We start from the raw sequence: 56504 nt of genomic DNA on the forward strand, positions 1-56504 counted from the left end.
CTTCCGGCAGTGCAACCGGCGCGGCCTCGTGCCGCCCAGCGCGAACATCGACGGGCACGAGATCCCGGCCTGGCGCGGGGTCCCGATCTATCCGTGCAGCAAGATCCCGATCAGCGACGACCACACCAGCAGCATCATCGCGCTGCGCACCGGCGAGGCCGACCAGGGGGTCATCGGCCTCTACCAGACCGGCATCCCCGAGGAGTTCCAGCCCGGCCTGAACGTCCGCTTCATGGGCGTCAACGAGCAGGCCATCGTCAACTACCTGGTCACCGCCTACTACTCGCTGGCCATCCTGGTCCCCGACGCGGCCGGGATCCTGGAGAACGTCCAGCTCGGCCGCACCGCCGACTGACGGCCTGGAGCACAGTCATCATGACCACACCCACCACCTCCTACGTCCCGCCCGGGCCGCCGAGCATCGCGCGGAGTCTGCGCCCGGCCAGGCGTACCGGGGCGGTCCCCGGACTGCACTACCGTCCGGCGGTGCCCGCCGACCCGGCGAAGGCCGCCGAACTCGACCTCCGACTGGAGACCTGGGCACGGGAACTCGACCTGTTCCCGGAAGCCTGGAAGGGGGACTTCTCGGGCTTCCAGTTCGGCCGGGCCGTCGTACTCCAGCATCCGGGCGGTCTCGACCTGGACCGGCTCACCGTCGCCGGCAAGCTGCTGCTCGCCGAGAACATCGTGGACTCCTGCTACTGCGAGGAGGACGAGGGGCGCGGCGGCTCCCGGCGCGGGCTCGGCGGCCCGCTGATCATCGCCCAGTCGGCGCTCGACCCGTACCACGGCGTCCCGGAGCTGGAGGAGGAGTGGCGCGAGGGCATCCGGTCCGACGGTCCGCTGCGCTCGTACCACTTCGCCCTCGCGGAGTTCGCGGAGTTCGCCACCCCCAGCCAGACCGACCGGTTCGTGCACGACGTCGCCCGGCTGCACCTCGGGTACCTGGGCGAGGCCGCCTGGATGGAGACCGGGTACATGCCGCGGGTCTGGGAGTACCTGGTGATGCGGCAGTTCAACAACTTCCGGCCGTGTCTGTCGATCGTGGACGCGGTGGACGGCTACGAACTGCCCGAGCCGCTCTACGCCCGCCCGGAGGTCCAGCGGATCACGGCGCTGGCCTGCAACGCGACCACGATCGTCAACGACCTGTACTCCTTCACCAAGGAGCTGGCGAGCGATCCGGACCACCTCAACCTGCCCCAGGTGGTGGCCGCCAACGACCGGCGCGGGCTGAAGGCGGCCTATCTGAAGTCCGTCGACATCCACAACCGGATCATGGAGGCCTTCGAGGAGGAGTCGGCCGCGCTGACCGCCGGCTCGCCGTTGCTCGCACGCTACGCGGAGGGCCTCGCCGCCTGGGTCTCGGGCAACCACGAATGGCACTCCACCAACACCAACCGCTACCACCTGCCCGACTACTGGTAGCGGCGGGTCCCTCCGCACCACCCGTACCACCGGCACCACCCGAAACACCGTCAGAAACACTTCGAGGAGAACCTGTTGACCACTGCGCCTGTCGCTCGGAAGACCACCACGTCCGCCCCGGTGCCGACCCAGTCCAGGTACCAGAACAGCGTCGCGGAGTACTGGAACGCCGAGGAGAACCCGGTCAACCTCGAACTCGGAAAGATCGACGACCTCTACCACCACCACTACGGCATCGGTGAGGCCGACTGGTCGGTACTCGACGAGACCGACCCCGAACTGCGCAGGGAGCGCGTCACCAGCGAGCTGCACCGCCTGGAGCACGCGCAGGCCGAACTGCTCGCCGGGCATCTGGGACCGCTCACCGCCGACGACCGGGTCTTCGACGCCGGCTGCGGCCGGGGCGGCGGCAGCATCGTGGCGAACCTGCGCTACGGCTGCCACGCCGACGGAGTCACCATCTCCGCCAAGCAGGCCGGCTTCGCCAACGACATGGCCCGCAAGCGGGAGGTCGGCGACAAGGTCCGCTACCACCACCGGAACATGCTGGACACCGGCTTCGAGACCGGCGCGTACGCGGCCTCCTGGAACAACGAGTCCACGATGTACGTCGAGCTGGAACTGCTCTTCGCCGAGCACGCCCGGCTGCTGCGCCGCGGCGGCCGCTACGTCACCGTCACCGGCTGCTACAACAACACCTACGGGCAGGCCTCGCGCGAGGTGTCCCTGATCAACGCCCACTACATCTGCGACATCCACCCGAGGTCGGAGTACTTCCGGGCGATGGCGAACAACCGGCTGGTGCCGGTCCATGTGGAGGACCTCACCGAGGCGGCCATCCCGTACTGGGAGTTGCGCAAGCAGGCCGACCACCTGGTCACGGGGATCGAGGACGCCTTCCTCACCGCGTACAAGAACGGCAGCTTCCAGTACCTGCTGATCGTGGCCGACCGGGTCTGACCCGGGACGGCGCGGGCGCGGGGCGGTGTCCGCGGACACCGCCGCGCGTCGCCGTGCGGGTCACTCGCCCGCGTACGCCTTCTTCAGCTCGGCGATGTCCAGCTTGCCCATCGCGTACATCGCCCGGGTGGTGCGGGCCGCCCGCTCCGGGTCGGCGTCGCCGATCATCTCGATCAGTCCCTCCGGGATGACCTGCCAGGAGACTCCGTACCGGTCCTTGAGCCAGCCGCACGGGCCGGGCTCGCCGCCGTTCTCGGCGAGCTTGGTCCAGTAGTGGTCGACCTCCTCCTGCCCGTCGCAGTAGATCTGGAAGGAGATCGCCTCGTTGAACTTGAACTGCGGGCCGCCGTTGAGGGCGACGAACTTGTGCCCGTTGGCCGTGAAGTCGACGGCGATCACCGATCCGGCGGGGCCCGGTCCGGCCTCGGTGTAGTGGCCGATCCGCCCGATGCCGGAGTTCTTGAAGATCGACACGTAGTAGTGGGCGGCCTCCTCGGCCTGGCCGTCGAACCAGAGACACGTGGTGAATCCGTCGGTGGTCATGGGCACCTCCTGGAGCGTGGAACAGGGTCATCTGTACCGACCCCCACACGGCGGGAAACTCATCGCCGGCCGCTCATCAGGACACCTAGCATGCCGACCATGATCTCTTCGTCAGCCGTCGAACCGTTTCGTGTCTCGATCCCCCAGAGCGACCTCGACGACCTCCACGACCGGCTCGACCGCACCCGCTGGCCGGCCGAGCTGCCGGGCGCCGGCTGGGAGTACGGCGTACCGACGCCGTACCTGCGGGAGCTCGCGCACTACTGGCGGCACGAGTACGACTGGCGGGCGGCCGAGGCGGAGCTCAACGCGTGGCCCCAGTTCACGACGGTGATCGACGGCGCTCACGTCCACTTCGCCCACATCCGCTCCGCCGAGCCGGACGCCACCCCGCTGGTCATCACCCACGGCTGGCCGGGCTCGGTCGTGGAGTTCCTGGACGTGGTCGGCCCGCTCACGGATCCCGCCGCGCACGGCGGGGATCCGGCCGACGCCTTCCACGTGGTGGTGCCGAGCGTCCCGGGTTTCGGTTTCTCCGGTCCCACCTCGGCGCCCGGCTGGGAGGCGGGCCGGATCGCGGACGCCTGGGCCGAGCTGATGGGGCGGCTGGGTTACGAGCGGTTCGGCGCGCAGGGCGGCGACTGGGGTGCGGCGATCTCGCGCGAACTGGGCCGCGCCCATCCCGAGCGGGTGATCGGCGTCCACCTCAATCTGCTGCCGGGCGCCCAGCAGGCCACCGAGCCCACGGCCGAGGAGCTGGCCGCGCTCGGCCCCGAGGAGCAGGCGCACACCCTTGACTCCTGGCACCGCTGGGCCGCCTGGTCCCGGGAGAGCACCGGGTACGCGGTCCTGCAGAGCACCCGCCCGCACACCCCCGGCTTCGCGCTCACCGACTCGCCGGTGGGACAGCTCGCCTGGATCGTCGAGAAGTTCCAGGAGTGGACGGACTCCGAGGAGCTGCCGGAGGAGGCCGTGGACCGGGACCGGCTGCTGACCGACGTGATGCTGTACTGGCTGACCGGCACGGCCGCCTCGTCCGCCCGCGTCTACTGGGAGCGGGCGCACGCCGCCGGCCTCCGCGCCACCGCGCCCTCCCTGCCGTCGACGGCACCGACCGCCCTCGCGCTCTTCCCGGCCGAACCCCAGCGTCCGCTGCGGCACAAGGCCGACCGCACGGAGAACATCGTGCGCTGGACGGAGTTCGACCGGGGCGGACATTTCCCGGCGATGGAGGAGCCGGACCTGCTGGTGGGCGACGTCCGGGCGTTCTTCCGGCAGTTGCGGGAGCAGGGCGCGGCCTGACCCGCCGTCAGGCGACCAGGCACAGCCCGTTGTAGGGCGCGGGCCGGCCGGCAGCGGTCTGCCGGGCGAACTCGGAGTGGACCAGGGACAGCAGGTTCCCGAGGTCGAGTCCGAGGGCGTGGGCGGCGGCCGCGAGGACCTCGGAGGAGGCCTCCTTGCGGCCGCGCTCGATCTCCGAGAGATACGGCAGGGAGATCCTGGCGGTCTCGGCGACCTCCTTGAGGGTCCGTTCCTGGTCCAGCCGCTCGCGCCGCAGGACGTCTCCGACCAGGTCACGCCAGAGGGGCTCTCTCGGCTCCGGGTCCGGCTGGCGCGGGCGCAGCGGAATGACAGGGGCGTGGTCGCGCGGTTGGCTGCTCACTCCGACAGCCTAAAAGCAGTGGCCCCTCGCAGGAGCGGATCGGCATGCTGCCCGGCATGGATACGGTGGAGTGCACGGGAACGGGGCCGGAGCTGCGGGACACCTTCGACCAGGACGCGGAGCGGTACCTGCGTGCACGGCCCCGCTATCCCCCCTCTCTGGTGGCGGAGCTGAGTCGGGTCACCGCTGCCGGCCCGGGGGTGCGCGTGCTGGAGATCGCTCCGGGCACCGGGCAGCTCACCGTGGACCTCGCCGGGTCCGGCTGTGCGATCACGGCCGTGGAGCTGGGGCCGTCCCTGGCCGCGGTGGCCCGCCGGAAGCTGGCCGCGTTCCCCGCCGTGGACGTCGTGACCGCGGACTTCGAGCGGTGGGAGCCGCCCGCGGAGCCGTTCGACGCGGTGGTGTGCGCGACCGCGTTCCACTGGATCGACCCCGCGGTCCGGGTGCCCAGGGCGGCCCGGGCACTGCGCGCCGGCGGACTGCTCGCCGTCGTCACCACCCACCATGTGGCGGGAGGCACCGAGGCCTTCTTCGCCGACGTGCAGGAGTGCTACGAGCGCTGGGACCCGGCCACCCCGCCGGGACTGCGGCAGACCCCCGAGTCGGAGATCATCCCCGACACCGCCGAGTTCAGCGGCTCCCCCTACTTCACGGACGTCACCGTGCACGGCCACTCCCAGGAGATCACGTACACCACCGACGCCTATCTGGACGTACTCCTCACCTACTCCAACCACCGCGCCCTGCCCGAATCCGCCCGGAAGGGGTTGCTGGACGGTGTCCGGGACCTCATCGACTCGCGGTACGACGGTGTGGTCACCAAGCGGTACCGGCACGAACTGATCACGGCCGTCCGCGTCGGAGACTGAGCGGTTGACCACCGGACGTCGACGACCTTTTTCCGCCAGCCGTGTAAACGGGGTGCATGCGACGCGTCACCCCGGGTACTCGTCGTTCAAGCACGCATGGGATGTCCGACAGCGGGTACCCGGGCCAGGGCGATCAACTGGACAAGGCCGGAACGACAGAGGCCGAAGAGGCACACGCCGTACCGTGACTTTCGTGGGGAGAGGCAATGAACACCGGGATCCGGTCCGAAGCAGTGAAGACCGCGCAGTGTGTCGGAGAACGCTCGGCGGCAGGGACGCTGCCCGGAATAAAGGACCCGAAGACCGTCGCTCCCCGGGACGCGCGCGAGCTGTCCCGCCAGTTCTTCCGGCGGATCACCGAGCTGGAGGAGGGCACGGCCGAGTACCAGTACGCCCGCAACACCCTCATCGAGATGAACATGTCGCTGGTGCGGTTCGCGGCCGGACGGTTCCGCAACCGGGGCGACGAGATGGAGGACATCGTCCAGACCGGGATGATCGGCCTGATCAAGGCCATCGACCGGTTCGAGCTGTCGCGTGAGGTGGAGTTCACCTCCTTCGCGCTGCCGTACATCGTGGGCGAGATCAAGCGGTTCTTCCGGGACACCACCTGGGCCGTGCACGTCCCGCGCCGGCTCCAGGAGCTGCGGGTCGAGCTGGCCAAGGCGCGCGAGGAACTCTCCAGCCGCCTCGACCGGGATCCGACGGTCGCCGAGCTCGCCACCCTCATGAACCTGTCCGAGAACGAGGTGGTCGAGGGCCAGCTGGCCTCCAACGGCTACAACTCCTCCTCGCTGGACGCCGCGCTCACCGGCGACGGCCCCGAGGACGGCGAGTCCGTGCTCGCCGACTTCATCGGGGTCGAGGAGGACGGGCTGCGGCTCGTCGAGGACTTCCAGTCGCTGGCCCCGCTCATGGCCGAGCTGAGCGAGCGGGACCGGGAGATCATCCATCTGCGGTTCGTCGAAGAGGCCACCCAGGCGGAGATCGGCGAGCGGCTCGGCTGCTCCCAGATGCATGTCTCCCGCCTCATCAAGCGGATCATCGCGCGGCTGCGCCAGGGGATGCTGGGCGAACTCGGCTGCGCCTGAGTCCGACGGCGGATCGCACGGGTGCCGCCCCAAACCGCCCAGACCGGCGCACGGGGCGGCACCCGTGCGATCCGGTCGGTGCGAGATCAGTGCGAGAGGGGCACCAGCGCGCGGACCCGCTTGCCGACCGGCACCCGCTCGGCGGTCACTTCGGCGGCCAGGGCGTGCACGATCTCCAGACCGTGCCGGCCGACCCGCTCGGGATCCTTGGGGAACCGCCGGGGCAGCGCGGCACTGCTGTCGTACACGGAGACCAGGACCGCGCTGTCCGTACCCTCCAGTTCGAGGATGTACGGGCCGTTGCTGTGCCGGTCCGCGTTGGTGATCAGCTCACTCACGACCAGGAGCAGCTCACCGTCGGCCCGGGGATCGATCGCGGCGCACCACTCGGTTCTGAGCTGTTCCAGGAAGCGGGCCGCGAAGTCCCGTGCCTCGGCGATGCAGCCAGGTTCACCGGTGTAGTGCGCCGCCCGCCGCAGCGGCTCCACGGGTACGTCGAAGCCAGTCGGTATCACTGCCCCGCCCAGGTGTTCGATCATGCGTCTCTCCAGGAGGCCGGTGCCGGCCGGATCGCTGTTGCAACCATGCTCGTACCCCGAGTGTCGTCCCGCAGTCCCCGAGGTGTTCGCCGACCGCGCACAAAAGACGTCACGCTGGTCACACCGCCGGGGAACCGGGGCTTCCGGATTCCGGGGGGACGTGGGGAGCCGAGCTGGGTGGGGCCTGCGGGGAGGCCGGGGAGGCCGGGGACAGCGCGGACTCGGAACCGGGCGACGCCGGGGAGGGCACCTGGGAGGGCGGGGCCGCCGACTTGGGCGACTGCGGTGCGGGCGCCTCGGACTTGGGGGACTGGTTCTTGGGGGGCTCCGTCTTCGGGGACTCCGTCTTCGGCGCCTCGGACCCGGGCGCCTCGGTCTTCGGAGACTCCGTCCGCGGTGATTCCGTCTTCGGTGATTCCGGCTTGGGGGACTCCGACTTCGGAGACTCGGTCCTCGCAGACTCCGACGAGGACGGCGGCTTCGAGGACGGCGACTCGGACGACGGCGGCTTCGAGGACGGCGAGTTCGACGACGGGGACGGGGAGCCGGTGCCGTGGCTCGCGCCGGGGCTGGACGGCCCCGAGGGGTGGCTGGAGGCCGGCGGGTTCATCGGGTTCGGGTCGGCCGGGGGCTTGACCGGGCGGTCGTCGTGCCCGGTGTGGTCGCCCCGCTGACGGCCGAACCAGTCGTCGTGCTTGTGGTCGAAGAGGACGAAGACGTTGACGATCCGCGCGGCGGGCGCGACGACCACCACGTTCGAGGGCCGGTACCCGGACCAGGCGGCACCCGTGGTCCTCGGGGTGTTCTGCTGCGCGACCGGCGGGGTCAGCGGGTTGCCGCAGGCACAGCGCACCTGGGGCACCCCGTGCCCGTCGACCAGGACGGCGGTGCCCGTCTGGAGGACGGACTGGTACGTGGTCGAGCCGCCGTCGCGGTAGCCGTGGGCGGTGACCCGGGTGTCCGCGCGCAGCTGCACGGGGGTGAGGGAGCGCAGGTAGGCGGGGACGCCGGAGGGCCGGACGCCGACCTGGGCGGCGAACGCCTTGTTGCGCGAGGGTGAGGCCTGGAAGTACCTGATCTGTTTCTCGATGTCGCAGCTGCTGCTGTTCTTCGTTCCGCTGTAGAGGCCGGGCGCTCCGCCGTCCACCCCGCGCACCTCGTTCACCGGCGCGGCGGGGTTGTCCGGCCCGGCGGGTACGGAGGACGCCGGAGCGACGGAGCTCTTCGTGGCACTGGACTCGGTGAACGGGTCCTGCCCGGAGCTGTTGGCGGCCTGCAGGAAGACCTCGCCGGTCTTCCCGGAACCGCCGTCCGAACGGGTGAGGACCACGGCCAGGACCGCGGCGACCACCACCGCGGTGGTGAGCATCGCGATCCGGGGAGCGGACCGCCACCACGGCTGGTGCGGCGGTTCGCCCTGGCTGCCGCCTCCCCCGCCGCCGGGCGGCGGTGAGGGCGGGCCGGGAGGTGGTCCGGCGGGCCCGGACAGCGGGCCGGAGGGCGGTCCCGTGGGACGGCCGGATGACGGCGGTTCGATCCTCACGCTCATCTCCCCGTTGCGACGGACGGCATTCGCGACGATCGGCTTGAAACACCTTTTGCGAAAAATGCCTCATCTGATGCACAACGAGCCCAATGTGCGCCGGTCCCCCACCGCCCGCAAGCCGAGGTCCCCCGCCGCCCGCAGGCAGACGCGGACGGCGCACCCGGCGGGCGGGGCGCCGGCAGGCTGCCTAGCGTGGCACCGTGAGCGCCCGAATCGCTTCCGCACGGCACGGCTGGCTGCCCGCCCTCGGTGTGGTGCTCGCCGCGCTGGTCGCCATGGCGGTGGTGGCCGCCGTGGGGCTGTGGGCGGCGGGCGCGGCGGACCTGCCGAAGGGCGCGTTCCTGCCGGTACTGCTCGCGACCGTGGTGTCGGCCGTCGGCGGCACCGTCGAACTGTCCGGCGACGCGGGCGACCTGGCCCGGACGAACGCCGGCCTGACCGTCGTACCGCTCTCGGTCACGCTGGTCGGGACGCTGGTCGGCGCCGCGGGTTTTCTGCGGCCGCTGCGGCACCGGGCGGTGGCCGGCGCCCGGGAGCTGGCCGGCTGGGCGGCCCGGATCGCGGTGCTGTGGCTGCTCGCGCTGGTCGGGCTCGCGCTCGGCGCCCGGCACGTCTTCGCCGTGGACGTGGGTGACGGCACCCTCGGTGACCTCTCCGACCTGCTGGACGCCGGGCCGACGGTGGGCTTCACGACGGACGTGCCGCTCACCGTCGTGTTCGGGCTGCTGTGGCTCGCCGGGATCCTGGTGCTGGCGCTGCTGGTGTCCCCGGGGGCCCCGCTGCCGGGGCGGCTGCTGCGGTTCCAGACGTCGGTGCGCCCGGCGGCGTTCGCGATGGTCGTGTACGTGCTGGCGTCCGTCGCCCTGGCGCTGGTCGCCGCGCTGGTCGCGATGGTGACGCGCGGGCATGCCGAGCAGACCCTCGCGGTGATCCTGCTGGGACTGCCCAACCTGGCGTGGCCGGCGCTCACGCTCGGTCTCGGCGCCACCTGGCAGGGCCGGGTCGACGGGCCGTTCGGGCTGCCGGTGCCGCATGTCCTCGCCGAGGTGCTGCGCACCCCGGACGTCTCGACCCTCGACCTGCGTACGGTCACCGCCCACGACGGCCGCTGGTGGTGGCTGGCGGTGGCGGCCGCGGTGCTGCTGCTGGCGGCCGCCTTCCTGATGGCGGCGCGCTCGCCGGCGCGGGTCCGCGCCTGGCGGCACGCCCTGCACCTGGCGGTCGCGCTCGCGCTGACCATGCTGACCCTCTGCCTGGCCGGCCGGGTCTGCGCCCACTACGGCCTCTCGCTGCTCGGCATCGGTGACCTGGGCGGCAATCTGTCGGGTGAGCTGCTGCTGGAACCGCGGCTGTGGCCGGCGGTGGGCCTGGGCGCCCTGTGGGGTCTGATCGCCGGGTTCCTGGGCGCGCTTGCGGCCGGCCCGGTGCGCCGCCGGGGCGAGGTCGCGGCCCCAGAACCCTGAGGCCCTAGCGCTGCCGCTCACCGTCGGTGGTCACGACCCGCGTGGGGTGGTGGCCGGGATCGTGGCCGGCCGGCCCGGGCCGGTCGGTGCGATGTCCGTCGGCCGGGCCCGGGCCGGTGAAGTCCCCCTCCACGAGGTCCCCGTCGGTGACGTCCCGGTCGGTGAGGTACGTCGTGAGCCGCCGTCCGTCGCCGTACAGCCAGCGTCCCTCGGCCGGGTCGTACAGCCACATGGACTCCCCGTCGACCACCACCCCGATGCGCAGCCCGCGCGTACGGCCCTGGAAGGTCTCCCCGTCGAGGCTGCCGCCGGCGAGGTCCTCGACGGCGTCCCGGTAGTCGGCGAGGGCCCGCGCCGCCCGGTCCAGCAGGGGGCGCGGGTCGGTGGCGTCGGCGGCCGGGCCGCCGGTCAGGGGCGGGTCCACGGGTACGGCGACGAGATAGCGGCCGTCGACCCAGGCGGCCCAGCCGTTGGCACAGCCGATGTGGGCCCAGTCGCCGCGCCGCTCCACGAGCTGCACCGGCAGCAGCGGGTCCAGGGGCACGGTCGGCCGGGCGGGGTCGGGGGCCTCCCAGGCGGGCATGCCGTCGGACGGGACGACGTGGGTGGGCCGGAACCCTGGGCTCGTGGTCATCGCCTCGCCTACTTCCGCATCACGGCGGGTTCGTGGCGGCGCAGCAGCCGTGACAGGACACAGCCGAAGGCCGCGGACAGCACCACCAGCATGACCATGTTGCGCAGCCAGACGCCCGCCGAGTGCCGGAAGAACGGGTCGGCGGTGAGTTTGCCCGGCACGATCCGGTGCAGGTCGACGGTGCCGGCCATGGCGCCGAGCGCCCACCGCGAGGGCACCAGCCAGGCGAGCTGTTCGAGACCGGGTACGCCGTCCAGTTTCAGCAGGGTTCCGCAGAAGACGACCTGGACGACGGTGAGCAGCACCAGCAGCGGCATCGTCACCTCCTCCTTGCGGACCAGGGCGGAGATCAGCAGGCCGAGCATCATCGCGGTGAAGGAGAGCACGGCCACGGCGACGGTGATCTCCAGCAGGGGTGGCATCAGCACCCCTTCGCCACCGGGCGCGTCGAGGTCGACGCCGGCCAGACCGACCTGGGTGAGCACGATCGCCTGGAGGACGGTGATGGCGCCGAGGACCACGACCTTCGACATCACGTACGCCGATCTGGGCAAGCCGACCGCTCTTTCGCGCTGGTAGATGACGCGTTCCTTGACCAGTTCACGGACCGCGTTGGCCGCGCCGGTCAGCACGCCGCCCACGCACAGGGTGAGCAGGGCGTTGGTCGCGGTGTCGAAGGTGAGCCTGTTGCCGGCCACGGCCCGGGCCATCGCACCCATGACGAACGGCAGTCCGATCATGATGGCGAGGAAGGTGCGGTCGGCGAGGAGCGCGGCGGTGTAGCGGCGCACCAGGGTCGAGAACTGGGCTCCCCAGCTGCGCGGCCGCGGCGGCGGGGGCGTGGCGACCGGTCCGCTGCGCGGCAGGACGGGCTGGCCGCTGGAGTTCACGATGTACTTCCGGTGGTACGACGAGGCGCGGAACTCCCCCGCCCAGTCCCGGTCGGTGTCCCGCTCGAACGCCTCGAAGGCCTCGGGCCATTCGCCGAAGCCGAAGAAGCCGAGGGCGTCGCCGGGCGGGCCGAAGTACGCGGTCCGGCCGCCCGGCGCCAGGACCAGGAGACGGTCGCAGGCGTCGAGGCTGAGCACGCTGTGGGTGACGACGATGACGGTACGGCCGTCGTCGGCGAGGCCGCGCAGCATGTTCATCACCGAGCGGTCCATGCCCGGGTCGAGTCCGGAGGTCGGTTCGTCGAGGAAGAGCAGCGAGGGCTTGGTCAGCAGTTCCAGGGCGACGCTGACCCGCTTGCGCTGGCCGCCCGAGAGGCTGTGCACGGGCTGGTCGGCGCGCTGTTCGAGGCCGAGTTCCCGGATGACCTCCTCGACCCGCTCCCGGCGCTCGGCCTTCGCGGTGTCCTCGGGGAAGCGCAGTTCGGCGGCGTAGGTGAGGGCGCTGCGCACGGTCAGCTGGACGTGCAGGATGTCGTCCTGCGGGACCAGGCCGATGCGCTGGCGCAGTTCGGCGTAGTCGCGGTAGAGGTCGCGGCCGTCGTAGAGGACGGTGCCGTGCTCGGCGGGGCGCTGGCCGGTGAGGGCGCCGAGCAGGGTGGACTTGCCGGCGCCGCTGGGCCCGACCACGGCGAGCAGGCACTTCTCGCCGACCGGGAAGGAGACGTGGTCGAGCAGGATCTTGCGGCCGCGGTCGACTGCGACGGTGAGTTCCTGGACGTCGAGGGAGACCTCGCCGGTGTCGACGTACTCCTGCAGCTGGCCGTCGACCAGGCAGAACGCCGAGTGGCCGATGCCGACGACGTCCCGGGGTCCGAGCGGTGCGCGGACCACGGAGCGCCCGTTGAGGTAGGTGCCGTTGTGGCTGTCGAGGTCGACGATCTCGTGGCTGCCGTCGGGGTGGACGCGCAGTTCGGCGTGGTGGCGGGAGACGATCAGGTCGTCGACGACGACGTCGTTGTCGGTGGCGCGGCCGATCCGGACGGTGCGGGCGGGCAGTCGTCGTACCGAGGACGGCTGCCGGAAGGTGCCGGTGTGGCTGGGCATCGAGACGACGGAGGGGCGGTCCGGGGCGGGTGGCGGGCGGCCGACGAGAACGGCGCTCGGTCCGTCGGCGGGGCTGCCGAAGCGGATGACGGTACCGGGGCCCACTTCCCATTCCCGGATGCGGCGGCCGTCGGCGTAGGTGCCGTTGGTGCTCTGCTCGTCGTGGAGGGTCCAGTGGTCGTCGGCGGGCTTCAGCACCGCGTGGTGCCAGGAGACCCGGGAGTCGTCGATGACGATGTCGCTGTACGGGTCCCGTCCGACGTGGTAGTCGCGGCCCGGGCTCATCACCGTGGATCCCGTGTCGGTCTCCAGGACGAGTTCGGGCGCCGTCGAGGTGACCGGCCGCTCCGCCATGACCAAAATTCTACCGATTTGTCAGCTCATACGCCCTACGCGTCCGACCACGTCGCCGGGCTGCGGACCGCACGGGCGGCGGCTGTCACGCGTCAGGCCACGGGGACGACGAGGGAGGGGATGGTGCGCTGCATACGGAGGGCGTCGACGGACTCGGCGAGCAGTTCGTACTCGGTGGTGTCGTCCTGGACGGCGATCCGCACCAGCCGTCCGCCGGCCAGTTCGTCGGCGACGAGTTCCTGGCGGACCACGTCGGCGCACCAGGCGCGCAGCAGACCGGGTACGTCCGAGACGGTCGCCCCCACCGGGACGAGCGCCCCCTGCGGATATCGCGGATTCTCGGGTAAGGGGTCCAGCCGTTCCGCGATCCACGACGCCCGGTCCCGTAACCACCACAGCGCGAGTGCCAGGGTCGGCGCACGGTAGGTGCCGAGCGGAACGCCGATACGCTGCCCGCCGCAGACGCCGTATGCCGTGACATGGCACAGGAATTCGTCGTGCACGATCACTCCCCCGTAGCTCGCCGGTGTGCCGTCGCGGGCCGGTGTTCCGTGCGGCTCCTGTGCGGTGAAGTGCTCCTGACATTCGAGTATGTTCACTTTCGAAACACTGTCACCACATCTTTCCGGCCAGTCTCTTGGCATATTCCGCCTACGAATTGGCCGAAATGCGCCAGCTGTACGGACCCGTCTTCATTACCCGAGGGGTAATCGACCCGTCACGCGGATCCGGGCATGGTGATGCCAACGGATCGCCGCAAGCCGCGATCCACTCCCTGACCAGCCATGACACCCTCGTTGGAGGCTGATTCACCATGTCCGTGAACACCGAGCGTCACCAGGCCGCCGCCGCCCGCTACTTCGAGGCCTGGAACGCCGCCGAGCCCGAGGCGCTGGGCAAGGCGGTCGCGGAAGCCTGGACTCCGGACGGCACCTACACCGACCCGCTCGCCGACGTGGCCGGGCACGCCCAGATCACGGCCGTGATCGCGGCGGCGCACGAGCAGTTCCCGGGTTTCGCGTTCCGTCTCCTCGGGGCCGTCGACGGCCACCACGACACCGCGCGCTTCGGCTGGGAGCTGGTGAACCAGGCCGACGGTTCGGCGCCGGTGGCCGGTTTTGACGTGGTCACACTGAGCGAGGACGGCCGCATCCGGCAGGTGCTGGGCTTCCTGGACCGGGTGCCGGACGGGGTCTGACCCGGCCCGGTGAGGCGGACGCGGTGCGGTCCGCCTCACCGGGCCGGTCACCGGCGGGCGACGACGCTCAGCGGCTGACGATCGCGTCGATCCGGGCCAGTTCCTCGGCGTCGAAGTCGAGGTTGGCGACGGCGCCGACGCAGTCCTCGACCTGCTGCGGGCTGCTCGCGCCGATCAGCGCGGAGGTCACCCGGCCACCGCGCAGCACCCAGGACAGGGCGAGCTGGGCGAGGGTCTGGCCGCGGCCCTTGGCGACCTCGTCCAGGGCGCGCAGCCTGCCGACCAGGTCCTCGGTGACCGCGTCCGAGTTCAGGAACGGGCTGCCGCTCGCGGCCCGGGAGCCCTCCGGGATGCCGTCGAGGTAACGGCCGGTGAGCAGCCCCTGCTCCAGCGGGGAGAAGACGATGGAGCCGACCTGGAGCTCGTCGAGGGCGTCCAGGACGCCCTCCGTCTCCGGGCGGCGGTCCAGCATCGAGTAGCGCGGCTGGTGGATCAGGAGCGGGGTGCCCAGCTCGCCGAGGATCCGGGCCGCCTCGCGGGTCTGCTCCGCCGAGTAGTTGGAGACGCCGACGTACAGCGCCTTGCCCTGCTGGACCGCGGAGTGCAGGGCGCCCATCGTCTCCTCCAGGGGAGTCTCCGGGTCCGGGCGGTGCGAGTAGAAGATGTCGACGTAGTCCAGGCCCATCCGGTTCAGGGACTGGTCCAGCGACGACAGCAGGTACTTGCGCGAACCCCACTCGCCGTACGGGCCGGGCCACATCAGGTAGCCGGCCTTGGTGGAGATCACCAGCTCGTCGCGGTACCCCGCGAGGTCCGCCTTCAGTGCCTCGCCGAACGCCGACTCGGCGGAGCCGGGCGGCGGACCGTAGTTGTTGGCCAGGTCGAAGTGGGTGACCCCGAGGTCGAAGGCGCGGCGCAGGATGGAGCGCTGGGCCGTCACGGGCCGGTCGGGCCCGAAGTTGTGCCACAGGCCGAGCGACAACGCGGGAAGCTTCAGACCGCTGCGGCCGCTGCGGCGGTAGGGCATGTCGGCGTAGCGGTCGGGGTGTGCGGTGTACAACGCGACTCCAGAGGGGTGGGCACAGGATCTACCGGCTCCACTCTTCCCCGAGCCCCGGCAGTGGTCCAACAGGAGAATGCGATGGAATTGTGCGGCTAGGCTTCTCAATCATGGAACTGCGCCACCTTCAGCACTTCGTCGCCGTCGCCGAGGACCAGCACTTCACCCGGGCCGCGGAACGGCTGCTGGTGTCCCAGTCGGGCCTGTCCGCCTCCATCCGGGCCCTCGAGCGGGAACTGCGGGCGCCGCTGTTCGTGCGGACCACCCGCCGGGTGACGCTCACCGAGGCGGGCCGGGCGCTGCTCGGCGAGGCGGAGCGCATCCTCGCACAGGTGCGGTCGGCGCACGAGGCGGTGGCCGCGGTGCAGGGCGTGCTGCGCGGGACGCTGGCACTGGGCACCGAGCAGTGCATCGCCGGTGTGCATGTGGCCGGGCTCCTGGCCGCCTTCCGGCGACGCCACCCGGATGTGGAGATCCGGCTGCGGCAGGCCGGTTCGGGCGCCCTCGCCGAGGAGGTGGCGGCCGGGCGGCTGGACCTGGCGTTCGCCTACCGCACCCAGGACGACACCGACCAGCTGCGCTCGGTGGCCCTGACCGGCGAGCCGATGACCGTGCTGTGCCATCCCAGCCACCGGCTGGCCACGGCCGGCGCTGCGGTGGTCCCGGCGGACCTCGGCGGGGAGGTGTTCGTCGACTTCCACCCGGACTGGGGCCCGCGCCGTACGACCGACTCGGCCTTCGCCGCGGCGGGCGTACGGCGCACGGTCGCCCTGGAGGTCAACGACGTGCACAGCCTCCTCGACCTGGTCGACGAGAACCTCGGGATCGCCGTGGTGCCCCGGCACTTCCGGCACAAGCGGCCCGCGCTGACCGCGCTCGCGCTGAAGGACACGGACGAGGACGTGTACGAGACGGTCGCCCTGCTGCCGCCCGAGACGGCCACCAGCCCGGCGGCCCGGGCGCTGATCACCTTGCTGGAGACAGGGGGTCTGGCAACGCTCCCGGAGGGGGGCCATCCCTCCTGACCTCGGCTTCCCGATCGGCGCGGACGCGCCGACGGTGGAAGCGACGTCTCGTCAGTTTCCGTTCCTCCGGGGTGCGTTCGCGCCGGTCACGGAGGAACTCACGGCCTCGGCCCGGTGGCCGCCGAGGCGGGCACCGGGGCGCCGTACGCCTGGAACCGGGAACACCCGGCCCGGGTGGGGCGGCGAGCCGGGTCCGTCCGCCCGGCAGGGTCCGCCGGGATTCCACGGAAGCCGGATTCCGGACGCACGAAGCGCCGCGATGCGCGATCGTGGTCACATGCATGCAAGGGACATCCTCATCGACGGCTTCGGCCGCATCCAGGAAGAAGTCCACGCCGCCCTCGACGGCCTCGACCCCGACCTGCTCAACAGGCCCCCGGCGCCCGGGGCCAACTCCATCACCTGGCTGGTCTGGCACCTCACCCGGATCCAGGACGACCATGTCGCCGACGCCTTCGACCTCGACCAGGTGTGGCTGGCCCAGGGCTGGGAGAAGCGTTTCGGCCTTGACCTGCCGCCCCGTGACCACGGGTACGGCCACACCCCCGCGCAGGTCGCGAAGGTCACGGTGGACTCCGGCGACCTGCTGACCGGCTACTACGACGCGGTGCACGAGCAGACACTGGGGGTGCTGCGCGAGCTCCCCGCCAAGGATCTCGAACGGGTCGTGGACACCCGCTTCGATCCGCCGGTCACGCTGGGCGTCCGGCTGGTGAGCGTCCTGTCCGACGATCTCCAGCACGTCGGACAGGCCGCCTATCTGCGGGGGCTGCCTCAGAGCACGGACGCGTAACCGGGCAGGACGACGTCCTCGATGAGGGCCGTGCGCTCGTCGAACGGGATGAAGGCGCTCTTCAGCGCGTTCAGCGTGACCGTGCGCAGGTCCTCGGCCGTCCAGCCGGCCTCGTCCACCAGCAGGGACATCTCCCGGGTCATCGTCGTCCCCGACACCAGCCGGTTGTCGGTGTTGAGGGTGACCCGGAAGCCCAGCTCCTTCAGCGCGGTGATCGGGTGCCCGGCGACGGAGGAGGCACAGCCGGTCTGGAGGTTGGAGGTCGGGCACATCTCCAGGGCGATCCGACGGTCGCGCACCCAGCTCGCGAGGCGGCCGAGCTTGCCGTCGACGATGTCCTCGGTGATCCGCACCCCGTGCCCGATGCGCTCGGCGCCGCACACCTGGACCGCCTGGTGGATGCTGGGCAGGCCGTGCGCCTCACCGGCGTGGATGGTGAAGGGCACGCTCTCGCGGCGCAGGTGCTCGAAGGCGGCGAGGTGGTCGGCGGGCGGGAAGCCGTCCTCGGCGCCGGCGATGTCGAAGCCGACGACTCCGGCGTCCCGGTAGGCGACGGCGAGCGCGGCGGCCTCGCCGACCCGGTCGAACATCCGCATGCCGCACAGCAGGGTGCCGACCCGGACCGGGGTGCCCGCCGCGGCGGCCTTCGCCATTCCCGCGGCGAGTCCCTCCTGCACGCTCTCCACGACCTCGCCCATGCCGAGGCCGCCCTTGACGTTCAGCTCCGGTGCGTAGCGCACCTCGCCGTACACCACACCGTCGGCGGCGAGGTCGAGGACGTACTCCTCGGCGACGCGGCGCAGCCCGTCCTTGGTCTGCAGGACGGCGAGGGTGTGCTCGAAGGTGGCTATGTAGCGCACCAGATCACCGGAGTCGGCGGCCTCGACGTACCAGGCGGCCAGCTCGTCCGGGTCGGTGGTGGGCAGCGTGTGGCCGACCTCGGCCGCGAGCTCGACGAGGGTGGCGGGGCGCAGGCCGCCGTCGAGGTGGTCGTGCAGGACGGCCTTGGGGAGGCGGCGGATCACATCGGCGTCTACGCGCGTAGCAGTCATGGCGGAGCTTTCCTCGGCAGGTGGTTCCGGTGGATCGGTCAGAGAGCGGGCTGGAGCAGGTCCCAGCGGTTGCCGTACAGGTCCTGGAAGACGGCGACACTGCCGTACGGCTCGTGCCGCGGCTCCTCCAGGAAGGTCACGCCGGCGGCGGTCATCCGGGCGTGGTCGCGGGCGAAGTCGTCGGTGTGCAGGAAGAACCCGACTCGCCCGCCGGTCTGGTCGCCGACGCGGGCACGCTGCTCGTCGTCCTTGGCGCGGGCGAGCAGCAGTCCGGTGCCGTCCCCCTCCGTCCCGGGCGCCACGACGACCCAGCGGGACCCGTCCGGCCGTGGCGCGTCCTCGACCAGCCGGAACCCGAGGGCCTCGGTGTAGAAGCGGATCGCCTCGTCGTAGTCGCCGACGACAAGGGTGACCAGGGCGACGCGTCGCATGGGGGCCTTTCGGTGGAGCGGTTAGCGGAAGAGGTTATACGTAAAACTTGCCGGACGCCAGTCGTCTGTCTCCGCAGGCCCCGGCTGGGACGCGGGGAGCGGGGTCCCCGGACCGCGCCGGTCGGCGGTGTGTGAACGCCCTACCGCCGTGCTTCCCCCTGCGCGACCTCCACCCGATGGTGGAGGTCGGCCATCCCGGTCGCGGAAGCGGCGCACGACAGCACGGCGCACGCCACGAGCAGCGCCGCGAATCCGGAACCGGCCCGGCGCCGGCCCCGCGGCGCGGCCAGCAGCGCCGCCACTCGTCGCGGCACCGGCCCCGACGCCGCCCCCGACACGAACGCCGGCCGCACCATCCCTCTGTACTGTCCCGCCAGCGCGGCCCGCGCGATCGCACGGGCGGTCAGCCGCCGGTCCCCCACCGTGCGCGCCGCGGCCTCGTCGGCGACCCGCTCCACGGCCAGTCGCACCTCGGCCCGGACCCGCCGCAGCGCGGGATGGCAGTGCGCCGCGAGCTCCGCGGCGGCCAGGAAGTAGTGGTGGCCGCCGCGGTTGTGCGCCCGTTCGTGCGCGAACAGCGCCTCCCGTTCGGGTCCGTCCAGGCTGCGCAGCATCCCCGTGGTGACGACGATCCGGTGCGGCCGTCCGGGCAGCGCGTACGCGTCCGGAACCGGCGACTCCACCACGCACAGATCACCCGCGGCCGGTCGCCGCCCGGCCTCCGTACGAGCGGCGCGGAAGGCGCGGGCCTGCCGGAGCGCCCACCGGGTGCCGGTCCCGGCCCAGACCGCGAGTGCGCCGGCCGCGAGGGCCGAGAGCGGCAGGGCGTAGCGGTCGGAGAGCGTGTGCAGCGGCCGGATCAGCTCGCCGAGCGATGCGAAGAACGGCAGCCTGAGCAGCCCGGCCAGCAGGAACGCGCCGAGCGCGGTCAGGGCGCAGCCCGCCAGGGCGACGGCTGCGGCGGTGATGACCCAGAGGGCGGCGGCGGGCGCCAGCCGGTCCAGAGCCCGCCGGGCGAGCGCGGGCAGCGTGAACGGCACCAGCAGCGGCAGGATCAGCAGTACGGTCATGACGCCCCGGGCCGTTCGCCGGCGTCGAGCAGACTCCGCAGGAGACGCTCGTCGTCGGGGCTGAGCTGGGCGACGAACCGGGCGAGCACGGCCTCCCGGTCGGCATCGCGGTCCAGTTCGCTGTGCATCCGCTTGGCGGTCAGGCCCTGCGCGTCCTGCACGGGGAAGTAGGCGAAACCCCGGCCCTGACGGTGCCGGCCGACCACGCCCTTGTCGTGCAGCCGGGTGAGGATCGTCGTGACGGTGGTGCGGGCCAGGTCCGTGCCGAGGCTGTGCTGGACCTGTCCGGGGGTCTGGGGCTCGCCGGCGGCCCAGAGGGCCGCCATGACGCTCGCCTCCAGCTCACCGGCGGGCCGGCGTTCGTCCTTCGCGTCGGCCATGGAAGGTCCGTCACCCCTTCTTCCTCGTACCAGGTCTCGCAGACCGTCTACGGCAGTGTAGGCGGACGGACGGCACGCGCCGCCCGTGAGCCCGTCCCCGGAAGACGCCGCGGGCGGCGGCGGAGGCCCGTCGCCGGGGCGTGCGGTACCGCAGGCCTGGGGCCCGCGCGCGAGGTGCGCGGGGGATCCGGCCGACGACGCCGTTACCGGTGCAGAAGATGTGGTCGAAGCGTTCGGCGAGCAGGGCCGTGGTCTCGGGGACACCGCCCTCGACGACGGCGACGGCCTTCGAGACAGGCCGGCAGCAGGCGGCCGGCGCGGCCGAGGCCGCCGGGGCCGGCTCGCTGGGCCTGGCGACGACCGCGTCGCCCGCGGCGAGGGCTCCGGACCCTGGGGCGAGCAGCAACTGGGCCGGGCAGTTCCACGGGGCGGTGACGAGGACGACGCCTGGGGGCCCGGACGGAGTCCGGGGGAGGGTCGTACTGCGCCCAGGCGCTCGCGTCGCCGCCCAGGTGCGCCGGGACGGGGGCGGGTTCGGGACGCGGCCACTCCGCCAGGTGGCCCAGGCTGTGGTCGATCTCCCGGACGGTGAAGTCGATCTCCGTGCGGTGCGCCTCGGCGGCGCTCTTGCCCAGGTCCGCATGGAGAGCGGCGGCCAGCTCGTCGCCGCCCTGCGTGAGCAGGGCGAGCAGTCGGCGCAGCTGGCCGGTGCGCCATTCGACGGGCTTGGTGCGGCCGGTGCGGAAGGCGGCGCGCGGCCGCGCCACGACGTCGGCGGGCTGCTCGGAGGCGGACTGGTTCACGGATGCCGTGCTGGTGGTGCGTACGGGCCTGGCGGCCCGGCAGGATGCCGATCAGCCGGATGCATGGTGCAACCTTTCAGGGGCCGAAGCGGATTCCGCCACCACGGAACCCCTCTCGGCCGCGCCCCCGCCCGCACTCCCGCCGGCAGGCCGCTCAGCCGGCCGCCTTCCACACGAACGGCGGGTCCCCGGATCGGCACCCCGCCCCGGACAGCCGGAAGAATCCCGTCCATGACCATCTCCGCGCATCCCCTCGTCATCCGCGCCCGGGAACTCGCCGACAGCCTCCTCTCCCCCGCCGCGGAGCGCGTCGACCAGGAGGGAGTGCCGGTGAGCCACATCGAGGCGGTCAGAGGCTCGGGCCTGCTCGGCCTGAACGCCCCGGTGGCGTACGGCGGGTCGGCGGCGCCCGCGGCCGTGGCGCGGGAGACGGCCGAGATCCTGGCCGGGGCGTGCTGCTCGACCTGGTTCGTGCAGACCCAGCACCACACTCCGGTGCTGACCCTGGCCCAGGCCGAACTGCCCGTCCGGGAGCGGCTGCTGGGTCCGCTGGCGCGGGGCGAGCTGCTGTCCGGGGTGGCGTACGCGCATCTGCGGTCGTACCCGCGGGTCCCGGTGCGGGCCCGGCGCGAGGGCGGCGCCTGGCGTTTCCACGGCACCGTCCCCTGGTACACCGGCTGGGGCCTGAACGACGTGCTGCTGCTGGCCGGGGTCACCGAGGACGACGAGGCCCTGTTCGCCTTCGTCGAGGCACGGGTGCAGCCGGGGCTGCGCCCGTCGGAGCCGATGCGGCTGGCCGCGCTCACCGCGTCCCGGACCGTCTCCCTGGACCTGGACGGCCTGCGGGTACCCGAGGACGCCGTCGCGCTCCGCATGCCGTACCGGGACTGGGCGGCGACGGACCGTCTGAGGACCCGCGACGCCAACCCGGCGGTCTTCGGGGTCACGGCGGCGGCCCTGGCCCTGGTAGGCGACGAGTACGCCGCACCGCTGCGGGCCCGTGCCTGCGAGGTCCGCCGCCGGGCCTACGCGCTCGCGGACCATCCGGTGCCGCAGGAGTACGGGGCGCAGCGGCTGGCGCTGCGGGCCGAGGCGTTCACGCTGATGCGTACGGTCACCACGGCGGCCTTGGTGACCGGCGGCGGCCGGGCGATGTCCGTCACCGCCCGCGCTCAGCGGCTGGCCCGGGAGGCCCTGTTCCTCCTGGTCCAGGGCCAGACCGCGGAATCACGCACGGCCCACCTGGAGCGGCTCGCGCAGGAATCCCGCTGAGACGACGGCGGGCGCCGCTCAGGCGTGTTCGACGGCCGCGTCCAGCAGCCAGTCCACCAGGTAGCCGGCGAAGGAGGAGCGCACCAGAACCCAGAAGCCGCCCCGGCTCCCGTCCCGGGCGACCAGCACGACCTGGGTGCGGGCGAGGGTGGTCTGGGCGCATCGGCCGGGGCCGAAGGCGCGCGGGTGCAGGTCCAGCGCACAGCCGTGGGACAGCAGATCACGGGCGCGGGGGCCGCCGACCAGCAGGGTGGTGCGCTGGGCGGAGACATCGGTGACGGCGACCGGCTCGTCCCCGGCCGCCGACCGGATCCTGCGCTCCAGGTCCCGCTCGGTGCCGGGCCTGCCGACCACCAGCCACTCGTCCGGACCCAGCCGCACCGCGCTCACCTCCCCCGCGTGCACCGCGGTGTCGGGTTGCGGGGGCAGGGTGAGTCCCAGGGCCGCTCCGACCGCGTCCGCCGCCGGGCCCTTGGCGTCCAGGCGGACGTTCACCTGCGCCAGGAAGGGGAGTTCGGCCAGCCGGACCGCGCCCCGGGAGGCGCGGGTGACGCCGGCCAGCCGGTGCGCGGCATCGGCCAGCGGGCTGCGCGGCGCTGCGGCCGGGGCGGTGTCAGCCGTCACGGCGGGCTCCCTCGGGGTCGTAGAGGACGGGACCGGCGACGGTCACCGGCAGCAGCCGGGCGCCGACGGGTGCGTAGAGACGGTCGCCGATGCGGTCCCGGCCACCCTTGACCAGGGCCAGCGCGAAGGTCCGGCCGAGCGCCGCGCTGCGGTAGCTGGAGGTGACATGGCCGAGCATCGGGACGGGCGGGGCGGGCAGTTCGCGCCCGGCGACCAGCTGGGTGCCTTCCGGGAGGAGGGCGCCGGGATCGTCCGTGAGCAGGGCGACCAGCTGCTTGCGGCCGGGGCGGGCGGTGTCGGGGCGGGTGTGGGAGCGCTTGCCGATGAAGTCGGTCTTCTTCCTGGACACCGCCCAGCCCATGCCGAGGTCCTGCGGGGTGACCGTGCCGTCGGTGTCCTGGCCGACGATCGGGTAGCCCTTCTCGGCACGCAGGACGTGCATGGTCTCGGTGCCGTAGGGGGTGATGCCGTACGGCTCCCCCGCCGTGCACAGCGCCTCCCACAGCGCGCCGGCCCGCCACGGCGACACGTTGATCTCGTAGGCGAGTTCGCCGGAGAAGCTGATCCGGCACACCCGGGCGTCGAGGCCGGCGACCGCGGTCTGCCGCCATGTCATGAAGGGGAAGTCGTCGTTGGACACGGCGAGCCGGGGTGCGAGGGAGCCGAGGACCTCGCGGGACCTCGGGCCGACCAGGGCGACCGTGGCCCAGTGTTCGGTGACCGAGGTGCAGTGCACCCGCAGGCCGGTCCACTCGGTCTGCAGCCACTCCTCCATCCAGTCCAGGACGGCCGCCGCGTTGCCGGTCGTGGTGGTGACCAGGAACCGGTCCGGGGCCAGCCGGATGACCGTGCCGTCGTCGAAGACCATTCCGTCCAGGCGGCACATCACGCCGTAGCGGATGCTGCCGACCTTCAGGGTACTGATCATGTTGGTGTAGAGCCGGTCCAGGAAGAGCGCGGCGTCCGGACCCTGCACGTCGATCTTGCCGAGCGTGGAGGCGTCCATGAGGGCCACGCCCTCGCGGGCGGCACGGCACTCGCGCAGCACGGCCGTCTCCCTGTCCTCGCCGTCCCGCGGGTAGTACCAGGGCCGCTTCCACTGACCGACGTTCTCGAACAGCGCGCCGTGCGCGACGTGGAGGCCGTGCAGGGCGGTGGTTCGGACGGGGTCGTGCAGCGCGCCCCGGTGACGGCCGGCGAGGGCGGCGAAGGCGACGGGGGTGTAGGGCGGTCTGAAGGTCGGCAGGCCGAGCGCCGAGACGTCCACGCCGAGGAGTTCGGCGACGACCCCGCTCGCCAGCACCCCGCCGGTCTTGCCCTGGTCGCCCGCGGTGCCGGCGGTGGTGTAGCGCTTGGTGTGCTCCACCGAGCGCAGGCCCGCGCCGGTCGCCCGGGCCAGGTCGGCGACGGTGACGTCGCGCTGGAGGTCGACGAAGCGGGGGGCGCCGGTGGCGGTCGGGATCGTGAACACCTGCATGGGCGGGGTGTAAGGCTGGGCGGTGACGGTGGGGAGGGCGGGGGTCCGGGCGGCGTAGCCCTCGGCCTCGGCCGCGCGGGCGCCGGCCGCCGCGCCCTGGGCGAGGGCCGTGGCGAGGTCGAACGCCCCGTTCGCGGCGCCCGCGGCCACCACCGCCTGACGGCAGCCGTCGGGGACGAACGTGCCGAGCGTCTCGTCGTGGCGGAGCCTGCCGCCCGCCTGGCTGAACAGGTGCGCGACCGGGTTCCAGCCGCCGGATACGAGGAGCAGATCGGCGGCGAACTCCCTTTTCCCGCCGGGGCCGTGGAGCGGGGCGACGGTCACGGAGGTGAGCCGCGTATCACCCGTCGTGCCGGTGACCGCGCCTGCGGCCAGCACCTCGATCCCGGCGGTCCTGGCGCGTTCGGCCCACTCCCCCGGCTCCGGCCGGGTGTCGGCGATCGCCGCGATCTCGGCGCCGGCCGCCGCCAGGTCGAGTGCGGCGCCGTAGGCGCTGTCGTTGGTGGTGAACACCACCGCGCGGCGGCCGGGCACCACGGCGTACCGGTGGAGGTAGGCGCGGGCGGAGGCGGCCAGCATCACTCCCGGGCGGTCGTTGTCGCCGAACGCGAGGGACCGCTCGTGGGCGCCGGTGGCGAGGACGACGTGCCGGGCGCGGATCCGCCAGACGCGTTCGCGGGAGACGTGCGCGGGGGCGGCGGCGCCGAGGTGGGCGGTGCGGCGCTCGACGGCGAGGAGGTGGTTGTCGTCGTAGTGGCCGAAGACGGTGGTGCGGAGCAGGACACGGACCTCGGGGGCGGCTTCGAGGCGGCCGCGGGTCGCGGCCACCCAGTCGGGGTGCTCGCCGGTGCCCAGGAGGCTGCCGCCGGGCTCCGGCTGGTCGTCGGCGAGGATGACGCGGGCGCCGCCGGTGGCCGCGGCCGCCGCCGCCGCGAGGCCGGTCGGCCCGGCGCCGACGACCAGCAGGTCGCAGTGGGCGTGTACGGCGTCGTAGCGGGCCGGGTCGGGTTCGGTGGCGAGCCGTCCCCGGCCGGGGAGGCCGGTGGCCACCAGGCCGTCGTACAGCTCGACGGTGGTGGCGGGGAGCATGGGTTCGGGGAAGGGTGCCTCGATCTGGACGACCGCGTTGGGTTCCTCCGGGCCCGCGGTGAAGATGCCGCGGGGGCGGCCGAGTCTGATGCTCGTGGCGGCCCGGACGACACCGTTGGCGAGGAGGGCGGAGGCGAGGGTGTCGCCTCGGTAGCCCTGGTGTTCGGTGCCGTCGAAGGTGAAGGTGAGGGGGGCGGTGCGGTCGATCCGGCCGCCGGTGGGGGTGCGGTAGGGCCCCGCGCTCCGGCCGCGGACGGACGCGGTGCCCCCGCCGCCCCTGCCCGTCCGGTCCTGAAGGGGCGCCGCCGCCACGGCCCCGCCGGCGCCCGCGCTGCCGGATCCCCCTTCGCCCTGGGGGGCCTTGTCCTCGAACGCCGGACCGGCCGGATTCGACGGGCGGGCCGCAATCGGCGGACGGGGCCGGACGGTTGCCGGGCGCGGTTCCCCCGGGCGGTACACCGTCAGGATCTCGTTCGTCGACGTGTCGCGTACGGCGTTGAACCATCGCCGGCAGCCTGCCGTGTGGGCCCAGCGTTCGGCGAAGGGGCCCTTCGGATTGGCACGGAAGAAGAGGTACCGGGCCCACTCCTCGTCGGTGAGGGACGCGGGGGTCTCGGGGTAGGGCACGTGGGCCTGGCCGCCGTAGTGGAACTCGGCCTCGTCGCGGGGCCCGCACCACGGGCAGGGGATGAGCAGCATGGTGGGGCTCCCTAGTGGGCCACCGCGGCCGCGCCGTGCTCGTCGACGAGCGCGCCGGTGGTGAAACGGTCGAGCGAGAAGGGGGCGTTGTGGGTGTGCGGGGTGTCGTGCGCGATGGTGTGGGCGTAGACCCAGCCGACCCCGGGGGTGGCCTTGAAACCGCCGGTTCCCCAGCCGCAGTTGAGGTAGAGGTTGGCCACCGGGGTGAGGCCGACTATGGGTGAGGCGTCGGGGCTGACGTCGACGATGCCGCCCCAGGTGCGCAGGACGTGGGCGCGGGCGAAGACCGGGAAGAGTTCGAGGGCGGCGGCCATCTGCTCCTCGATGATGTGGAACGCGCCGCGCTGGGTGTAGGAGTTGTACGCGTCGATGCCCGCGCCCATCACCAGCTCGCCCTTGTGGGCCTGGCTGACGTACACGTGGACCGCGTTGGACATGACGACGGTGGGGTGCACCGGCTCCAGCAGCTCCGATACGAGTGCCTGCAACGGGTGGCTCTGGAGCGGGAGTTCGATGCCCGCCATGGCGGCGAGGACGGAGGTGTGGCCGGCCGAGCACAGGGCCACCTTGCCGGCCGCGATCGGGCCGAGGCTGGTCTGGACGCCGACCACCCGGCCGGCCACCACGTCCACGCCGGTGACCTCGCAGTTCTGGATGATGTCGATGCCGGCCGCGTCCGCGGAGCGGGCGAAGCCCCAGGCCACGTAGTCGTGCTTGGCGATGCCGGCGCGCGGCTGGTAGGTGCCGCCGAGGACCGGGTGGCGCACCTCGGGCGAGGTGTTGACGATCGGGCAGACCTCTTTGACGCCGGCCGCGTCGAGCCACTCGGCGTCCACTCCGTTGAGGCGGTTGGCCTCGACCCGGCGGACGCCGTCGCGGACGTCCTGGAGGCTGTGCGCCAGGTTCAGCACGCCGCGCTGGGAGAAGAGGATCGGGTAGTCGAGTTCCTCCTCCAGGCCCTCCCAGAGTTTCAGCGCGTGCTCGTAGATGCCGGCGCTCTCGTCCCAGAGGTAGTTGGAGCGGATGATGGTGGTGTTGCGGGCCATGTTGCCGCCCGCCAGCCAGCCCTTCTCCAGGACCGCCACGTCGGTGATGCCGTGGTTGCGCGCCAGGTAGTGGGCGGTGGCGAGGCCGTGTCCGCCGCCGCCGACCACGATCACGTCGTACGAGCGCTTCGGCTCGGGGGTGCGCCACAGGAAGTCCGGGTGGTCGGGGAGGTCGGCGCCTGGGGGTCCCCCCACGCCCGCAGGGCGCAGGGGGCGGGTGCGGGGGCTCATCGGACGTCTCCGTCGTGCGGCAGGTGCGGGTAGAGCGGATGCCCGGCGGCCAGTGCCCCGGCGCGGGCGCGCAGGGCGGCAAGGTCCGGGCCGGACTGGAGGGCCAGGGCGATCACGTCGGACACCTCGGCGAAGTCGGCCTCGGTGAAGCCCCGGGTGGCGAGCGCGGGGGTGCCGATGCGCAGGCCGGAGGTGACCATGGGCGGACGCGGGTCGAAGGGGACGGCGTTGCGGTTGACCGTGATGCCGATCCCGTGGAGGAGGTTCTCGGCCTGCCGGCCGTCCAGCGGTGAGTCGCGGAGGTCGACGAGGACGAGGTGGACGTCGGTGCCGCCGGTCAGCACCCGCACTCCGGCCGCCGCGGCGTCCGGCTGTGTCAGGCGCTCGGCGAGGATGCGGGCGCCGGCCAGCGTGCGGGCCTGGCGTTCGGCGAACTCGGGTGTGGCCGCGACCTTGAAGGAGACTGCCTTCGCGGCGATGACGTGTTCGAGCGGGCCGCCCTGCATCCCCGGGAACACGGCCGAGTTGATCTTCTTGGCGAGGTCGGCGTCGTGGGTGAGGATGACTCCGCCGCGCGGTCCGCCGAGGGTCTTGTGCGTGGTGGTGGTCACCACGTGGGCGTGCGGGACGGGGCTCGGGTGCAGTCCGGCGGCGACCAGGCCGGCGAAGTGCGCCATGTCGACCATGAGGAGGGCACCGACCTCGTCGGCGATGCGGCGGAAGGCCGCGAAGTCGAGCTGCCGCGGGTACGCCGACCAGCCCGCGATGATCATCTTGGGGCGGTGTTCCTTGGCGAGCCGCGCCACCTCGTCCAGGTCCACGAGGTGGTCCGTCTCGGAGACGTGGTACGGCACCACGTCGAACATCCTGCCGCTGTAGTTGAGGCGCATGCCGTGGGTCAGGTGGCCGCCGTGCGCGAGGTCGAGACCGAGGACCGTGTCGCCGGGCCGCAGCAGGGCGAAGAGGACGGCGGTGTTGGCCTGGGCACCGGAGTGCGGCTGAACGTTGGCGAAGCCCGCCCCGAAGAGCGACTTGACCCGCTCGATCGCCAACCGCTCGGTGACGTCGACGTGTTCGCAGCCACCGTAGTAGCGCCGGCCTGGATAGCCCTCGGCGTACTTGTTCGTCGCCACCGAGCCCTGCGCCTCCATCACCGCGACGGGCGCGAAGTTCTCGGAGGCGATCATCTCCAGGGTGGACTGCTGCCGGTGCAGCTCGGCACGGAGCGCGGCGTGGACCTCGGGGTCGAGCTCGGCCAAGGGGGTGTTCAGCGCGTTCATCTGAGTTTCGCGATCCTTTCGAACGACCTTGGCGAGGGTGCGCCCCAAAGGGGCGCTGGGGGCCCCGGCCGAAGGCCGGGGGGAGGAACTGCGCGGCCCTTCACGACGAGCCTGCGGCCGAACGCCGACGCCACCCGGATCCGTCACCCACGGAGACGACTCATCCCCGGGTCGAACAACGGCTCCTCGGCCACCACCGCCTCCACGCGCTCGTCGAAGTAACCGATCTGAACCCCGGTTCCCGGCACCGCCAGCTCAGCCGGCAGCCACGCGTAGGCGATCCCCTTGCCGACGGTGTAGCCGTACGCCGCGCTGGTCACGTAACCGACCGCGCGCTCACCGTCGTACACCGGCTCCTTGCCCATGACGACGGCCCGGGGGTCGTCGACGGTGAGGCAGCTCAGCCGGCGCCGCACCTGCGCCCGGCGCCGCTCCAGCGCGGCCCTTCCGACGAACTCGCCCTTGCCGGGCCTGACGGCGAATCCGACTCCGGCCTCGTAGGGGTCGTGCTCGTAGGTCATGTCGGTGCCGAAGGAGCGGTAACCCTTCTCCAGGCGCAGGCTGTTGAAGGCGCCCCGGCCGGCGATGATCCCGCCGAGCGGCTCGGCCGCCCGCCACAGGGTGTCCCAGAGCTTCGCGCCCTGGTCGGCGGTCGTGTACAGCTCCCACCCGAGTTCACCGACGTAGGACAGCCGCATCGCGGTGACCGGTACCGAGCCGACGAAGGCACGTTTGGCGCGGAAGTACCTGAGGCCCTCGTCGGAGAAGTCCTCGTCGGTGAGGGGCTGGAGGACCTCCCGGGCGAGCGGGCCCCACAGGCCCACGCAGCAGGTGCCGGGGGTGATGTCGCGGACCTGGACCCTGCCGTCGGCGGGCAGGTGGCGGGTGAACCAGTCGAGGTCCAGGTTGCCGTTGGCGCCGACCTGGAAGAGGTCGTGGGCGAGACGGGCGACGGTGATGTCGCTGCGGATGCCACCGTCGTGGCCGAGGAGCAGGGTGTACGTCACCGAGCCCACGGACTTGGCGACCTTGCCGGTGACGAGGCCCTCCAGGAATCCGGCGGCGCCCGGGCCGGTGACCTCCAGCCGCTTGAGGGCGGTCATGTCGTACAGCGCGACGGTCTCGCGGGTGACCTGGGCCTCGGCGCCGACGATCGGCGACCAGTAGCGGGCGGCCCAGTCGTTCGGGGTGGGGATCGAACGGCCTTCGGTCAGAGGGGCGTTGGCCTCGTACCACTGGGGGCGTTCCCAGCCGTTCGCCTCCAGGAAGAACGCGCCGTGCTCCCGCTGGCGGGCGTAGAAGGGGCTGGTGCGGATCGGGCGCGGGTCCCCGCCCGGCTGGAGGGGGTGCAGGATGTCGTAGACCTCGACGAAGTTCCGGCAGTCGCGGGCCAGGACGTACTCGGGGGCGAGTTGGTGCGGCTCGAAGCGGTTGACGTCGCACTCGTGCAGGTCGAAGGACGAGCAGTGGCCGTCCACCAGCCATTCGGCGACGGCCCGGCCGACGCCCGCGGAGTGGGTGACCCAGACCGCCTCGGCCACCCAGAAGCCCTTGACGTCCGGGGACTCGCCGAGCAGCGGGTAGCCGTCGGTGGTGAAGGAGAACAGGCCGTTGATGCCCTCCTCGAGCTTGGCCTCGCGGGTCGCGGGGAGCAGTGACCGGGTCTCGGCCCAGGCGCCCTCGAAGTCCTCCTCGGTGAACTCCAGGACGGAGGGCATCTGTCCGGCCTCGTGGAGGGAGCGGATGTCGTCCGCCGCGACGGGCATCGGGCGGTGGCCGTAGGAGCCGATGCCAAGGCCGTCGAAGCGGTCGCGGTAGTAGAGGCCGGCGTCCTGGTGGCGCAGGATCGGGCGGACGGCCTCCTCGGTCTGGCCGGCGAGGACGGGCACCGGGCCGGTCCAGGCGAGCTGGTGGGCGAGCGGGGTGAGGGGCAGGTTCATGCCGACCATGCGGGCGATCCGCGGGCCCCAGATGCCGGCGCAGCAGACGACGATGTCGGCGGGGATCTCGCCCTGGTCGGTCACCACCGCGGTGACGGCGCCCTTGTCGTGGCGCACGTCGAGGACCTCGTGGCGGGCGAGGAAGCGGACGCCGCGGCCGGTGGCCCGGCGGATCTGGGCCTCGACGGCGAGCACGGCCTTGGCGATGCCGTCGGTGGGGACCAGGAGGCCGCCGAGGACCCGGTCCGGATCGAGCAGCGGGTGCAGTTCGACGCACTCCTCGGGGGTGACGACCCGGGCCTCGACGCCCCAGGCGGTGATCCAGCCGTGGCGGCGGTGGAGTTCGGCGAGGCGCTCGGGTCCGGTGGCCACTTCGAGGCCGCCGACCTGGAGGAAGCAGGGCCGGCCGTCGACGTCCAGGGAGCGGAACTTCTCGACGGTGTAGCGGGCCAGTTCGGTCATGGTCTTGGACGGGTTGGTCTGGAAGACCAGGCCGGGGGCGTGCGAGGAGGAGCCCCCGGTGGCCGGCAGGGGGCCCTGGTCGACCACGGTCACCTCGGTCCAGCCGCGCGCGGAGATCTCGTCCGCGAGGGCCGCTCCCACGACGCCCGCTCCGATGATGACCACTCGGGGTCCCGCCATCGCCCAACCTCCGAACTTGAGACCGGTGCAGTCGCCTTGGACGCGCAGTTGCTTCGTACGCAACGTGGTTCAGGCTGCGCAACTCAATGTGCCCGTCGTCGAGGAGGGGTGTCAAGAGGCCCGGTGACGTCGGGAAACGGCTCGAAGGCGGGCGCCGAACGGCAACGCCCGGCGGGCGGTGCGCGCACGTGCGCGCACCGCCCGCCGGGCGTACTGGACCGGCCCTTTCGCCCCTCGTTACTTCAGCCAGGCCTCGACCTTGTCGCGGTTGGCGTCGACCCACTTCTTGGCCGCCGCGTCGTCGGACATATTGTCGACGGCGATGTACCTGGCCACCGTGTTCTGGTCGTCGTTGGTCCAGTTGAACTTCTTCACCAGGTCGTACGCCGGGCTGCCCGACTTGGCGAAACCCGCGCTGACGATCTTGTCCAGGTCGTAGACGGGATAGTCGCAGGCCACCTTCGCCGCGTCGGCGTCACAGCCTGACGTGTACGTGGGCAGGTCCACCTTGACCAGCGGCACCTCGGAGAGGAACCACTGCGGTTCGTAGAAGTAGCCGATGAGCCACTGCTTGTTCTTCTCGGCCGTCCGGAACGCCTGGATGAGCGCGGTCTCGCTGCCCGCGTACACCACCTTGAAGTCCAGTTTGAGGTTCTTCACCAGAGCGGCGTCGTTGGTGACGTACGACGGGTCGCCGTCGAGGAGTTGCCCCTTGCCGCCCGACTCGGACGTCTTGAACCGGGCGGCGTACTTGTCGAGGTTCTGCCAGTTCTTGATGTCCGGGTGCGCCTTGGCGAGCCACGGCGGGACGTACCAGCCGATGATGCCCTTGTTGCCGGTCGAGCCGGCCTCGACGGCCGTCTTCTGCCCGGTGACGAACTTCTTCTTCAGATCGTCGTGGCCCCAGTTCTCCAGGACGGCGTCGACCTCTCCGGTGCCGAAGCCCTGCCAGGCGATCTCCTCCTTGAGGTCCTTCTTCTGCACCGTGCAGCCGAGGTCGTGTTCCGCGACGTACGCGACGACCGCCGCGTCCGCCTCGTAACCCACCCACGGGTTGACGGCCAGGTTGAAGGTGCCGCACTTGCCGCCCGAGGACTTCGAGCCGGCCGCGCTGTCCTCCCCGACCTTCGCCCCGCCGCAGGCCGTGAGGGTGAGGCCGAGGACGGCCAGGGAGGCCGCGCCCATTCGCCAGTGTCGTGCCATGGTGTCGGTGCTCCTTATGCCCGGGTGCGTCGCGCCGCAGCCTGAGTGATCCGGTCGAACATGACTCCGAGCAGTACGATGGCGAGCCCTGCCGCCAGCCCCTTGCCGTACAGCTCGCCCTGCGAGAAACCGGCCACGACGTCGTAGCCGAGGGCGCCCGCGCCTACCAGGCCGCCCACCACAACCATCGACAGCACGTAGATCAGGCCCTGGTTGGTGGCGAGGGTCAGGGCGCCGCGTGCCATCGGCAGCTGGACCTTGGTGATGATCTGCCAGGTGTTGCATCCCGCCGAGGCGGCCGCCTCCACGGTGGCCTCGGGCACGTTCCGCACCCCGTCCGCGATGATCTTTACGGCGACGGGTGCCGCGTAGACGACGGCCGCGACGATCGCCGTGAAGCGGGTGGCGCCGAAGAGCGCCAGGAACGGCACGAGATAGACGAACGGCGGCATGACCTGGGCGGCGTCCAGGGTGGGCCGGATCAGCCGGTCCGCCCACGCGCTGCGGCCCATCCACACGCCGACGACGGCGCCGAGCAGCATGACCAGCACGGTGGCCACGGTGGTCGAGGCGAGGGTGGTCATGCTGTCCGACCACAGGCCCGTGCCGACGAGCAGCCCGACGCAGGCGCCCGCCGTCACCCCGGCGCGCCATCCGCCGAGGACCGTGCCGAGAGCCACCAGGGTGGCACCGACGAGCCACCACGGGGAGTCGGTGAGAAGCGTCTGGAACGGGTTGAGCAGACCGTTGGTGAGCGCGTCCCGCACCCCGTTGGTCAGGCCGGAGAGGTGGTCCTGGAGCCAGGTGGTCGTGGTGTCGGCGGCGCTCGCGACATGGGTGCCCACACTGCCGTCACCGGGGAACTCCGCGGCCCAGACGTAGGTGTGGGAGAGGTACACGAGGACGGCGGCAGCGATGCCGCCGGCCGCCAGCAGCGGACGGCGCCACCTGGCGAACGGACCGCCGGTGCGGCGGACCTCGGTACGCACGGCCGCGGCCGTGGTGACCCGGTCGAGCACGATCGCCATGACGACGATGGCGAGTCCGGCGTTGAAGGCGGTGCCGACGTCGAGGGACTGCAGGGCCTGGACGACCGTCTTGCCGAGGCCGGGCGCGTCGATCAGGGCGGCGATGGTGACCATGGCCAGAGCGGCCATGATGGTCTGGTTGACGCCCATGACCACCGTGCGCCGGGAAATCGGCAGCAGCACCTTCAGCAGTTGCTGCGCCCGTGTGGCGCCGAGCGATTGGGCCGCCTCCACGCTGGTGCCGGGCACCGAACGGATCGCGTGCGCGGTGATCCGGATGGCGGGCGGTGCCGCGTAGATCACCGTGGTGATCACCGCGGAGGCCCCTCCGATGAGGAAGATCAGGGTCAGCGGGGCGAGGTAGACGAAGGTCGGCATCGTCTGCATGAAGTCCAGCACGGGCGTCATGATCCGGTTGAACCGGTCGGAGAGGCCGGCCCAGACGCCCAGCGGGATGCCGATGAGCAGGGCCACCAGGACCGCCGACAGGGTCAGCCCCAGGGTGTCCATGCTCTCCTGCCACAGGCCCTGCAGCCCGAAGAAGGTGAACCCGGCCGCGGCCAGCAGCGCGACCCGCCAGTTGGCCACGGCCCAGGAGACGTAGGCGGCGAGTCCGACGATGCCGAGCCAGCCGATCTGCGGGACCGGGCGGGAGCCGCTGGGCTGGGAGATCAGCGACTGCACGAAGGTCACCAGGTTGTCGATGACCAGCCGGATCTCGTTGAAGAAGTAGAGGAAGACCGGGTTGGAGTTGCGGTGGGCGCCGATGCTGTCGTTGACGTCGTTCAGCCGGCGGTGCAGCCCGGTGAGATCGGCGGCGGCCAGGGTCAGCGTCTGGTGCCCGCGCAGCACGGTGAAGAGCACCAGCCAGACGACCAGGACCGCCGCCACCACCAGGGGACGGCTCACGTGGCGGCGCGGGGTGACGACGGGCGCGGTCGCGTCCGCGACGGCGGCCATCAGGCGCCGCCCCCCTGTCCCGCGACGACGCCTCCGGCACCGGGATCTCCGGCGACGACGGCGAGGATCTCCTCGTCGCCGACGATGCCGACCAGCTTGCCGTGCTCGACGACCTTGACCGGTTTCTCGGCGGCGAGCACCGCCCGGGTGGCCTCGCGCACCACCACGTCCGGACCCAGCTCCGGGCCGTCCAGGGCGTCTTCGGGCGTGACGGGCCGCATGATCCAGCGCAGGGTGAGGACGTCGCCGCGCGGTACGTCCTTCACGAAGTCCCGTACGTAGTCGTCCGCCGGGGCGCCCACGAGTTCGTCGCCGGTGCCGCACTGGACGGTCCTGCCGTCCCGCATGATGAGGATGCGGTCGCCCAGTTTCAGTGCCTCGTTGAGGTCGTGGGTGATGAACACCATGGTCTTGCCGACCTCGTGGTGCAGCCGGACCACCTCGCTCTGCATGTCACGGCGGATCAGCGGGTCGAGCGCGGAGAACGGCTCGTCGAAGAGGAGGACGTCGGGGTCGCCGGCCAACGCCCGTGCCAGGCCCACACGTTGCTGCATGCCGCCGGAGAGCTGGTCGGGGTAGGAGTTCTCGTACCCGGCGAGGCCCACCAGTTCGACGACCTCCATGGCCTTCTCCGTCCGTTCGGCCCGGCTCATACCGCGGATCTCCAGGCCGAACGCCACGTTCTCGACGACCCTGCGGTGCGGCAGCAGACCGAAGTGCTGGAAGACCATCGAGAACTTGCTGCGCCGCAGTTCCCGCAGCCGCCGCGGGTCGGCGCCCCGGATGTCCTCGCCCTCGAAGACGACCTCCCCGGCGGTGGGTTCGATCAGCCGGGTCAGGCAGCGCACCAGGGTGGACTTGCCGGACCCGGACAGGCCCATGACGACGAAGACCTCGCCCGGCGACACCTCGAAGCTCACGTCGCGGACGGCGGCGGTGCAGCCGGTGCGGTCCATCAGCTCACGGCGGGTCAGTCCGCACAACTCCTCGGATTCCGGCACCTGGTCGGCCTTCGGCCCGAACACCTTCCACAGCCGGCGCACGGAGATGACCGGGGTGCGGTCCCCGGGGTCCTCGGACGTGTCGCGCCGCTGCGGCACCTCGGTCTGGGCTGGGGTCATGGTCGGCCTCTTTTCGCCGTCAGCCGCGGAACCAGTGCTGCGGCCGGGGGTGGATGTTCTGCCAGACGTGCTTGGCCTCCCGGTACTCGTCCAGGCCGGCCGGTCCCAGTTCGCGGCCGACGCCCGAGTGCCCGAAGCCGCCCCATTCCGCCTGCGGCACATAGGGGTGGTAGTCGTTGATCCACACGGTGCCGTGGCGCAGCCTGCGGGCGACCCGCTGCGCCCTGCCCGCGTCCTGCGTCCAGACGGCTCCGGCGAGGCCGTACTCCGTGTCGTTGGCGATGCGGACGGCGTCGTCCTCGTCCCGAAAGCGCTCCACGGTGAGCACGGGCCCGAAGGACTCCTCGTGCACCACCCGCATGTCCTGCCGGCACTCGTCGAGGACGGTCGGCGGGTAGTAGAAGCCGTTCGCCAGCGCGGGGTCGTCGGGGCGCGCACCGCCGCAGCGCAGCACGGCGCCCTCGGCCAGACCGGCAGCTACGTACGCCTCGACCTTCTCGCGGTGCTGTGCGGAGATCAGCGCCCCGGTGTCGGCCTCGGGGTCGAAGGGGCCGCCCAGGCGGATGAGCCGGGCGCGGCGCACGACCTCGTCGACGAAGGCGTCGTGGACCGTGTCCTCGACGATCAGCCGGGCGCCGGCCGAGCAGACCTGCCCGGAGTGCAGGAAGACGGCGGTGAGGGCGAAGTCGACGGCGGTGTCGAAGTCGGCGTCGGCGAAGACCACGTTGGGGTTCTTGCCGCCGAGTTCGAGGGCGACCTTCTTCACCGTGGCGGCCGCGGCGGCCATGAGGCGCCGGCCGGTGGGCAGCCCGCCGGTGAAGGACACCAGGTCGACGGCCGAGTGGTCGGCGAGCGGTGCGCCCGCCTCGGGGCCGGCGCCCAGCACCAGGTTGGCGGCACCGGCCGGAAGGCCCGCCTCGGCGAGGGCCTTCATCAGCAGGACCGAGGTGGAGGGGGTGAGTTCGCTGGGCTTGAGGACGACGGTGTTGCCCGCGAGCAGGGCCGGGGCGACCTTCCAGGAGGCTTGCAGGAGAGGGTAGTTCCAGGGGGTGATCAGGCCGCAGACGCCGACGGGCTCGTAGGTGACCCGGCTGAGCGCGTCGTCGCGGCCGGTGTCGACCACCCGTCCGGCGCTGGTGCCGGCGATGCCGCCGTAGTAGCGGAAGCAGGAGACGACATCGGCGATGTCGTACTCGCTCTCCACCAGGCGTTTGCCGGTGTCGAGGGACTCGGCGCGGGCGAATTCCTTGGCGTCGCGCTCGATGACGCCCGCGGTGCGCAGCAGCAGCGCGCCCCGCTCCCGCTCGGGGGTGCGCGGCCAGGGGCCGTCGTCGAAGGCGCGCCGGGCCGCGGCGATCGCGGCCTCGGTGTCGGGGCGGGTCGCCTCCGAGACGGTGGCGACCAGGGTGCCGTCCGCCGGACAGCGGATCTCGCGGCGGCCGCCGGCCGCCGCCGCGCGCCATTCACCATCCACATACAGATCTGCCACGGTCGCGCCCTTCGAGCCCGAAATTGTTGCGCATTGTGCATTGGATTGCTTTTGGGGGAACACCCTGACGAACGGACCGACCGCCGTCAAGAGGACCGGCGAGAGTGCGCTACCCGGCCTGTTTCCGGGTGTCGGGGTGCCGGTGGTAGGCGGCTTCGGACGCGGGCAGCGGTTCTCTGCCGAGGACGATGTCGGCCGCCTTCTCGGCGATCATCATCACCGGGGCGTAGATGTTGCCGTTGGTGACGTACGGCATCACCGAGGCGTCCACCACGCGCAGTCCGTCCACCCCGTGCACCCGCAGGGTCAGCGGGTCCACGACGGACATCGCGTCGGTGCCCATCTTGCAGGTGCAGGAGGGGTGCAGGGCGGTCTCGCCGTCCTTGGCGACCCAGGCGAGGATCTCCTCGTCCGTCGCCACGGCCGGGCCGGGCGAGATCTCCCCGTCGTTGTAGGGGGCGAGGGCGGGCTGGCCGAGCAGTTCGCGGGCCACCCGGACCGCCTCGACCCATTCGCGGCGGTCCTGTTCGGTGGAGAGGTAGTTGAAGCGCAGCGCCGGGTGTTCGCGGGGGTCCCTGCTCCGGATCTTCACCGAGCCGAGGGCGTCGGAGTACATGGGCCCGACATGGACCTGGTAGCCGTGGCCGCCGGCGGGCACGGAGCCGTCGTAACGGACCGCGACGGGCAGGAAGTGGAACATCAGGTTGGGGTAGTCCACCTCCTCGTTGCTCCGGCAGAAGCCGCCGGCCTCGAAGTGGTTGGTGGTGGCCGGTCCCTTCCGGAACAGCCACTGCAGGCCGATGAAGGGAGCGCGCCACTTCGCCAGGTACGGCTGTACGGAGACGGGTTGCTTGCAGGCGTACTGGATGTAGACCTCCAGGTGGTCCTGGAGGTTCTCGCCGACGCCCGGCAGATCGTGGACGACGTCGACGCCGAGGGCGCGCAGTTCCGCGGCGTTGCCGATGCCGGAGAGCTGGAGCAGCTGCGGGGAGTTGATCGCGCCGCCGCACAGGATGACCTCGCCGGCCCGGACCTGCCGGAGGGCGCCCCTGCCCCGCTGGAACTCGACGCCGACGGCCTTCTTCCCCTCGAAGAGGACACGGGTGACGAAGGCGCGGGTCCTGACGGTGAGGTTGGGACGCTTCCTGGCGGGCTTGAGATACGCCTTGGACGCGGACAGCCGGCGGCCGCGGTGCACGGTGCGGTCGAACTTGGCGAAGCCCTCCTGGCGGTAGCCGTTGACGTCGTCGGTGGGCGGGTAGCCCGCCTCCTCGGTGGCCTTGAGGAAGGCGGAGAAGAGCGGGCTCCGCGCCGGGCCGCGTTCCAGCACGAGCGGTCCGTCATGGCCGCGGAACTCGTCGTCGGGGTCGGCCGCCAGGCAGTTCTCCATCCGGCGGAAGTAGGGCAGGCAGTGGGCGTAGTCCCAGGTCTCCATGCCGGGATCGGCGGCCCAGCGCTCGTAGTCCATGGGGTTGCCGCGCTGGAAGATCATGCCGTTGATGCTGCTGGAGCCGCCCAGCACCTTGCCGCGGGCGTGATAGATGCGGCGGCCGCCCATGTGGGGCTCCGGCTCGGACTCGTACTTCCAGTCGTAGAAGCGGTTTCCGATGGGGTACGTCAAGGCCGCGGGCATGTGGATGAACACGTCCCACGGGTAGTCCGGGCGGCCCGCCTCCAGCACCAGCACCCGGTTGCCGGGATCGGCCGAGAGCCGGTTCGCCAGGGCGCTGCCGGCCGAGCCGCCGCCGACGATGACGAAGTCGTACTGCACGTCCTGCAAGGGAGCCATACCGCCTCGTCCCGCTCGTGCCCGTCGATGTGCGCGGCATGCTAGTACGGGTATCGCTATGCGCACCAGGTTGCGAACAACGCAACTTGTAAGATCTTTGTTCACATCGCGTTACTTGGGCGCTGTTGTTTACTCCGCGTATAGTTCCGTCATGAGCAACTACAGTCCGGACACCGAAACGCACGGCTCATCCTCCGGCGGCGTGCAGTCCGTCGACCGCGCCATCAGCGTCCTGGAGATCCTCGCCCAGCGCGGCGAGGCGGGCGTGAGCGAGGTGGCGGCCGAGATCGATGTACACAAGTCGACGGCGTTCCGGCTGCTCGGCGCCCTGGAGGCGCGCGGTCTGGTGGAGCAGGCGGGCGAACGGGGCAAGTACGCGCTCGGGTTCGGCATCGTGCGTCTGGCGGGCGCCGTCACGGGCCGTATCGACGTCACCCAGCAGGGCCGTCAGGTGTGCGAGCGGCTCGCCGAGGAGATCGGCGAGACGGTCAACATCGCGGTGATGCAGGAGCATTACGCGATCAACCTCTACCAGGTGCGCGGCACGGCCGCGGTCACCGCCCACAACTGGGTGGGCCAGCTGACCCCGTTGCACGCCACCTCCAGCGGCAAGATCATGCTGGCCCACCTGCCGGCGGGGGAACGGGCCGCGCTGATCTCCGACGGCGGCCTGAAGAAGCTCACCCCGCACACCCTCTCCGCCAGGACGAAGCTGGAGAGGAACCTCGCCGAGGCCCGGGAGCGCGGCTACGCCTGGACGCTGGAGGAGCTGGAGATCGGCCTGCACGCCATGGCCGCGCCGATCCGGGACCGGGAGGGCAAGGTCATCGCGTCGATCAGCGCCTCCGGACCGTCCTACCGGTTCACCGAGGAGCGGATGCACGAGCTGGCTCCGTCGCTGGTCGAGGGCGCCGCCGAGATCAGCCACCGGATGGGGTTCCTGGGCTGAGCGCCCTCACTCCGGCTGCCGGGCGCCGAGCCGCTGGTGGACCCAGTCGTGGAAGGCGCCGATGTGGTGTTCGCTGGGCACCAGCACACCGCCCCCGGCGTACAGCCGTGAGCTCATCCCGGGCTGGGTGCGCTCGCAGGCGTCGAAGTCCTGGCGGTTGACCCGGTCGAAGAGCTCCACGGACCGGCTGACGTCCTTGCCGCTCGCCACCACCTGCGGAAGGTAGAGCCAGTCGCACTCGACGACCGTCCGGTCCACGGCCACCGGGTACATCCGGTGGAAGATCACGTGGTCGGGTACGAGGTTGATGAACACCTGCGGTTTCACGGTGATCGCGTAGTACCGCCGGTCCTGGTCCGCGGCGACCGAGGGGATCCGGTCGAGCCCCTCGGAACCGTCGACGGTGAAGCCCTGGATGCCGGTGCCGAACTCGGCGCCGTGGCCCACGTAGTACTGCGCCGCGTACCCGTCGGCGAACTCGGGCAGCACCTCGGTCAGTTCGGGGTGGATGGTGGCGCAGTGGTAGCACTCCATGAAGTTCTCGACGATCAGCTTCCAGTTCGCCCGCACGTCGTAGACGATCCGCCGGCCCACCGTGAGGTGCCCGATGTCGTAGTGCTCGATCGCCGCGATGTCGCCCAGCCGCTCGACGACGGCCCCCGCCACGTCCTCCTCGAAGGACGGCGGGTCCTGCGCGAGGCAGACCCACACATAGCCCAGCCACTCCCGCACGGCCACGCCCACCAGGCCGTACTCGGCGCGGCCGACGTCGGGCATCCTGGTGAGGTTGGGGGCCGCGGCCAGTCTGCCGTCGAGGTCGTAGGTCCAGGCGTGGTACGGGCACTGGAAGGCGCGCCTGACCTCACCGGCCTCCTCGGTGCACAGCCTGGCTCCGCGGTGCCGGCAGACGTTGAAGTAGGCGCGTACCGAGCCGTCCCGGGCCCGGGTGACGAGGATGCTCTCGCGGCCCACGTCCACCGTGCGGAACGCGCCGGGCTTCGGCAGGTCCGCCGCACGGGCGACGCAGAACCACATCGCCTCGAAGATGCGCTCCTGCTCCTGGGCGAAGATCCCGGGATCCGTGTACGCGGCACCGGGGAGGGTGGCGATCAGGCTGTCCGGCAGGCTGGTCGAGGTCACGGTGCACTCCTCGGAGAACGTCGTGGATCGATGGGACGGCGCGGGCGGCCGGTCAGGACGCGGTGCCGAACTGCTTGCGCAGGCGGGTGAACAGCCGCGGCTGGTCCATCGCGAGCACGGCGACCGGCCGGCCCGCCCGCCGGTAGACGGCGAGGAAGCTGCGGTCGCCGGTCGAGCCCTCCTCGACCGTCACCTCGTCGGCGCCGGCCGCGTGCCCGACGAACTGGATCCGCACGCCGTACTGGTCGGACCAGAAGTACGGGGGCCTCGGGACGCCCGGTTCCCCCGCCCCGTGCGCGAGGAGTGCGGCGACGGCCACGGCCGGCCGCTCCAGGGCGCCGGTCCAGTGCTCGACCCGGCGATGCCCGCCGGTGCGCGGGTCGTACCAGTTGGCGCAGTCGCCCACGGCGACCACCGCGGCCACACTGCTGCGCCCGTCGGCCTCGCACTTGACGCCGTTGTCGAGCGCGACACCGGAGCCCTCCAGCCACTCGACGCAGGGGCGCGCCCCCACCCCGACGACGACGGTGTCGGCGGGCACACTGCGGCCGTCCTCCAGGAGAACCGCCGTCACCCGGCGCTCGCCGCTCAGCCCCTTGACCCCGGCCCCGCACAGCAGCCGCACCCCGTGGTCGGTGTGGAGGGCGGCGACGACGGCGCCCATGGCCGGGCCGAGCGGTCCGGCCAGCGGGGCCGGCGCGGCCTCGACCACGGTCACGTCGAGCCCGAGGGCGTACGCCGTGGCCGCCACCTCGGCGCCGACGAACCCGCCGCCGATCACCACCAGCCGACCGCCCCGGGCGAGGTCCTCCCGCAGGGCGCGGGCGTCGTCGAGGGTGCGCAGCACATGGACCCCGGCCAGGCCCCCGGTGCCGGGCAGGGTACGGGCGGCGGCACCGGTCGCGACGACCACGCCGTCGGCGCGGACCTCGCGGCCGTCGGCGAGCCGGATCGCCCGTCCGGTGCGGTCGAGCCCGGTGGCGCGGACCCCGAGCAGCCACTCCGCGCCGAGTTCCTCGTCGTCCCGCTCCAGCGCCAGGTCCGCCTCGCCGAGGGCGCCGGCCAGGAACTCCTTGGACAACGGCGGCCTGTCGTAGGGGCGATGGGGCTCGTCACCGATGACGACCAGACGGCCGTCGTACCCCCGTTGCCGCAGTGCGCGCGCGGCCGACAGTCCGGCCAGCGAGGCGCCCACCACGGCGACGGTCCTCACGCGGCGCCCCCGGCCAGCCGTGCGGTGACGCACGGCGGCAGGGCGGGGGCGTCCGCGGACAGCCGGACGTAGACCGTGCCGTCCTCGACGACGACCGTGTGGGTACGGACCGGGCGCTTGGCCGGGGGTGCGTCCACGGCGCCGGTGCGCAGGTCGAACGTCGAGGCGTGCAGGGGGCATTCGACTCCGCGGCCCTCCAGCCAGCCGTCGGCGAGCGAGGCGTCCTGGTGGGTGCACGTGTCGTCGATGGCGAAGAGCTCGCCGTCCTCGGTGTGGAACACCGAGACGGGTGGGTCGATATCGAGCCGACAGGCCTCGCCTCGCGGCAGATCCGCGAGGCGGCACGCGGGAATCATCATGACACCTCGGTGCGTATAGCGAAACGGAGTGCGATGAGCGCAACGTCAGTCTGAGGGCGGCTCCGAAGCGTTGTCAAGGCGTTCATCCGCCGGTTCGCACGGGTCGCCGCGCCGGTTCGCACGAGCCGCCGCTGCGGCCCCCGGGCATGCCGAAGTGCCCCGGGAATCAGGGGTGAACAGGGGGAAAGGGGATCTCTTCGAGGGGGTCGGCGGCGGTACGGCGGAGGACCGCGGCCGATACGCCCCGGGCTCCTCGCCCGAGCGCCGCCGGGCGCGGGACGGCATCGTGGAGCGACCGCCCGGACGCGTTCACGGCCTCGTCGGGTGGATGGCCCGGGGCACGGGGTCACGGGCGTGGCGGGTACGGCACCCGGCGTCGCTCTCAAGGGAGTTGCCGGTGCGGAGGCCGAGGCCCGGCACCTGCCGGCTCGGCAGGCGGCACCCCGGCCGGCCGGCGGGCGAGTCGCCCGCCGGCCGGCCGCTGAGGAGGTCAGTCGTCGTCAGAGCCGGGGACGACGACGAGGAAGGCGTCCGTCCGCAGGTCCATCACGACCGTCGCGGGCTCACCCGCGGCACGGCACTCCGCCGCGTACTCCTCCGCCGGCCACGAGCCCCGCGGAGCTCCGGCAGGGAAACGTTCCAACACCTTCGCGCTCATCGCGGCAGACACCTCCAGCGTCCTTGCCTCCGGCCGGCTACGGCTCCTGTCCTGCGGTTCGTCTGCCCGCGATGGACGCGGACATGCCCAGGAGCGGCCCGGTGCCGCCATCCGCCGCTCCCGGTCGACCGCGGTCCCCGGCGGGCAGATCATGGAATCTGCCGCATCCGGAACGGCGGCACACAGGGAAGTGATCTCCAGGGGGGCCGACGCGGAGGACGCAGAGCTGATGAACGCTGACGACCAGGCCCCCGGTCTGCGTTGCCTGGTCACCGGGGCGACCGGATACATCGGCGGCAGGCTGGTGCCGGAGCTGCTCGCCGAGGGCCATCGGGTGCGCTGTCTGGCGCGCTCCCCCGGAAAGCTGCGCGACCATCCCTGGGCCGGGCAGGCGGAGGTGGTGCGGGGCGATGTCACGGACGCCGCCGACGTCGCCGAGGCCATGCGGGGCGTGGACGTCGCCTACTACCTGGTGCACGCGCTGGGCAGCGGCGGCGACTTCGAGGCGACCGACCGCAGGGCGGCGCGGATCTTCGGCGAGGCGGCCCGGGCCGCGAGGGTACGGCGTGTCGTCTACCTCGGCGGTCTGACCCCGTCGGGCGTGCCGGAGTCCGAACTCTCGCCGCATCTGCGCTCGCGCGCCGAGGTGGGGCGGATCCTGCTGGACTCCGGGGTGCCCACGACCGTGCTGCGTGCCGCGGTCGTCATCGGTTCGGGCTCGGTCTCCTTCGAGATGCTGCGCTATCTGACCGAACGTCTGCCGGTCATGATCACCCCCAGCTGGGTGCGTACCCGCATCCAGCCGGTGGCGGTCCGGGACGTGCTGCGGTACCTCGTCGGCAGCGCCCGGATGCCGGCCGGCGTCAGCCGCGCCTTCGACATCGGCGGACCGGACGTGCTGACCTACCGGGACATGATGCTGCGGTACGCGGCGGTCGCCGGGCTGCCCCGCCGGGTCATCCTCCCGGTGCCGGTGCTCACCCCCGGCCTGTCCAGTCACTGGGTCGGGCTGGTCACCCCCGTCCCCGCGTCGATCGCCCGGCCGCTGACCGAGTCACTGCGCCATGAGGTCGTCTGCCACGAGCACGACATCGCGCGGTACGTGCCCGACCCGCCCGGGCATCCGTTCGGGTTCGACGAGGCGGTACGGCTGGCCCTGCAACGCATCCAGGACGCGCAGGTGACCACCCGCTGGTCGTCGGCGGCGGTGCCCGGCGCGCCCAGCGACCCGCTGCCCACCGACCCCGACTGGGCGGGCGGCAGCCTGTACACGGACCGGCGGGAACTGACCGTGAACGCCTCACGGGAGGCCCTGTGGCGGGTGATCGAGGGCATCGGCGGCGACAACGGCTGGTACTCCTGCCCGCTGGCCTGGGCGGTACGGGGCCGTCTGGACCGGCTGGTGGGCGGGGTGGGGCTGCGCCGCGGGCGGCGGGACGCGACACGGCTGCGGGTGGGCGACTCGCTGGACTTCTGGCGGGTGGAGGAGATCGAGCCCGGCCGTCTGCTGCGGCTGCGCGCCGAGATGCGGCTCCCGGGTCTCGCCTGGCTGGAGATGTGCGCCGACACGGACCCCGGGGGCCGTACCCGGTACCGCCAGCGGGCCCTGTTCCATCCGCACGGACTCCTCGGCCACGCCTACTGGTGGAGTGTCTCCCCCTTCCACGCGGTCGTGTTCGGCGGCATGGCCCGCAACATCGCGCTCGCCGCGGCCCGCGCCCCGGCCGCCCCCGCGAGCACATCAACGGCCGGCGGGTGACCGGCCGCATCCGCAGGGCCGCCTGGGCCGGAAGTACCTCACCGGCCGCCTGCCATTCGATCCCGGAGAAGTCTCATGAACGTCTCGGTCGTCCTGTTCACCGCCGACCTGCGCCTGCACGACCATCCGCCGCTGCGGGCCGCCAACGAGGCCCGCGAGGTGGTTCCGCTGTTCGTACGCGACCAGGGCGTCATGGACGCCGGGTTCGCGGTGCCCAACCGGCTGGCGTTCCTCGCCGACTGTCTGCGGGACCTCGACGGCGGTCTGCGCAAGCGGGGCGGCCGGCTGGTGGTGCGCTCCGGCGACGTCGTCGACGAGGTCTGCAAGGTGGCCGCCGAGACCGACGCCGACGAGGTCCATCTGGCCGGCGACGTCAGCGCCTACGCCCACCAGCGGGAACAGCGGCTGCGCCGGGCGTTGGAGGCGGAGGGGCGACGACTGCACGTGCACGACACCGTGACCACCGCCGTGACGCCCGGCGACCTCACCCCGGCCTCCTCGGACCACTTCGCCGTCTTCACCCCGTACTTCCGCCAGTGGTCCGGCGTACGGCTGCGCGATGTGCTGGCCGCGCCGCGCGTGGTGCGGGTGCCGGACGGGGTCGGCTCCGAGGCAGTGCCCTCCCGCGCGGACCTCTCCGGGGTGTCCGAGGGTCTGGCGGCCGGCGGGGAGTCGGAGGCGCGCACGCGCATGAGTGCCTGGCTGGGTGGCGGGATCGACGGGTACGAGGACCGGCACGACGACCTGGCGGGTGACGCCACCTCCCGTTTCTCGCCCCATCTGCACTTCGGGACGCTCTCCCCGATCGAGCTGGTCCAGCGGGCGCGCACGGTGGAGGGGCCCGGACCGGAGGCCTTCGTACGGCAGCTGGCCTGGCGGGACTTCCACCGCCAGGTGCTCGCCGCCCGGCCCGCGGCGGCCACCGCCGACTACCGCACCAAACGCGACCGCTGGCGCTCCGAGTACGCCGCGCGCCAGGACATCGAGGCCTGGAAGGAGGGGCGCACCGGATACCCGGTGATCGACGCGGCGATGCGCCAGCTGCGCCACGAGGGCTGGATGCACAACCGGGGCCGGCTGCTGGCCGCGAGCTTCCTCGCCAAGACGCTGTACGTCGACTGGCGTGTGGGCGCCCGCCACTTCCTGGACCTCCTGGTCGACGGCGACGTCGCCAACAACCAGCTCAACTGGCAGTGGATGGCGGGCACCGGCACCGACACCCGCCCCAATCGCGTCCTCAACCCCGTGACCCAGGCCAAGCGGTACGACCCCGACGGGGCGTACGTCCGCCGTTGGGTCCCCGAACTCGCCTCGGTCGACGGCCCGTCGGTGCACGAGCCGTGGAAGCTGCGAGGACTGGACCGGGCCGGGATCGGCGACTACCCGGATCCGGTGATCGAGCTGTCCGAGGGCCTCGCCCGCTTCAAGCAGGCCCGCGCCCGCGACTGAAGGAGCCCCGCGCATGGCCACCCCGCACTGGCTGTTCGGCGACCAGCTCGGCCCGCACTTCCTGGCCGCCGGCGACGGCGGACCCGACCGCGGCGCACCGGTCGTGATGGTCGAGGCCAGGTCGGTCTTCCGGCGCCGGCGCTTCCACCGGGCCAAGGCCCATCTCGTGCTGTCCGCGATGCGGCACCGCGCGGCCGAACTCGGCGACCGGGTGAGGTACGTACGGGCCGAGACCTACCGTGAGGGACTCCACCAGGCCCTCGGCGGCGGCTCTGTGACGGTCCATCACCCCACGTCCCGGGCGGCTCTGCGACTGGTGTCGGCGCTGCCCGGCGTCACGGTGCTGCCCGCGCGCGGATTCCTGGTCCCGCACGAGGAGTTCCGCGCCTGGGCGGACGGGCTCGACGGGCAGCGGCTGCGCCAGGAGGACTTCTACCGCCGGGTGCGGCGCGGCCACGGCATCCTCATGGACGGCGACGTCCCGGCCGGCGGCCACTGGAACCACGACCACGACAACCGTGAGCCGCCGCCGAAGGGCGCGCGGACCCTCGGCGCCCCGGCACCGTACCGGCCGCGCGAGGACGAGGTGGACGAGGAGGTCCGCCGCGATCTGGACCGCTGGGAGCGCGAGGAGGGCATCCGGTTCGTGGGACGGGACGGTCCGCGCCTCTTCCCGGCCTCCCGCCGGGAGGCGCTCGCCGCGCTGCGCCGGTTCGTCGAACGGCGCCTGGCCGGTTTCGGCCCCTACGAGGACGCCGTGCTCGCCGCGGACCCCGTCATGAACCACAGCCTGCTGTCCTCCTCGCTCAACCTCGGGCTCCTGGACCCACTGGAGTGCGTGGCGGGCGCCGAGTCGGCCTGGCGGTCGGGGGCGGCACCGGTCAACAGCGCCGAGGGGTTCGTGCGGCAGATCGCCGGCTGGCGCGAGTACGTGTGGCAGCTGTACTGGTACTTCGGCGAGGACTACCGCCGCCGCAACGCGCTGGGGCATCACGCGCCGCTGCCGGAGTGGTTCCTGGAACTGGACGCCGACGCGGTCACCGCGCGCTGCCTGGCGACGACCCTGGCACAGGTCCGCGACACCGGCTGGACCCATCACGTCCCCCGTCTGATGCTGCTCGGCAGCCATGCCCTGCAGCGGGGCTGGGACCCGGCCGCGGTGACCGACTGGTTCCATCGCTGCTTCGTCGACGGCTACGACTGGGTGATGCTGCCGAACGTGGTCGGCATGTCCCAGTACGCGGACGGCGGGCGCATGACGACCAAGCCGTACACCTCGGGCGGCGCGTACGTGCACCGGATGAGCGACCTGTGCGGTTCGTGCGCCTACCGCCCCGCCGACCGGGTCGGCGACCGGGCCTGCCCGTTCACGGCCGGCTACTGGTCCTTCCTGCACCGCCACCGGGCCCGCCTGTCGGACAACCCCCGCATGGCCCGGGCGCTGGGCGGCCTGGACCGTCTCACCGACCTCGGCGAGGTCCTCCGCCAGGACAAGCGGCGCGGCACGGGTCCGCCCTGACCCGGCGGAGCGCCAGGGCCCGTCCGGCGGATCGGGTCGCGGGCGGGCACCGGCGCCTCGTCAGCGCCGGTGAGCGGGGTCCGGTGCGTCCCACCACGAGGCGGAGGACGGCGGCGACGCGACGGGGGCACCTCCCGGCCCAGGGCCGGGGGACGTCGACGACCGACGACAGCGCCGTCATGGCCCCCTCCGGGGAAGGACGTGGCAGACCCCGCGTCCACGGCGTGATCCGCGGGACAGGCGCTGGGGCGTGTCGCGAAAGTCCCGTCGTTCGCCCGAAGGGCGGGCCGTGCGGCGTCAGGCGCGTGCTCCCGTCGTGCCGGGCGGAAGTCCTCGTACGGGATGTACTCGGGCCTTCGCCCGGTGCGGCGAGCGTGCGTGCACGGCGTCGCACCGCAGACGCGACTTTCGCAACACGCCCTCTAGCCGCGGTGCAGGTCCTCCAGCACCTCGCGGGCGGCGCGGGCCCCGGAGGCGAGGGCGCCCTGGACCGAGCCGGTGGCGCGGTGGTCCCCGCACACGTGGCGGCCCCGGGTCACCCGGCTGGTGCGGCTCAGCGGCCACGGAGGCGGCATCGCGGGCAGCGCGTCCGGGACCGTGCGGGTGGTGAGGAGGTCCCAGCCGGCGGTGTCGGTGCCGTAGGCCTCGGACAGGGCCGCGCGCAGCGACGGCTCCCGGCCGCCGGCGGCCGCGCCGAGGACCGAGGTGGCGACGAGCGCGGTGCCGGCCGGTGCGTGGCCGGGGACCACGTCGCTCAGGACGCAGGTGTTGAGGAAGCGGCGGTGCTCGTCGACGAGCAGGGTGGGCTCGCCCAGGGGCGAGCGCTCGGCGGCGTGGTAGTACGTCGTCACCGTGCGGCCGGCGGGGACGTCCAGGCCGGGGAGCAGGCCGGCGGCCGGGCCCGCGCCGGTGGCCACCACCACGGCGCGCGCGGGCACCTCGGTGCCGTCGGCCGTGACGGCGCCGTCGTCGGTGAGGGCGGTCACCGGTGTGCCCAGCCGGACCGCTCCGCCGGGCAGGTCGGCGGCGAGCGTGTCGGGCACCGCGCCGATCCCGTCGGCCGGCAGGCACAGGGTGCCGCGCAGCATGCTGCGCCACACGAGGTGGAAGAACCGGCTGGACGTCTCCAGGCCGTCCTCCAGGAAGACACCGGAGAGGAACGGCCGGAGGAACCGTTCGACGAAGTCGTCGGAGAATCCGGCCGCGGCCAGCTCGGTGCGGGTGGTGCGGTCCTCGGGCCGCTTCACCAGCCGCACCGGGGCGAGCATGTCCCGGGCCGACAGCAGCACGAGGGCCACGAGGTCGCGGGCTCCGGCGACCCGCCCCGTGACCAGGCCGGGGAGGGTACGGGGCCGCCGGGTGGGGTCGCCGAGGCGCACCGGCCCACCCTCCCCGGTGTGGACGAGGAAGCCGGGGGTGAACGGCCGGAGCCTGAGGGCACGCAGCGAAAGCCGGCGGCGGACCTGGGGGTACGAGGTGTTGAAGACCTGGAAGCCGCGGTCGACGACGAAGCCGTCGACCCGGTCGGAGCGCATCCGGCCGCCGACCGCGTCGGACGCTTCGAGCACCCGGACGTCGAGCCCGGCACCCAGCAGGTCCCGGGCGCAGGCCAGTCCGGCGACGCCCGCGCCGATCACGAGAACGTCGGGGATACGGGCGGACACGGACATGACGGGCCCCTCGGCTGCTCGGACCGGCGGGCGGGATCCCGGCCGGCGTCGGCCGCGCGCGGTGACGCACGCGTGTGTGAACGACTTCCCGTCCTGCGGGTACCCCGGATGCAGCGAAGGGCCCACCGGACCTGCCGAGGGGCGACCGTCAGGACGGTTCGCCGGCGGCCCCCTCCCGGTACGCGGCACCGAGGATGTCGAGGGCGTGCTGCAGGCTCGGCGGCCGGAGCATCCCGCGCGCCGAGGGACCGGACCAGCCGGGCCCGCCCAGCATCACCAGGGGACGGCGGCGCGCGCCCTTCACACCCCACTGGGTGTCGGCGACGTGCCGGGCCAGCGGCAGGCTGGCCGTGGAGCGCGCCTGGGCCCACAGCACCACGGCCGACGGGCCGAGCCGCCGCACCGCGGCCACGAGCGCCTCGGCGGGCACGGCGGCGCCGAACATGCGGGTGGGCAGGCCCAGTTCGGCCAGCCCGGCATTGAGCGCCTCGATCGGCAGGGTGTGCTGCTCGCCGGGCACGCAGGCGAGGACGACGGGTCCGGCGCCCTGCCGGTCGGGCGGCGGGGTGCGCCGGCGCAGGGCGGTGGAGACGTACCAGGACAGCAGGTGCTCGACCTCGACGTAACGGTCCCCGGACGAGACCCACTTGCGTCCCACGGCGTGCAGGGTCGGCACCATCACCTCCTGCCAGGCGACGGCGATGCCGTACTGCTCCACGGCGGTGGTCAGCAGTTCCTCGACGGCCGGGGCGTCCAGCCGTACGGCCGCCCGGGCCAGCCCCCGGCACTCCTGGCGTGCGTCGACGAGGGGCAGCGCCCCGGCCGCGTGCGAGGGGCCGCGGACCGGCGGTGGCACCGTCGCGGCCGTCCCCGGCGGCGCCTCGGCCGTCTCCCTGGCGGCTCGGGCGGCCTCGGCCGGCGGCACCCCCGACGAGGTGAGCCGGCACATCGCCTCCAGCACGGCCACGTCCCGCGGGCTCCAGCGGCGGTGCCGTCCGTCGGCGCGGATGGCGGGCCCGATGCCGTAACGGCGGTCCCAGGAACGGAGGGTGGTGGGCGACACCCCCAGCCGGCGGGCCAGTGCACCGGTCGTCAGGGGCATGTCCGCCGCCCTCGCGGCTCTTCCCGGCGGGTCCTGCGTCTCGCCGTGCGAGGCGTTCCCCCAGGCGGATGACTGACTCATGGCAGCGACTATACGACGCAGAAACGATGCGAGTTGATGACCAGGTTCCGGTGCTCGGACGATGAACGGTGCCAGGGCTCGTACCGGCGGCCGTTCCGGGTCCGCCCGTCCGGGCCGCCGGCCCCTCCGAGGGCCGCCCTGCGAAACGAGGAGCCGCCGACATGAGTCCGCAGGGCAGTGCCGCGGCGACGGAGCCGACGGCGGAGTCGCTCACCGACGAGGAGCTCGCGCGCGGCCTGGTGGCGGGCGACGAGGACTGTCTGGCGGCGGCCTATCACCGCTGGTCGGCGCTGGTGCACACGCTGGCCTGGCGGTCCCTTGGCGACGCCAGGGAGGCGGAGGACGTGACCCAGCTGGTGTTCCTCGGGGTGTGGCGGGGACGGCGGGGTTTCCGCCCGGAGCGCGGCACGTTCGGCGGCTGGATCACGGGGATCACCAGGCGGAAGATCGCCGACGCGCTGGCCGCCCGGACGCGTCGGCTCGCGGTGATCGCGTCGGCCGGTTCGTCGCTCGCCCTCGCCGATCCCGCGGCCCGGCAGCCCGACGCGGCCCTTGACCGGTTCGTCGTCCTGCACGAGCTGGCCAAACTGCCCGCCCCTCAGCAGCGGGTGCTCCGGCTGGCCTTCTACGAGGACCTCACCCACACCCAGATCGCGGAGCGCACCGGCTGGCCGCTGGGCACGGTCAAGAGTCACGCCCGCCGCGGCCTGCACCGGCTGCGCGGCACTCTCCAGCCGGAGGCGTTCGGCTGACTCGCTCACCCGGGCCGCCTTTCGCATTTCTCTTCGATGCAGAAGCGATGCACCCCGCACCCCACACCCCGACCTGCATCCCGCTCTACACATAAAAGGAAAATAAGGGCAGAATGTCCTATAGCGGCGTACAACGCACGCACCAGACGCGGTCAGGCTGCACAGTCAAAGGAGACGACTCATGGCCAACGTCTCGCACGGCAGAAGCGACATATCGAGCCACCCCGATGTAGGCGAGATGCGGGAGCGTTACGACCGCATGCTCGGCGGTCGTGATGTGGCCCTCGTGGACGGACCGGTGTTCCTGCTCGGTCTGTACTGCGCGGCGTCCCCGTGGATCCTCCACTACACGGCGAGCCAGCCGGCACTGATGACCCACAACCTGATCATGGGCATAGCGATAGGCCTCCTGGCACTCGGGTTCACCCGGGCTCCGGAGCGCATGTACGGCCTCAGCTGGGCCATGTGCGCCCTGGGCATCTGGATGATCATCGCGCCCTGGGTGGTCGGCCGCAGCCCGGACACGGGCGTCATCATCAACAACGTGATCATCGGCGCGCTGGCACTCTGCCTCGGGCTGGTGTGTGCCGCCTCGGCGGCCAAGCGGACGCCCGTGCCGTAGCCACACAGAGCTCCCCCTCAGAAGGGAGGACGCGGGACCGGTCCGGTGACGGCGGACCGGCCCCGCCGCGTCGTTCACCGGCCGGGTACCAGCCAGGGCTCCTGCGGAAGCGGACTGCCCGTCTCGATGAGGGACTTCAGGTTGGACAGCACGGCCGGCCAGCCCGCCGAGATGGCGCGCAGCTCGTCCTCGCCGTCCAGGTCCTCGTGGGTGACGGTGAGCCGGACGATGTCGGCGTGCGGCCGGATGTCGAAGGTGACCCGGGAGTGCCGGTCCGGGTCCCCCTCGTGCTCCGGCGCGGCCCAGCTGGTGACCAGCCGGCTCGGGCGGTCGCTCTCGACGACCGTACCCACCACGTCGGCGACGCCCGAGCCGTCGGTGCGCACGTGTTCCCAGCGGGAGCCGGGCCGCCAGTCGGAGACGTTGGAGTGCCCCCAGTAGACGGCGGTCAGGTCGGCGTCCGTGAGGGCGTCCCAGACCCTCTCGGGGGTGCTGGCGATGTAGGTGACATAGACATAGCTGGGTTTGTCGCTCATGGTTTCCTCGGCTCGTCGCTTCAGGTCGCCGAGCGCACGCAGCCGCGGGCGCTCGAACTTGTCGATCCACCGCTCCTGGATCTCCTGGAGCGGCACGGGGTTGAGGTAGTGCAGCTTCTCCCGCCCCCGCCGCACCGTGCTGATCAGGTTCGCGGCCTCCAGGACGGCCAGATGCTGGGTCACCGACTGCCGGGTCATCGCGATGCGCTCGCACAGCTCCCCCAGCGTCTGGCCGTTCTGCTCGTGCAGCCGGTCCAGCAACCGTCTGCGCGTGTCGTCGGCCAGCGCCTTGAAGACCTGGTCCATCCCGCTGTCGTCCCCTGATCGCACACTCAACGTTATGCAGGCAATTGCCTGCATGTCAAGCCGCGCGAGGAGCACGCGCGGTGTCCGGCACGAAAAAGGCCTCACCCGACGGGAGTCGCCCGTGCCGGGTGAGGCTGACGTGGGTCCCGGAGTCTCTAGACCGCGACCGGGTCCTGCGGTGTCAGGTACTCCTCGCTGATCTCCTTGCGGCCGAACGGCCACACCTTCTCCAGGCGCGCCCAGATCAGGAACGCCACGCACCCGAGGACGAGCCAGGCCAGGGACCACTCGATGGGGTGGCGGCCCGGGGAGTTCTTGTCGGCGTACCCGTAGATCACGCACCAGCCGGCGAAGGCGATGACGCTCGGCACGGGGTAGAGCCACATACGGTACGGCCGTTTCAGCGTCGGCTGGCGGCGCCGCAGCACACTGAGCGCGAGGATCTGGGCCAGCGCCTGCACGATCACCATCACGGTGGTGAGCAGCTGGATCAGCGTGGCCAGGTCGGTGTGGCGGCCGATCAGGAAGCCGATCGCGGTGATCACGCCCATGGTCGCCAGGCCCAGCATCGGGAAGCGGTGCTTGGGGTGGAGCTTCTCGTAGGGGCGGAAGAAGACCCGGTCGCGGGCCGCGTCGTAGGGCACCCGGGAACCGCCGAGCAGGCCGGTGAAGACCGAGGCGAAGGCCGTGATCAGGATCAGTACGGTCACCGTGTCGGCGGCGCCCTTGCCCCAGGTCTCCTCCAGGACCGCGGAGGCCACCGAGGTCGAGGCGATGTCGTGCGCGTTCGTCATGCGGTGCCAGTCGATGACCCCGAGCGTGCCGATCTGCAGCAGCAGGTAGATCGCCATGATGCCGACGATCGAGAAGAGGATGGAGCGCGGCAGGACGCGGCCGGGGTCCTTGATCTCGGCGCCCATGTAGGCGGTGGTGTTGTAGCCGAGGTAGTCGTAGATGCCGATGGTCAGGCCCGCGGCGAAGCCCACCCAGAAGTGGTCGCTGGTCAGGTCGAAGGCGTGCGCCGGGTAGGTGAAGGCGAGGTGCGGGCTGAAGTCGGAGGCCGCGGCGACGATCACCAGCAGCACCGAGGCGATCATCACCGTCCACATCACGGCGGTGATCCGGGCGATGTGCTCGATGCCCCGCCAGAGCAGCAGCACCACCAGCACGATGATGCCGAGCCCGATGAGGTCGCCGGAGGTCTGGCCGAGGCCGGGGGCCAGATAACCCAGGTACTGCACGAAGCCGACCACGCCCGTCGACATGATCAGCGGGATGAAGAGCATCGCCGTCCAGACGAACAGGAACGGCATCAGACGTCCGGTGCGGTACTGGAAGGCCTGGCGCAGATAGACGTAACTGCCCCCGGAGCCGGGCATCGCGGCGCCGAGCTCGGCCCAGACGAGACCGTCGCAGAGCGCGAGCAGGGCGCCCGCGACGAAGCCGATCACGGCCTGCGGGCCGCCGAACGCGGACACCATCAGCGGGATGGTCACGAACGGGCCGATGCCGCACATCTGGCTCATGTTGATGGCGGTGGCCTGGAACAGGCCGACGCGCCGGACGAAACCGCCGTCGGACGGCGGACTACCGGGACCGAGGGGACTGCCGGGACTACCGGACATGGGGGCTCCTGAGCGAGGCGCTGGGGACGGGGCGGGACGCGGCCGACGGACGGCGGCCGATTCGGCGGGATGGCCGATAAAGTTAAGGAGCCTTACTAGATGCGTCAAGTATGCGTCGGGAATCGGTGAGAATGGTGTGATGGCCGCCAGCGACGTCGTAGAGCAGCAGGAACAGCCCTGGAGCCGGCAGCGACTGCGCAGCACCAACGAGCGGCTGCTGCTGGACCGGCTGCGCCGGCTCGGGTCCGCCTCCCGCGCCCAACTCGCCCGTGAGACCGGCCTGTCGAAACCGACGGTGTCCAGCGCGCTCGCGGCACTGGAGTCGGCGGGCCTGGTCCGGGAGGCCGGCACGCACGCCCCGGAGCGCGGCCGCACCGCCGTGCTGTACGCCCCCGACCCGGCGGCCGGTCACGCGCTCGGCGTCGACGTGGGACGCGGCTGGCTGCGGGTGGCGGTCGCCGACCTGGACGGCACCCTGGTCGCCCGCTCCGACGTGCGCAACCGGGCCCGGGGCTCCGGCGCCATGGCCGACCTGCTGGTCACCACCGCACGGCAGGTCGTCGCCAACTCGGGCGTCGATCCCGCCGAGGTGGTGCACGGCGTGGTCGGCACGCCGGGCGTGTACGACGAGCGGCAGCGGCGGGTGCGGTACGCGATGCACCTGCCCGGCTGGGGGCGCGCCGGGCTCTTCGACCGGATGCACGAGGAGCTGGGCGTCCCGCTGGAGGTGCACAACGACGCCAATCTCGCGGCACTCGGCGAGTACACGTACGGCGCCGGGGCGGGCAGCCGGCTGTTCGCGTACATCATGATCGGGACCGGCCTGGGGATGGGGGTCGTCAGCGAGGGGCGGCTGTTCACGGGGGCCCACGGGCTCGCCGGGGAGATCGGCTTCCTGCCCTGGCCGGGACGGCAGCGCAAGCCGGAGCGGCTGGAGGACGCGGTGTCGGGGGTGGCCGTGGTCGAGGCGGCACGCCGGTTCGGGATGACCGGTCAGCTCACCGCGAAGTCCGTGTTCGACGCGGCCCGCCAGGGCGACCCCGCCGCCGTCGAGGCGGTGCGCCTGGAGGGCGAGCGGATCGCCCACACGGTGGCCGCGGCCGCCGCCGTACTCGACCCCGACCTGGTGGTGCTCGGCGGCGGGGTCGGCCACAGCGTCGACCTGCTGCTGCGGCCGGTACGGGAGCATCTGCGCACGCTCACCCCGCTGCGTCCGAAGCTCGCGCCCAGCCGGCTCGGCGAGGACGCGGTACTGCTCGGCGCGGTGGCCACGGCCCTCGGCACCGCCCGTGACCTGGTCTTCCAGCGCAGGTCGGGCACGTCCTGAATCCGCCGCCGCCAACTCGCGCGGACACCACGGTGATTGACACCACCCTCTCGGGACCCTAGCTTGAGCCGGGTTAGTAAAGTTTCCTAACTTTACGAGCCTGGAGACCACGTGTTCCCTCGCCGCGCCCCCGGACACCGCCTCGCCACGGCCGCCGTGGCCCTCGGCCTGCTCGGTTCACTCAACACCAGTGCCTGGGCCGGAGCCCGCGACCCGGCCCACGGGCCCGCCCGGATCACCCGTGTGCCGTCCGCCGCCGGATCGCGGACCGCACTGTCCGGATACGCCATCCGGTCGACGGCCGACGTGAGCGACTCGGCTGCGGCGGTCTCCTCCCCCGGCTATCCCGCCAGGGGCTGGTATCCGGCGGGCCCCCGGTCCACCGTACTGGCCGCGCTCCTCGCCGACGGCGCGTACGACGACCCGTTCGTCTCCACCAACCTCCAGAAGATCCCCAAGTCGCCCTTCCAGGTGCCCTGGTGGTACCGCAGCGACTTCACCGTGACGGACACCTCGCGGCGCACCTACCTCGACTTCAGCGGGGTGATCTCGGCGGCCGACGTCTACGTCAACGGCCACCGGGTGGCGACGACCGCCGACGTCACCGGCGCCTACACGCATCACGAACTGGACGTCACCTCGCTGGTCCGG

General features: G+C 72.4%; 48 protein-coding genes and 2 pseudogenes (2 of these 50 cut by a window edge). 19 read left to right on the plus strand and 31 right to left on the minus strand.

Translation table 11 applies throughout. From position 1 onward, the window contains the following. The 3 genes from ACZ4O3_RS11075 to ACZ4O3_RS11085 form a co-directional block, all read left to right on the plus strand. On the plus strand, positions 1-355 hold the 3' end of the coding sequence (locus ACZ4O3_RS11075; RefSeq protein ID WP_362718638.1) for a family 2B encapsulin nanocompartment shell protein. It extends 1088 nt beyond the left edge of the window; only the last 355 of its 1443 coding nucleotides appear in the window; its start codon lies beyond the left edge, outside the window; its stop codon occupies positions 353-355. A 20-nt stretch (positions 356-375) separates the two neighbouring features. Beyond that, positions 376-1428 carry a family 2 encapsulin nanocompartment cargo protein terpene cyclase gene (locus ACZ4O3_RS11080; RefSeq protein WP_362718635.1) on the plus strand — a complete coding sequence of 351 codons (1053 nt, stop codon included), beginning with the start codon at positions 376-378 and terminating at the stop codon, positions 1426-1428. 75 nt (positions 1429-1503) lie between these two features. Further along, the gene (locus ACZ4O3_RS11085) at positions 1504-2388 is read left to right on the plus strand and encodes a geranyl diphosphate 2-C-methyltransferase (protein ID WP_362718632.1); all 885 of its coding nucleotides are present in this window, start codon (positions 1504-1506) and stop codon (positions 2386-2388) included. Positions 2389-2448: 60 nt separating this feature from the next. On the opposite strand, the gene ACZ4O3_RS11090 is transcribed toward ACZ4O3_RS11085, so the two are convergent. Next, positions 2449-2931, minus strand: a complete 483-nt coding sequence (locus ACZ4O3_RS11090; protein WP_362718629.1) for a VOC family protein — start codon at positions 2929-2931, stop codon at positions 2449-2451. 99 nt (positions 2932-3030) lie between these two features. Between ACZ4O3_RS11090 and ACZ4O3_RS11095 the strand changes: the two genes are divergently transcribed. Beyond that, on the plus strand, positions 3031-4233 hold the full coding sequence (locus ACZ4O3_RS11095) for an epoxide hydrolase family protein (RefSeq protein WP_467721957.1): 1203 nt from the start codon (positions 3031-3033) through the stop codon (positions 4231-4233). A gap of 7 nt (positions 4234-4240) precedes the next feature. On the opposite strand, the gene ACZ4O3_RS11100 is transcribed toward ACZ4O3_RS11095, so the two are convergent. After that, a complete protein-coding gene (locus ACZ4O3_RS11100) occupies positions 4241-4594 on the minus strand; it encodes a helix-turn-helix domain-containing protein (protein ID WP_362718623.1) in 354 nt (117 codons plus the stop codon). 56 nt (positions 4595-4650) lie between these two features. Between ACZ4O3_RS11100 and ACZ4O3_RS11105 the strand changes: the two genes are divergently transcribed. Together ACZ4O3_RS11105 and ACZ4O3_RS11110 are read left to right on the plus strand one after the other, a co-directional pair. Continuing rightward, the gene (locus ACZ4O3_RS11105) at positions 4651-5463 is read left to right on the plus strand and encodes a class I SAM-dependent methyltransferase (protein WP_467721958.1); all 813 of its coding nucleotides are present in this window, start codon (positions 4651-4653) and stop codon (positions 5461-5463) included. 206 nt (positions 5464-5669) lie between these two features. Beyond that, entirely contained in the window at positions 5670-6554 is an 885-nt protein-coding gene (locus tag ACZ4O3_RS11110) for an RNA polymerase sigma factor SigF (protein WP_362718618.1), read from the plus strand. Positions 6555-6640: 86 nt separating this feature from the next. Here the strand turns inward: ACZ4O3_RS11110 and ACZ4O3_RS11115 are convergent, their stop codons facing one another. Both ACZ4O3_RS11115 and ACZ4O3_RS11120 read right to left on the minus strand, forming a co-directional pair. Then, positions 6641-7093: an ATP-binding protein gene (locus ACZ4O3_RS11115; RefSeq protein WP_384999761.1), complete on the minus strand. Its 453-nt coding sequence runs from the start codon at positions 7091-7093 to the stop codon at positions 6641-6643. Positions 7094-7409: 316 nt separating this feature from the next. Then, a pseudogene (locus ACZ4O3_RS11120) lies at positions 7410-8636 on the minus strand (DUF6777 domain-containing protein); the annotation flags it as partial. A 203-nt stretch (positions 8637-8839) separates the two neighbouring features. Between ACZ4O3_RS11120 and ACZ4O3_RS11125 the strand changes: the two are divergent. Further along, positions 8840-10102: a streptophobe family protein gene (locus ACZ4O3_RS11125; protein WP_467721959.1), complete on the plus strand. Its 1263-nt coding sequence runs from the start codon at positions 8840-8842 to the stop codon at positions 10100-10102. Between the two features lie 4 nt (positions 10103-10106). Here ACZ4O3_RS11125 and ACZ4O3_RS11130 read toward each other — a convergent pair whose 3' ends face one another. The 3 genes from ACZ4O3_RS11130 to ACZ4O3_RS11140 all read right to left on the minus strand — a co-directional run bounded on the left by ACZ4O3_RS11130 (position 10107) and on the right by ACZ4O3_RS11140 (position 13587). Next, positions 10107-10736 carry a hypothetical protein gene (locus ACZ4O3_RS11130; protein ID WP_467721960.1) on the minus strand — a complete coding sequence of 210 codons (630 nt, stop codon included), beginning with the start codon at positions 10734-10736 and terminating at the stop codon, positions 10107-10109. Between the two features lie 8 nt (positions 10737-10744). Continuing rightward, positions 10745-13084 carry an FHA domain-containing protein gene (locus ACZ4O3_RS11135; RefSeq protein WP_467721961.1) on the minus strand — a complete coding sequence of 780 codons (2340 nt, stop codon included), beginning with the start codon at positions 13082-13084 and terminating at the stop codon, positions 10745-10747. Positions 13085-13176: 92 nt separating this feature from the next. After that, positions 13177-13587: a hypothetical protein gene (locus ACZ4O3_RS11140; RefSeq protein WP_362726010.1), complete on the minus strand. Its 411-nt coding sequence runs from the start codon at positions 13585-13587 to the stop codon at positions 13177-13179. 311 nt (positions 13588-13898) lie between these two features. Here ACZ4O3_RS11140 and ACZ4O3_RS11145 point away from each other — a divergent pair, with 311 nt between their 5' ends. Further along, positions 13899-14282, plus strand: a complete 384-nt coding sequence (locus ACZ4O3_RS11145; protein WP_467721962.1) for a nuclear transport factor 2 family protein — start codon at positions 13899-13901, stop codon at positions 14280-14282. Between the two features lie 67 nt (positions 14283-14349). Here ACZ4O3_RS11145 and mgrA read toward each other — a convergent pair whose 3' ends face one another. After that, a complete protein-coding gene (mgrA, locus tag ACZ4O3_RS11150) occupies positions 14350-15342 on the minus strand; it encodes an L-glyceraldehyde 3-phosphate reductase (RefSeq protein ID WP_467721963.1) in 993 nt (330 codons plus the stop codon). A 110-nt stretch (positions 15343-15452) separates the two neighbouring features. Here mgrA and ACZ4O3_RS11155 point away from each other — a divergent pair, with 110 nt between their 5' ends. Next, on the plus strand, positions 15453-16367 hold the full coding sequence (locus tag ACZ4O3_RS11155; protein WP_467721964.1) for a LysR family transcriptional regulator: 915 nt from the start codon (positions 15453-15455) through the stop codon (positions 16365-16367). A gap of 277 nt (positions 16368-16644) precedes the next feature. Next, complete coding sequence (locus ACZ4O3_RS11160) at positions 16645-17160, plus strand: mycothiol transferase (RefSeq protein WP_362729361.1); 516 nt, start codon at positions 16645-16647, stop codon at positions 17158-17160. Here ACZ4O3_RS11160 and ACZ4O3_RS11165 read toward each other — a convergent pair. The 5 genes and pseudogenes from ACZ4O3_RS11165 to ACZ4O3_RS11185 form a co-directional block, all read right to left on the minus strand. Continuing rightward, positions 17142-18212: an adenosine deaminase gene (locus ACZ4O3_RS11165; protein ID WP_362729359.1), complete on the minus strand. Its 1071-nt coding sequence runs from the start codon at positions 18210-18212 to the stop codon at positions 17142-17144. The genes ACZ4O3_RS11160 and ACZ4O3_RS11165 overlap by 19 nt on opposite strands. 38 nt (positions 18213-18250) lie before the next feature. Next, entirely contained in the window at positions 18251-18643 is a 393-nt protein-coding gene (locus tag ACZ4O3_RS11170; protein ID WP_362729357.1) for a VOC family protein, read from the minus strand. 140 nt (positions 18644-18783) lie between these two features. Beyond that, positions 18784-19713 carry a M56 family metallopeptidase gene (locus tag ACZ4O3_RS11175; protein WP_467721965.1) on the minus strand — a complete coding sequence of 310 codons (930 nt, stop codon included), beginning with the start codon at positions 19711-19713 and terminating at the stop codon, positions 18784-18786. Next, positions 19710-20093: a BlaI/MecI/CopY family transcriptional regulator gene (locus ACZ4O3_RS11180; RefSeq protein WP_385002876.1), complete on the minus strand. Its 384-nt coding sequence runs from the start codon at positions 20091-20093 to the stop codon at positions 19710-19712. The genes ACZ4O3_RS11175 and ACZ4O3_RS11180 overlap by 4 nt, the downstream gene beginning before the upstream one ends. A gap of 184 nt (positions 20094-20277) precedes the next feature. After that, positions 20278-20896, minus strand: a pseudogene (locus tag ACZ4O3_RS11185) (aldehyde dehydrogenase family protein); the annotation flags it as partial. A 231-nt stretch (positions 20897-21127) separates the two neighbouring features. On the opposite strand from ACZ4O3_RS11185, the gene ACZ4O3_RS11190 reads away from it, so the two are divergent. Continuing rightward, the gene (locus ACZ4O3_RS11190; RefSeq protein WP_467721966.1) at positions 21128-22168 is read left to right on the plus strand and encodes an acyl-CoA dehydrogenase family protein; all 1041 of its coding nucleotides are present in this window, start codon (positions 21128-21130) and stop codon (positions 22166-22168) included. Between the two features lie 18 nt (positions 22169-22186). Here the strand turns inward: ACZ4O3_RS11190 and ACZ4O3_RS11195 are convergent, their stop codons facing one another. The 10 genes from ACZ4O3_RS11195 to betA form a co-directional block, all read right to left on the minus strand. Further along, positions 22187-22792: a sarcosine oxidase subunit gamma gene (locus ACZ4O3_RS11195; protein ID WP_467721967.1), complete on the minus strand. Its 606-nt coding sequence runs from the start codon at positions 22790-22792 to the stop codon at positions 22187-22189. After that, the gene (locus tag ACZ4O3_RS11200) at positions 22782-26057 is read right to left on the minus strand and encodes a sarcosine oxidase subunit delta family protein (protein WP_467721968.1); all 3276 of its coding nucleotides are present in this window, start codon (positions 26055-26057) and stop codon (positions 22782-22784) included. The genes ACZ4O3_RS11195 and ACZ4O3_RS11200 overlap by 11 nt, the downstream gene beginning before the upstream one ends. Positions 26058-26068: 11 nt before the next feature. Further along, a complete protein-coding gene (locus tag ACZ4O3_RS11205; RefSeq protein ID WP_362726359.1) occupies positions 26069-27334 on the minus strand; it encodes a sarcosine oxidase subunit beta family protein in 1266 nt (421 codons plus the stop codon). Next, entirely contained in the window at positions 27331-28614 is a 1284-nt protein-coding gene (gene glyA / locus ACZ4O3_RS11210; protein WP_362726361.1) for a serine hydroxymethyltransferase, read from the minus strand. Before glyA ends, ACZ4O3_RS11205 begins: the two co-directional genes overlap by 4 nt. A gap of 143 nt (positions 28615-28757) precedes the next feature. Beyond that, positions 28758-31196 (minus strand): GcvT family protein, encoded by a 2439-nt coding sequence (locus ACZ4O3_RS11215; protein WP_467721969.1) that lies wholly within the window; start codon positions 31194-31196, stop codon positions 28758-28760. 237 nt (positions 31197-31433) lie between these two features. Beyond that, positions 31434-32399 carry an ABC transporter substrate-binding protein gene (locus ACZ4O3_RS11220; RefSeq protein WP_467721970.1) on the minus strand — a complete coding sequence of 322 codons (966 nt, stop codon included), beginning with the start codon at positions 32397-32399 and terminating at the stop codon, positions 31434-31436. A gap of 14 nt (positions 32400-32413) precedes the next feature. Further along, positions 32414-34387 (minus strand): ABC transporter permease, encoded by a 1974-nt coding sequence (locus ACZ4O3_RS11225; RefSeq protein WP_467721971.1) that lies wholly within the window; start codon positions 34385-34387, stop codon positions 32414-32416. Then, the gene (locus ACZ4O3_RS11230; protein WP_467721972.1) at positions 34387-35508 is read right to left on the minus strand and encodes a quaternary amine ABC transporter ATP-binding protein; all 1122 of its coding nucleotides are present in this window, start codon (positions 35506-35508) and stop codon (positions 34387-34389) included. Before ACZ4O3_RS11230 ends, ACZ4O3_RS11225 begins: the two co-directional genes overlap by 1 nt. A gap of 19 nt (positions 35509-35527) precedes the next feature. Continuing rightward, complete coding sequence (locus ACZ4O3_RS11235) at positions 35528-36997, minus strand: aldehyde dehydrogenase family protein (protein ID WP_467721973.1); 1470 nt, start codon at positions 36995-36997, stop codon at positions 35528-35530. Positions 36998-37106: 109 nt separating this feature from the next. Continuing rightward, entirely contained in the window at positions 37107-38786 is a 1680-nt protein-coding gene (gene betA / locus ACZ4O3_RS11240) for a choline dehydrogenase (protein ID WP_362728160.1), read from the minus strand. Between the two features lie 151 nt (positions 38787-38937). Here betA and ACZ4O3_RS11245 point away from each other — a divergent pair, with 151 nt between their 5' ends. After that, a complete protein-coding gene (locus ACZ4O3_RS11245) occupies positions 38938-39735 on the plus strand; it encodes an IclR family transcriptional regulator (protein ID WP_362728158.1) in 798 nt (265 codons plus the stop codon). Between the two features lie 6 nt (positions 39736-39741). Here ACZ4O3_RS11245 and ACZ4O3_RS11250 read toward each other — a convergent pair whose 3' ends face one another. The 4 genes from ACZ4O3_RS11250 to ACZ4O3_RS11265 all read right to left on the minus strand — a co-directional run bounded on the left by ACZ4O3_RS11250 (position 39742) and on the right by ACZ4O3_RS11265 (position 43105). Further along, on the minus strand, positions 39742-40875 hold the full coding sequence (locus ACZ4O3_RS11250; RefSeq protein WP_467721974.1) for an aromatic ring-hydroxylating oxygenase subunit alpha: 1134 nt from the start codon (positions 40873-40875) through the stop codon (positions 39742-39744). Between the two features lie 52 nt (positions 40876-40927). Continuing rightward, complete coding sequence (locus ACZ4O3_RS11255) at positions 40928-42088, minus strand: NAD(P)/FAD-dependent oxidoreductase (protein WP_467721975.1); 1161 nt, start codon at positions 42086-42088, stop codon at positions 40928-40930. Further along, positions 42085-42447, minus strand: a complete 363-nt coding sequence (locus ACZ4O3_RS11260; RefSeq protein WP_385002838.1) for a bifunctional 3-phenylpropionate/cinnamic acid dioxygenase ferredoxin subunit — start codon at positions 42445-42447, stop codon at positions 42085-42087. Before ACZ4O3_RS11260 ends, ACZ4O3_RS11255 begins: the two co-directional genes overlap by 4 nt. Before the next feature lie 490 nt (positions 42448-42937). Then, a complete protein-coding gene (locus tag ACZ4O3_RS11265) occupies positions 42938-43105 on the minus strand; it encodes a hypothetical protein (RefSeq protein ID WP_362727429.1) in 168 nt (55 codons plus the stop codon). Between the two features lie 229 nt (positions 43106-43334). Here ACZ4O3_RS11265 and ACZ4O3_RS11270 point away from each other — a divergent pair, with 229 nt between their 5' ends. The 3 genes from ACZ4O3_RS11270 to ACZ4O3_RS11280 all read left to right on the plus strand — a co-directional run bounded on the left by ACZ4O3_RS11270 (position 43335) and on the right by ACZ4O3_RS11280 (position 47832). After that, a complete protein-coding gene (locus ACZ4O3_RS11270; protein ID WP_467721976.1) occupies positions 43335-44864 on the plus strand; it encodes an SDR family oxidoreductase in 1530 nt (509 codons plus the stop codon). Between the two features lie 75 nt (positions 44865-44939). Next, entirely contained in the window at positions 44940-46313 is a 1374-nt protein-coding gene (locus tag ACZ4O3_RS11275) for a cryptochrome/photolyase family protein (protein ID WP_467721977.1), read from the plus strand. Positions 46314-46326: 13 nt separating this feature from the next. Beyond that, the gene (locus ACZ4O3_RS11280) at positions 46327-47832 is read left to right on the plus strand and encodes a cryptochrome/photolyase family protein (protein ID WP_467721978.1); all 1506 of its coding nucleotides are present in this window, start codon (positions 46327-46329) and stop codon (positions 47830-47832) included. Between the two features lie 422 nt (positions 47833-48254). Here ACZ4O3_RS11280 and ACZ4O3_RS11285 read toward each other — a convergent pair whose 3' ends face one another. Both ACZ4O3_RS11285 and ACZ4O3_RS11290 read right to left on the minus strand, forming a co-directional pair. Continuing rightward, on the minus strand, positions 48255-49502 hold the full coding sequence (locus ACZ4O3_RS11285) for an NAD(P)/FAD-dependent oxidoreductase (protein ID WP_467721979.1): 1248 nt from the start codon (positions 49500-49502) through the stop codon (positions 48255-48257). Positions 49503-49650: 148 nt separating this feature from the next. After that, on the minus strand, positions 49651-50685 hold the full coding sequence (locus ACZ4O3_RS11290) for a MerR family transcriptional regulator (RefSeq protein WP_467721980.1): 1035 nt from the start codon (positions 50683-50685) through the stop codon (positions 49651-49653). 161 nt (positions 50686-50846) lie between these two features. On the opposite strand from ACZ4O3_RS11290, the gene ACZ4O3_RS11295 reads away from it, so the two are divergent. Both ACZ4O3_RS11295 and ACZ4O3_RS11300 read left to right on the plus strand, forming a co-directional pair. Then, positions 50847-51437, plus strand: coding sequence for a sigma-70 family RNA polymerase sigma factor (locus ACZ4O3_RS11295; RefSeq protein ID WP_467721981.1), 591 nt, complete (start codon positions 50847-50849; stop codon positions 51435-51437). A 181-nt stretch (positions 51438-51618) separates the two neighbouring features. Continuing rightward, a complete protein-coding gene (locus ACZ4O3_RS11300) occupies positions 51619-52059 on the plus strand; it encodes an SPW repeat protein (RefSeq protein ID WP_351324199.1) in 441 nt (146 codons plus the stop codon). Between the two features lie 74 nt (positions 52060-52133). On the opposite strand, the gene ACZ4O3_RS11305 is transcribed toward ACZ4O3_RS11300, so the two are convergent. Both ACZ4O3_RS11305 and ACZ4O3_RS11310 read right to left on the minus strand, forming a co-directional pair. Further along, positions 52134-52901: an ArsR/SmtB family transcription factor gene (locus ACZ4O3_RS11305; RefSeq protein WP_467722181.1), complete on the minus strand. Its 768-nt coding sequence runs from the start codon at positions 52899-52901 to the stop codon at positions 52134-52136. Positions 52902-53056: 155 nt separating this feature from the next. Continuing rightward, entirely contained in the window at positions 53057-54526 is a 1470-nt protein-coding gene (locus tag ACZ4O3_RS11310) for an APC family permease (protein ID WP_467721982.1), read from the minus strand. A gap of 139 nt (positions 54527-54665) precedes the next feature. On the opposite strand from ACZ4O3_RS11310, the gene ACZ4O3_RS11315 reads away from it, so the two are divergent. Both ACZ4O3_RS11315 and ACZ4O3_RS11320 read left to right on the plus strand, forming a co-directional pair. Next, positions 54666-55853, plus strand: a complete 1188-nt coding sequence (locus tag ACZ4O3_RS11315) for an ROK family transcriptional regulator (RefSeq protein WP_384991554.1) — start codon at positions 54666-54668, stop codon at positions 55851-55853. A 111-nt stretch (positions 55854-55964) separates the two neighbouring features. Beyond that, on the plus strand, positions 55965-56504 hold the 5' portion of the coding sequence (locus tag ACZ4O3_RS11320; RefSeq protein WP_467721983.1) for a glycoside hydrolase family 2 protein. The gene runs 2211 nt beyond the window's last position; only the first 540 of its 2751 coding nucleotides appear in the window; its start codon is at positions 55965-55967; its stop codon lies off the right edge, out of view.

This window comes from Streptomyces sp. NPDC026515 (genome assembly GCF_055567595.1).

Coding starts and splice junctions, on each gene's coding strand:
- ACZ4O3_RS11245 (WP_362728158.1), top strand. CDS start 38,938: ATGAGCAACTACAGTCCGGACACCGAAACGCACGGCTCATCCTCCGGC.
- ACZ4O3_RS11295 (WP_467721981.1), top strand. CDS start 50,847: ATGAGTCCGCAGGGCAGTGCCGCGGCGACGGAGCCGACGGCGGAGTCG.
- ACZ4O3_RS11285 (WP_467721979.1), bottom strand. CDS start 49,502: ATGTCCGTGTCCGCCCGTATCCCCGACGTTCTCGTGATCGGCGCGGGC.
- ACZ4O3_RS11220 (WP_467721970.1), bottom strand. CDS start 32,399: ATGGCACGACACTGGCGAATGGGCGCGGCCTCCCTGGCCGTCCTCGGC.
- ACZ4O3_RS11155 (WP_467721964.1), top strand. CDS start 15,453: ATGGAACTGCGCCACCTTCAGCACTTCGTCGCCGTCGCCGAGGACCAG.
- betA (WP_362728160.1), bottom strand. CDS start 38,786: ATGGCTCCCTTGCAGGACGTGCAGTACGACTTCGTCATCGTCGGCGGC.
- ACZ4O3_RS11305 (WP_467722181.1), bottom strand. CDS start 52,901: ATGGACCAGGTCTTCAAGGCGCTGGCCGACGACACGCGCAGACGGTTG.
- glyA (WP_362726361.1), bottom strand. CDS start 28,614: ATGAACGCGCTGAACACCCCCTTGGCCGAGCTCGACCCCGAGGTCCAC.
- ACZ4O3_RS11315 (WP_384991554.1), top strand. CDS start 54,666: ATGGCCGCCAGCGACGTCGTAGAGCAGCAGGAACAGCCCTGGAGCCGG.
- ACZ4O3_RS11105 (WP_467721958.1), top strand. CDS start 4,651: ATGGATACGGTGGAGTGCACGGGAACGGGGCCGGAGCTGCGGGACACC.
- ACZ4O3_RS11090 (WP_362718629.1), bottom strand. CDS start 2,931: ATGACCACCGACGGATTCACCACGTGTCTCTGGTTCGACGGCCAGGCC.
- ACZ4O3_RS11175 (WP_467721965.1), bottom strand. CDS start 19,713: ATGACCGTACTGCTGATCCTGCCGCTGCTGGTGCCGTTCACGCTGCCC.
- ACZ4O3_RS11115 (WP_384999761.1), bottom strand. CDS start 7,093: ATGATCGAACACCTGGGCGGGGCAGTGATACCGACTGGCTTCGACGTA.
- ACZ4O3_RS11095 (WP_467721957.1), top strand. CDS start 3,031: ATGATCTCTTCGTCAGCCGTCGAACCGTTTCGTGTCTCGATCCCCCAG.
- ACZ4O3_RS11130 (WP_467721960.1), bottom strand. CDS start 10,736: ATGACCACGAGCCCAGGGTTCCGGCCCACCCACGTCGTCCCGTCCGAC.
- ACZ4O3_RS11270 (WP_467721976.1), top strand. CDS start 43,335: ATGAACGCTGACGACCAGGCCCCCGGTCTGCGTTGCCTGGTCACCGGG.
- ACZ4O3_RS11215 (WP_467721969.1), bottom strand. CDS start 31,196: ATGGCGGGACCCCGAGTGGTCATCATCGGAGCGGGCGTCGTGGGAGCG.
- ACZ4O3_RS11080 (WP_362718635.1), top strand. CDS start 376: ATGACCACACCCACCACCTCCTACGTCCCGCCCGGGCCGCCGAGCATC.
- ACZ4O3_RS11200 (WP_467721968.1), bottom strand. CDS start 26,057: ATGCTGCTCATCCCCTGCCCGTGGTGCGGGCCCCGCGACGAGGCCGAG.
- ACZ4O3_RS11190 (WP_467721966.1), top strand. CDS start 21,128: ATGACCATCTCCGCGCATCCCCTCGTCATCCGCGCCCGGGAACTCGCC.
- ACZ4O3_RS11265 (WP_362727429.1), bottom strand. CDS start 43,105: ATGAGCGCGAAGGTGTTGGAACGTTTCCCTGCCGGAGCTCCGCGGGGC.
- ACZ4O3_RS11170 (WP_362729357.1), bottom strand. CDS start 18,643: ATGCGACGCGTCGCCCTGGTCACCCTTGTCGTCGGCGACTACGACGAG.
- ACZ4O3_RS11310 (WP_467721982.1), bottom strand. CDS start 54,526: ATGTCCGGTAGTCCCGGCAGTCCCCTCGGTCCCGGTAGTCCGCCGTCC.
- ACZ4O3_RS11110 (WP_362718618.1), top strand. CDS start 5,670: ATGAACACCGGGATCCGGTCCGAAGCAGTGAAGACCGCGCAGTGTGTC.
- ACZ4O3_RS11135 (WP_467721961.1), bottom strand. CDS start 13,084: ATGGCGGAGCGGCCGGTCACCTCGACGGCGCCCGAACTCGTCCTGGAG.
- ACZ4O3_RS11260 (WP_385002838.1), bottom strand. CDS start 42,447: ATGATGATTCCCGCGTGCCGCCTCGCGGATCTGCCGCGAGGCGAGGCC.
- ACZ4O3_RS11225 (WP_467721971.1), bottom strand. CDS start 34,387: ATGGCCGCCGTCGCGGACGCGACCGCGCCCGTCGTCACCCCGCGCCGC.
- ACZ4O3_RS11145 (WP_467721962.1), top strand. CDS start 13,899: ATGTCCGTGAACACCGAGCGTCACCAGGCCGCCGCCGCCCGCTACTTC.
- ACZ4O3_RS11290 (WP_467721980.1), bottom strand. CDS start 50,685: ATGAGTCAGTCATCCGCCTGGGGGAACGCCTCGCACGGCGAGACGCAG.
- ACZ4O3_RS11180 (WP_385002876.1), bottom strand. CDS start 20,093: ATGGCCGACGCGAAGGACGAACGCCGGCCCGCCGGTGAGCTGGAGGCG.
- ACZ4O3_RS11275 (WP_467721977.1), top strand. CDS start 44,940: ATGAACGTCTCGGTCGTCCTGTTCACCGCCGACCTGCGCCTGCACGAC.
- ACZ4O3_RS11230 (WP_467721972.1), bottom strand. CDS start 35,508: ATGACCCCAGCCCAGACCGAGGTGCCGCAGCGGCGCGACACGTCCGAG.
- ACZ4O3_RS11165 (WP_362729359.1), bottom strand. CDS start 18,212: ATGACTGCTACGCGCGTAGACGCCGATGTGATCCGCCGCCTCCCCAAG.
- ACZ4O3_RS11300 (WP_351324199.1), top strand. CDS start 51,619: ATGGCCAACGTCTCGCACGGCAGAAGCGACATATCGAGCCACCCCGAT.
- ACZ4O3_RS11280 (WP_467721978.1), top strand. CDS start 46,327: ATGGCCACCCCGCACTGGCTGTTCGGCGACCAGCTCGGCCCGCACTTC.
- ACZ4O3_RS11160 (WP_362729361.1), top strand. CDS start 16,645: ATGCATGCAAGGGACATCCTCATCGACGGCTTCGGCCGCATCCAGGAA.
- ACZ4O3_RS11205 (WP_362726359.1), bottom strand. CDS start 27,334: ATGAGCCCCCGCACCCGCCCCCTGCGCCCTGCGGGCGTGGGGGGACCC.